At 33.7% G+C, this 57,671-nt stretch carries 46 protein-coding genes and 5 pseudogenes (2 of these 51 cut by a window edge); 29 read left to right on the top strand and 22 right to left on the bottom strand.

All coding sequences use genetic code 11. The features are described 5' to 3' along the window. Nucleotides 1–751, bottom strand: a pseudogene (locus V6M85_RS08925) (ABC transporter permease) (its annotated part extends 281 nt beyond the left edge of the window); the annotation flags it as partial. Nucleotides 752–1,227: 476 nt separating this feature from the next. On the opposite strand from V6M85_RS08925, the gene V6M85_RS08930 reads away from it, so the two are divergent. Beyond that, the gene (locus V6M85_RS08930; protein ID WP_338598951.1) at nucleotides 1,228–2,295 is read left to right on the top strand and encodes a Gfo/Idh/MocA family oxidoreductase; all 1,068 of its coding nucleotides are present in this window, start codon (nucleotides 1,228–1,230) and stop codon (nucleotides 2,293–2,295) included. 654 nt (nucleotides 2,296–2,949) lie between these two features. Further along, on the top strand, nucleotides 2,950–3,648 hold the full coding sequence (locus V6M85_RS08935) for a sugar phosphate isomerase/epimerase (protein ID WP_338598954.1): 699 nt from the start codon (nucleotides 2,950–2,952) through the stop codon (nucleotides 3,646–3,648). Here V6M85_RS08935 and malA read toward each other — a convergent pair. Both malA and V6M85_RS08945 read right to left on the bottom strand, forming a co-directional pair. After that, nucleotides 3,642–5,726 carry an alpha-glucosidase MalA gene (gene malA / locus V6M85_RS08940; RefSeq protein WP_338598956.1) on the bottom strand — a complete coding sequence of 695 codons (2,085 nt, stop codon included), beginning with the start codon at nucleotides 5,724–5,726 and terminating at the stop codon, nucleotides 3,642–3,644. The two genes, V6M85_RS08935 and malA, sit on opposite strands and share 7 nt — an antisense overlap. A gap of 749 nt (nucleotides 5,727–6,475) precedes the next feature. Next, nucleotides 6,476–8,632, bottom strand: a complete 2,157-nt coding sequence (locus V6M85_RS08945) for an ABC transporter substrate-binding protein (RefSeq protein ID WP_338598958.1) — start codon at nucleotides 8,630–8,632, stop codon at nucleotides 6,476–6,478. Between the two features lie 1,231 nt (nucleotides 8,633–9,863). Between V6M85_RS08945 and V6M85_RS08950 the strand changes: the two genes are divergently transcribed. Beyond that, the gene (locus tag V6M85_RS08950) at nucleotides 9,864–11,699 is read left to right on the top strand and encodes an ABC transporter ATP-binding protein (RefSeq protein WP_338598962.1); all 1,836 of its coding nucleotides are present in this window, start codon (nucleotides 9,864–9,866) and stop codon (nucleotides 11,697–11,699) included. A 378-nt stretch (nucleotides 11,700–12,077) separates the two neighbouring features. On the opposite strand, the gene V6M85_RS08955 is transcribed toward V6M85_RS08950, so the two are convergent. After that, a complete protein-coding gene (locus V6M85_RS08955) occupies nucleotides 12,078–13,133 on the bottom strand; it encodes an aldo/keto reductase (protein WP_338598965.1) in 1,056 nt (351 codons plus the stop codon). A gap of 481 nt (nucleotides 13,134–13,614) precedes the next feature. Between V6M85_RS08955 and V6M85_RS08960 the strand changes: the two genes are divergently transcribed. From V6M85_RS08960 to V6M85_RS08975, 4 genes are all read left to right on the top strand, one after another. Continuing rightward, a complete protein-coding gene (locus V6M85_RS08960) occupies nucleotides 13,615–14,583 on the top strand; it encodes an ABC transporter permease (protein ID WP_338604711.1) in 969 nt (322 codons plus the stop codon). A gap of 1 nt (nucleotide 14,584) precedes the next feature. Further along, nucleotides 14,585–15,553 (top strand): ABC transporter permease, encoded by a 969-nt coding sequence (locus tag V6M85_RS08965; protein ID WP_338604713.1) that lies wholly within the window; start codon nucleotides 14,585–14,587, stop codon nucleotides 15,551–15,553. Nucleotides 15,554–15,774: 221 nt separating this feature from the next. After that, entirely contained in the window at nucleotides 15,775–16,416 is a 642-nt protein-coding gene (locus V6M85_RS08970) for an SGNH/GDSL hydrolase family protein (RefSeq protein WP_338598968.1), read from the top strand. A 767-nt stretch (nucleotides 16,417–17,183) separates the two neighbouring features. Continuing rightward, nucleotides 17,184–17,861 (top strand): helix-turn-helix domain-containing protein, encoded by a 678-nt coding sequence (locus V6M85_RS08975; RefSeq protein ID WP_338598970.1) that lies wholly within the window; start codon nucleotides 17,184–17,186, stop codon nucleotides 17,859–17,861. A gap of 4 nt (nucleotides 17,862–17,865) precedes the next feature. On the opposite strand, the gene V6M85_RS08980 is transcribed toward V6M85_RS08975, so the two are convergent. Next, a complete protein-coding gene (locus V6M85_RS08980) occupies nucleotides 17,866–19,230 on the bottom strand; it encodes an MFS transporter (RefSeq protein ID WP_338598972.1) in 1,365 nt (454 codons plus the stop codon). 173 nt (nucleotides 19,231–19,403) lie between these two features. Here V6M85_RS08980 and V6M85_RS08985 point away from each other — a divergent pair, with 173 nt between their 5' ends. From V6M85_RS08985 to V6M85_RS09020, 8 genes are all read left to right on the top strand, one after another. Then, nucleotides 19,404–20,159, top strand: a complete 756-nt coding sequence (locus tag V6M85_RS08985) for an N-acyl homoserine lactonase family protein (protein WP_338598974.1) — start codon at nucleotides 19,404–19,406, stop codon at nucleotides 20,157–20,159. A gap of 18 nt (nucleotides 20,160–20,177) precedes the next feature. Then, nucleotides 20,178–21,704, top strand: a complete 1,527-nt coding sequence (locus V6M85_RS08990; protein ID WP_338598977.1) for an AMP-binding protein — start codon at nucleotides 20,178–20,180, stop codon at nucleotides 21,702–21,704. A 260-nt stretch (nucleotides 21,705–21,964) separates the two neighbouring features. Beyond that, on the top strand, nucleotides 21,965–23,857 hold the full coding sequence (gene glcS / locus V6M85_RS08995; protein ID WP_338598980.1) for a glucose ABC transporter substrate-binding protein GlcS: 1,893 nt from the start codon (nucleotides 21,965–21,967) through the stop codon (nucleotides 23,855–23,857). A 3-nt stretch (nucleotides 23,858–23,860) separates the two neighbouring features. Further along, the gene (gene glcT / locus V6M85_RS09000) at nucleotides 23,861–24,718 is read left to right on the top strand and encodes a glucose ABC transporter permease GlcT (protein ID WP_338598983.1); all 858 of its coding nucleotides are present in this window, start codon (nucleotides 23,861–23,863) and stop codon (nucleotides 24,716–24,718) included. A gap of 6 nt (nucleotides 24,719–24,724) precedes the next feature. After that, the gene (glcU, locus tag V6M85_RS09005) at nucleotides 24,725–25,612 is read left to right on the top strand and encodes a glucose ABC transporter permease GlcU (RefSeq protein WP_338598985.1); all 888 of its coding nucleotides are present in this window, start codon (nucleotides 24,725–24,727) and stop codon (nucleotides 25,610–25,612) included. A gap of 4 nt (nucleotides 25,613–25,616) precedes the next feature. Then, nucleotides 25,617–26,732: a glucose ABC transporter ATP-binding protein GlcV gene (gene glcV, locus V6M85_RS09010; RefSeq protein WP_338598988.1), complete on the top strand. Its 1,116-nt coding sequence runs from the start codon at nucleotides 25,617–25,619 to the stop codon at nucleotides 26,730–26,732. 344 nt (nucleotides 26,733–27,076) lie between these two features. Beyond that, nucleotides 27,077–27,805, top strand: coding sequence for an SDR family NAD(P)-dependent oxidoreductase (locus tag V6M85_RS09015; RefSeq protein ID WP_338598990.1), 729 nt, complete (start codon nucleotides 27,077–27,079; stop codon nucleotides 27,803–27,805). A gap of 508 nt (nucleotides 27,806–28,313) precedes the next feature. Continuing rightward, nucleotides 28,314–29,045 (top strand): cyclase family protein, encoded by a 732-nt coding sequence (locus tag V6M85_RS09020; protein WP_338598992.1) that lies wholly within the window; start codon nucleotides 28,314–28,316, stop codon nucleotides 29,043–29,045. Here the strand turns inward: V6M85_RS09020 and V6M85_RS09025 are convergent. The 4 genes from V6M85_RS09025 to V6M85_RS09040 form a co-directional block, all read right to left on the bottom strand. After that, nucleotides 29,019–29,936, bottom strand: a complete 918-nt coding sequence (locus V6M85_RS09025) for a dihydrodipicolinate synthase family protein (RefSeq protein ID WP_338598994.1) — start codon at nucleotides 29,934–29,936, stop codon at nucleotides 29,019–29,021. The two genes, V6M85_RS09020 and V6M85_RS09025, sit on opposite strands and share 27 nt — an antisense overlap. Before the next feature lie 432 nt (nucleotides 29,937–30,368). Further along, the gene (locus V6M85_RS09030) at nucleotides 30,369–31,130 is read right to left on the bottom strand and encodes a ZIP family metal transporter (RefSeq protein ID WP_338598997.1); all 762 of its coding nucleotides are present in this window, start codon (nucleotides 31,128–31,130) and stop codon (nucleotides 30,369–30,371) included. Between the two features lie 316 nt (nucleotides 31,131–31,446). Further along, the gene (locus V6M85_RS09035) at nucleotides 31,447–32,208 is read right to left on the bottom strand and encodes an ABC transporter permease (RefSeq protein ID WP_338598999.1); all 762 of its coding nucleotides are present in this window, start codon (nucleotides 32,206–32,208) and stop codon (nucleotides 31,447–31,449) included. 3 nt (nucleotides 32,209–32,211) lie between these two features. Further along, complete coding sequence (locus V6M85_RS09040) at nucleotides 32,212–33,216, bottom strand: ATP-binding cassette domain-containing protein (protein WP_338599001.1); 1,005 nt, start codon at nucleotides 33,214–33,216, stop codon at nucleotides 32,212–32,214. 172 nt (nucleotides 33,217–33,388) lie between these two features. Between V6M85_RS09040 and V6M85_RS09045 the strand changes: the two genes are divergently transcribed. The 3 genes from V6M85_RS09045 to V6M85_RS09055 all read left to right on the top strand — a co-directional run bounded on the left by V6M85_RS09045 (nucleotide 33,389) and on the right by V6M85_RS09055 (nucleotide 36,545). Further along, nucleotides 33,389–34,162, top strand: coding sequence for a DMT family transporter (locus V6M85_RS09045; protein ID WP_338599003.1), 774 nt, complete (start codon nucleotides 33,389–33,391; stop codon nucleotides 34,160–34,162). Between the two features lie 131 nt (nucleotides 34,163–34,293). After that, the gene (locus V6M85_RS09050) at nucleotides 34,294–35,328 is read left to right on the top strand and encodes an ATP-binding protein (RefSeq protein ID WP_338599005.1); all 1,035 of its coding nucleotides are present in this window, start codon (nucleotides 34,294–34,296) and stop codon (nucleotides 35,326–35,328) included. A gap of 554 nt (nucleotides 35,329–35,882) precedes the next feature. Then, nucleotides 35,883–36,545: a helix-turn-helix domain-containing protein gene (locus V6M85_RS09055; protein ID WP_338599008.1), complete on the top strand. Its 663-nt coding sequence runs from the start codon at nucleotides 35,883–35,885 to the stop codon at nucleotides 36,543–36,545. 234 nt (nucleotides 36,546–36,779) lie between these two features. On the opposite strand, the gene V6M85_RS09060 is transcribed toward V6M85_RS09055, so the two are convergent. From V6M85_RS09060 to V6M85_RS09080, 5 genes are all read right to left on the bottom strand, one after another. Continuing rightward, nucleotides 36,780–37,199 (bottom strand): hypothetical protein, encoded by a 420-nt coding sequence (locus V6M85_RS09060; RefSeq protein ID WP_338599010.1) that lies wholly within the window; start codon nucleotides 37,197–37,199, stop codon nucleotides 36,780–36,782. Beyond that, a complete protein-coding gene (locus tag V6M85_RS09065) occupies nucleotides 37,199–37,822 on the bottom strand; it encodes a hypothetical protein (RefSeq protein WP_338599013.1) in 624 nt (207 codons plus the stop codon). Before V6M85_RS09065 ends, V6M85_RS09060 begins: the two co-directional genes overlap by 1 nt. Further along, nucleotides 37,813–38,688 carry an ABC transporter ATP-binding protein gene (locus tag V6M85_RS09070; RefSeq protein WP_338599015.1) on the bottom strand — a complete coding sequence of 292 codons (876 nt, stop codon included), beginning with the start codon at nucleotides 38,686–38,688 and terminating at the stop codon, nucleotides 37,813–37,815. The genes V6M85_RS09065 and V6M85_RS09070 overlap by 10 nt, the downstream gene beginning before the upstream one ends. Nucleotides 38,689–38,947: 259 nt before the next feature. Further along, on the bottom strand, nucleotides 38,948–39,997 hold the full coding sequence (locus V6M85_RS09075; RefSeq protein ID WP_338599017.1) for a hypothetical protein: 1,050 nt from the start codon (nucleotides 39,995–39,997) through the stop codon (nucleotides 38,948–38,950). Further along, the gene (locus tag V6M85_RS09080) at nucleotides 39,963–40,676 is read right to left on the bottom strand and encodes an ABC transporter ATP-binding protein (RefSeq protein ID WP_338599020.1); all 714 of its coding nucleotides are present in this window, start codon (nucleotides 40,674–40,676) and stop codon (nucleotides 39,963–39,965) included. The genes V6M85_RS09075 and V6M85_RS09080 overlap by 35 nt, the downstream gene beginning before the upstream one ends. A 330-nt stretch (nucleotides 40,677–41,006) precedes the next feature. Between V6M85_RS09080 and V6M85_RS09085 the strand changes: the two genes are divergently transcribed. Beyond that, the gene (locus V6M85_RS09085) at nucleotides 41,007–41,669 is read left to right on the top strand and encodes a helix-turn-helix domain-containing protein (protein ID WP_338599022.1); all 663 of its coding nucleotides are present in this window, start codon (nucleotides 41,007–41,009) and stop codon (nucleotides 41,667–41,669) included. A 406-nt stretch (nucleotides 41,670–42,075) separates the two neighbouring features. Beyond that, entirely contained in the window at nucleotides 42,076–43,359 is a 1,284-nt protein-coding gene (locus tag V6M85_RS09090) for a transposase (RefSeq protein WP_338599025.1), read from the top strand. Here V6M85_RS09090 and V6M85_RS09095 read toward each other — a convergent pair. The 3 genes and pseudogenes from V6M85_RS09095 to V6M85_RS09105 form a co-directional block, all read right to left on the bottom strand. Further along, nucleotides 43,345–43,731 (bottom strand): annotated as a pseudogene (locus V6M85_RS09095) (hypothetical protein); the annotation flags it as partial. The gene V6M85_RS09090 and the pseudogene V6M85_RS09095 overlap by 15 nt on opposite strands. A gap of 445 nt (nucleotides 43,732–44,176) precedes the next feature. Next, nucleotides 44,177–45,808: a type VII secretion EssA family protein gene (locus V6M85_RS09100; RefSeq protein ID WP_338599027.1), complete on the bottom strand. Its 1,632-nt coding sequence runs from the start codon at nucleotides 45,806–45,808 to the stop codon at nucleotides 44,177–44,179. Nucleotides 45,809–45,913: 105 nt separating this feature from the next. Continuing rightward, nucleotides 45,914–46,531, bottom strand: a pseudogene (locus V6M85_RS09105) (hypothetical protein). A gap of 72 nt (nucleotides 46,532–46,603) precedes the next feature. Here V6M85_RS09105 and V6M85_RS09110 point away from each other — a divergent pair. Beyond that, nucleotides 46,604–47,401, top strand: coding sequence for a helix-turn-helix transcriptional regulator (locus tag V6M85_RS09110; RefSeq protein WP_338599030.1), 798 nt, complete (start codon nucleotides 46,604–46,606; stop codon nucleotides 47,399–47,401). A 70-nt stretch (nucleotides 47,402–47,471) separates the two neighbouring features. After that, nucleotides 47,472–48,014 (top strand): hypothetical protein, encoded by a 543-nt coding sequence (locus tag V6M85_RS09115; protein ID WP_338599033.1) that lies wholly within the window; start codon nucleotides 47,472–47,474, stop codon nucleotides 48,012–48,014. 141 nt (nucleotides 48,015–48,155) lie between these two features. Here V6M85_RS09115 and V6M85_RS09120 read toward each other — a convergent pair. Beyond that, nucleotides 48,156–49,559 (bottom strand): annotated as a pseudogene (locus V6M85_RS09120) (carboxypeptidase M32). A gap of 30 nt (nucleotides 49,560–49,589) precedes the next feature. Continuing rightward, the gene (ilvD, locus tag V6M85_RS09125; RefSeq protein WP_338599036.1) at nucleotides 49,590–51,266 is read right to left on the bottom strand and encodes a dihydroxy-acid dehydratase; all 1,677 of its coding nucleotides are present in this window, start codon (nucleotides 51,264–51,266) and stop codon (nucleotides 49,590–49,592) included. Nucleotides 51,267–51,765: 499 nt separating this feature from the next. On the opposite strand from ilvD, the gene V6M85_RS09130 reads away from it, so the two are divergent. The 7 genes and pseudogenes from V6M85_RS09130 to V6M85_RS09160 all read left to right on the top strand — a co-directional run bounded on the left by V6M85_RS09130 (nucleotide 51,766) and on the right by V6M85_RS09160 (nucleotide 55,580). Next, the gene (locus V6M85_RS09130; RefSeq protein ID WP_338599039.1) at nucleotides 51,766–52,005 is read left to right on the top strand and encodes a hypothetical protein; all 240 of its coding nucleotides are present in this window, start codon (nucleotides 51,766–51,768) and stop codon (nucleotides 52,003–52,005) included. Then, a complete protein-coding gene (locus V6M85_RS09135; protein WP_338599042.1) occupies nucleotides 52,002–52,418 on the top strand; it encodes a type II toxin-antitoxin system VapC family toxin in 417 nt (138 codons plus the stop codon). Before V6M85_RS09130 ends, V6M85_RS09135 begins: the two co-directional genes overlap by 4 nt. Before the next feature lie 328 nt (nucleotides 52,419–52,746). Continuing rightward, entirely contained in the window at nucleotides 52,747–53,013 is a 267-nt protein-coding gene (tatA, locus tag V6M85_RS09140; RefSeq protein WP_338604716.1) for a twin-arginine translocase TatA/TatE family subunit, read from the top strand. A gap of 12 nt (nucleotides 53,014–53,025) precedes the next feature. Beyond that, nucleotides 53,026–53,897: pseudogene (tatC, locus tag V6M85_RS09145) on the top strand (twin-arginine translocase subunit TatC). Between the two features lie 59 nt (nucleotides 53,898–53,956). After that, entirely contained in the window at nucleotides 53,957–54,553 is a 597-nt protein-coding gene (locus tag V6M85_RS09150; RefSeq protein ID WP_338599044.1) for a class I SAM-dependent methyltransferase, read from the top strand. Nucleotides 54,554–54,620: 67 nt separating this feature from the next. Next, nucleotides 54,621–55,151, top strand: a complete 531-nt coding sequence (locus V6M85_RS09155) for a DUF998 domain-containing protein (RefSeq protein ID WP_338599045.1) — start codon at nucleotides 54,621–54,623, stop codon at nucleotides 55,149–55,151. A gap of 159 nt (nucleotides 55,152–55,310) precedes the next feature. Further along, nucleotides 55,311–55,580, top strand: coding sequence for a hypothetical protein (locus V6M85_RS09160; protein WP_338599048.1), 270 nt, complete (start codon nucleotides 55,311–55,313; stop codon nucleotides 55,578–55,580). Here the strand turns inward: V6M85_RS09160 and V6M85_RS09165 are convergent. The 3 genes in view from V6M85_RS09165 to fabG are tightly spaced (each overlapping or abutting the next) and all read right to left on the bottom strand, a layout consistent with a single transcriptional unit that may run on beyond the window. Further along, a complete protein-coding gene (locus V6M85_RS09165) occupies nucleotides 55,577–55,930 on the bottom strand; it encodes a Zn-ribbon domain-containing OB-fold protein (RefSeq protein WP_338599051.1) in 354 nt (117 codons plus the stop codon). The two genes, V6M85_RS09160 and V6M85_RS09165, sit on opposite strands and share 4 nt — an antisense overlap. After that, nucleotides 55,927–57,084 (bottom strand): thiolase family protein, encoded by a 1,158-nt coding sequence (locus V6M85_RS09170; RefSeq protein WP_338599054.1) that lies wholly within the window; start codon nucleotides 57,082–57,084, stop codon nucleotides 55,927–55,929. The genes V6M85_RS09165 and V6M85_RS09170 overlap by 4 nt, the downstream gene beginning before the upstream one ends. Further along, nucleotides 57,081–57,671 carry the 3' portion of a 3-oxoacyl-ACP reductase FabG gene (gene fabG / locus V6M85_RS09175; protein WP_338599056.1) on the bottom strand. 168 nt of this gene lie beyond the right edge of the window, so 591 of the gene's 759 nt are visible here — the last part of the coding sequence; its start codon lies beyond the right edge, outside the window; the stop codon is at nucleotides 57,081–57,083. Before fabG ends, V6M85_RS09170 begins: the two co-directional genes overlap by 4 nt.

The following is a 57,671-nucleotide window of genomic DNA, read 5'->3' on the forward strand; positions in this document are numbered from 1 at the left end:
CCATTCTTTCAGAAACACCCATTAACCTATAATAGTTCATGTAATCTTCTTGTAAAATAGGTATCATGTTATTTCTCATACCCATTATCCATCCTGCAAGAGAGAATAAAGTTAACGTTAATACGGGCAGGATCGCATGATATATAACTGACCATACGAAAGGTAAACTTAAGGTAGGTTTAAGGAACTGTAGGGTATTGTATTGCCCGCCAGTAGGAAAGATGTGAAGATTAACCGCTAAGACCTCTATAAGAATCTCACCAGTTACGAAAACTGGAAAAGTGTATAAAAACATAGTTATTCCTAACACAACGTAGTCTATTATCTTTCCTCTAGATAAAGCAGCAGCTCTACCCAGCAAATTACCAATAAAGAACGATGCAACTATTGCAGGTATAACAATCCCAAAAGTCCAAGGAGCAGCTTCTTTTAATATTGTGCCCACAGATACAGGGAACTCAGAAAGAGAAGGACCAAAGTTTAACGTTACTACCTCTTTCAAGTAATTAAAATACTGTATATAAAGAGGTTGCTGATATTGTGACAAACCTAATTGTTGAACTAGAATTTGTATTTCCTGCTGGATGTCTTGTCCGTAGTTTGCTCCAGCCCCACCAATTCTCCCGTAAATTATACTTGCTAATGCACTGCCCGGTATTAGTCTAGGAAGTACAAAATCAATTGTAATCCCGACGAACCAGACTATAATATAGTATATGCCTCTTTTAATAATGAAATCCTTCCTCATTAAATAGGCACCTAATTTAAACTTTTTAGATGACATATATAAATATTATGCGTAAGAGTTTAGATTAATATTTACACATGCTTAGTTTGTTGGGTATCTGAAGATTAAGGTTATTCTCTTAATCAGAACCGTTCGTAAAATTAGCGTTAAGTATTCAAATGGTACACACACTAATGATAATATAAACAATACTGCATGCATATTGTTGTCGCTATACCTAACAGAATTTAAGGAGAGATTCCTTTAAATAACATTAATCGTTAAAAGATATATAAATTCTCGCTTTGAAAAATATATAGTTATATCAATATTTATATCAAATAAGTAAATAATATTAATGAAACACTTTAGCACTTGCCTATATCATAGTAAAGATAAAAAATAACACAATCTTGAAAATTCATTCTTAAAGATTTTGACAGAGTATTACACGTAGGCTATCGTAGATTTTTATTTAAGTTGTTTTTACTTTATTACTTATGACGAAAAGAATTGGTGTAGCCGTAATAGGTTTAGGTTCTGTGGGAAAGACGCATGTAAAGGTCTTAAAGGAGATAGAAAAGGAAGTCGAATTTGTGAAATTAATAGCAGTAGTGGATCAAGTTAGAGCTACAGCAGAAAGCATTGGCAAACAATATGGCATATCATATTACTCCACTATTGATGACGCTCTAAAAAATCCAGAAATCGATGTGATCACTATTGCGACTCCTACATATTTACACGCACCTCAAGCCATCTTGGCGATGGAGTATGGTAAGAACGTAATTGTAGAAAAACCAATGGCAACCACTTTAGCTGGGGCTAAGGAAATGATAAGTAGAGCTGAAAAAAATAACGTAAAATTAGGTGTAATATTCCAAGAAAGATATGCCCCCGATATTAAAAGGCTTAAAAATGAAATAATAGATAATTTGGGTAAGGTGTATTTAATCGAATCCGAATTAAAATGGTACCGTGACGTAAAAGACTATTACAAGAGAGATGAGATAGCTAGAAGCTGGAGGGGTATGTGGAACACTGAAGGGGGTGGAGTTATGACAAATCAAGGAATTCATACAATAGATCTCATGATATGGCTTAACGGTGATGTGGTAGAGGTGTCTGGATTCATCGATAACTTAACTCATGAGTCTATAGAAGTGGAAGACACTGCGGTTGCAGTTATAAGGTATAAGAATGGAGCTTTAGGAACCATATCCCAAACTGTCTCCATGAAGCCTATAAACTATCAGTATAGAAAGATAAGAGTTCATGGGAGTAACGGATTCGCCGAAATTGTAGATAACAAACTAGCGACAGTAGCTGTTGAGGGAAAAATGGAGTCTAAAGAAAAGGTAGAGTATAGAGAAGAAACTATTATTCAGTGGGGGGACCTTCATAAGGCATTATTTAAGGATTTCCTAAAAGCCCTATCAGAGGATAGACGCTTCCCGATTGATGGAAAAGACGGTATGAAAAGCCTAGAATTAATTAAGGCCATATATCTATCCTCGGCCAGTAGACAGATTGTAAAGCTACCATTGGACATAAATATTGTTATTTAATTTGGAGTAATTTAATTTATTATTTCTAATTTAGCTACAAGAAGTATATTGTATGATGTTCGTAAACTATTTGTTTTGGCACGTTACCGTTACTTAAGAGAGTATGAAAAAAGTAACGCAATTTCTGGAAAAAGTCCCACAAAGTAGTAGCAAGAATGTAAAAATCGACATTGCTTTAATGCATCCAATTTAGATTCTTGATAATTTGTTTTCCATTTAATTAATAGAAATAAAACAGCTATATCAAGGTTTAACTTCTATCTTTCCCTTTAATTTCTTTTAAAACTAGTTTAGATCCCAAAACATAAGCAGTGACTACTACTTCTTAATAATTTTTTGGTTAACTTGTTAAAGCAAAGTTTAAATACCAAAATAGTTCACCTCTTCTTACCACAGCTTCATCTGGAACACAACATGAAGTAGTTAGTAAAGCAACTGCCATACTGCTATAATGAGCTAAAAGCAATATTTGTGTTCTTAGTTATTTTTACTCAAAATAAAACTAATATAATAGTTCTAGATGCAGTCTTCTAGCTGATAGAAAATGTTTAAAATTAGTCTCCTTATTTGGAAAATTCCGTCAAAGAGACTTCAGAGACGATCTGCATTATAAATAATCAATGCTTTTAATCTTAAAGCAAAATAACAATAACCATGAGGCTTGGAATTCAAAGCTATTCCCTTAGGAAATTAAGTTATGAAAACGCTTTGAAGGCAATATCTGATCTAGGAATCACGTATGTTGAAGCTTTTCCCAGACATCTACCTCCTTCCAATAACACTGAGGCTGTTATAGAGTTACATAAAAAATTTGGAACTAAGTTAGTTGCGCATGGGGTAAATCACTTAAAGAATGATGAGAAAGAGTTAAGAAGTCTCTTCGAATTTGCAAATAAAGTAGGAATTGAAGTTATAACCGCAGATCCAGACGAAGACGCCTTAAATTTAATTAACGATTTAGTTAAGGAATACAACATCAAAGTTGCGATACATAACCACGGCCCTAATCACAGATGGGGATCTTTTAAAAGAATCTACGAATACACTAAAAAACTAGATTACAGAATTGGAATGTGCCTTGATCTAGCTCACTTAGTTAGATACGGAGAAAATCCCATAGATGCAATAGAAACACTTTCCAATAGAATTCATGACATACACATAAAAGATGTGGATAGCAGAGGAAATGACGTAATAGTAGGAACGGGTACTATCAACGTTAAGGGAGTTGTAAATAAAGTTAAGGAGTTAGGATTGAATACACCTTTAATGATAGAATACGAACCAGATCCAGATAACCCCATTAATGGAATAATAAGATCTGTGGAGTTCGTAAAGAAAATCCTTCAATAAATGAGTCTAATTTTACCTTCTTTCACTACGGTATTCACGTCAACACTGAAAGTATTAGGTTTTCTCTTTTCCACAGTTAGCTCCTTCCCGTTTACTATCACTTTATTTAAGGTTCTTTCACTTTCCACTATTGTTAGTCTAGATATGTAAATCTCCTTAGAGAACCTTATTTCTTCACCATTAAAGACAATTTCTACATTATCATATCGCTTTAATGAGCCTTTACCGTAGATTACGAGTTCATCACCTTCTAATGGAATTATGGAGCCTTCTCTCAAATATATCGGTAAATCGTTACTCGATCTTATCACGGTTTTCCCTTTGTAGATCTGTCCAGACCAATAGTCATACCAATTGGAATTTGGCAAAATGACCAATCTGCTTTCCTCTCTAGATATCAGAGGTGCATATAATAAGTACTTACCAACAAGGTATTCATCTTCAATTTTATACGCGTCATCGTCGTCCTGAAATTCATAAAATAGCGGCCTAATTACTGGATGGCCCTTATTGCTAGCCTCTAGCGCTAAAGAGTATAAGTATGGCATGAACTTATATCTTAGCTCAATTATTTGTCTTATCTTTTCCTTGTAGTACTGCGGTAAAAATACTGGTTCAGTGTCTATTCCATCTGTAGCCTTATGAGATCTATAAAATGGAAAGAACAACGCTAAAGCATAATATCTAACTAACAATTCAAACGAATTATCAATTGCTGAGAATCCTCTACCTTGGAATCCTCCTATATCGCACCCAACAAAAGGAACACCAGATATTGACAAGCCGAGAACCAATTGCAATTGTAGTTTTAGGTCGTCCCATGAAGGGGTATTATCTCCAGTCCAGATAAATGCATATCTCTGTATCCCAGAATAACCCGCCCTACTCAATATGAAAACTTCATCTCTTTTGCTCTTTCTAAATCCCTCAAAGGTAGCCATTGCTTCATATAGAGGATAAGCATTTCTTACCTTTTCATGCCTTACTTTTCTACCCTTTAAATGGTGAATAACATCATCTGGAAATACGTGAAGTAATCTATCATCTCTGAACTCTACTGGTAAACTTGATAATACGTTTCTGATTTCAATAATTTTAGAGAAGTCCGTAGGCTCATTCATATCAAGCCAAATTCCATCTACACCTTGTGATAGCCATTCTGAGATTAGATTTGCCCACCATTCTCTAGTATCTTCTCTAAAGAAATCTGGATAAACTGTAGTTCCAGGCCACATCTTACCTACAAATAATTCTCCGCTCTCAAACTCACAATATTTTCCTATACCAGAAATAAAAGGAGAATAATTTTGATCAACCCTTATTCCGTGATCAACTATGGTGATTAGCTTAACGTTGCGTTTATGCAATTCATCAATCATCTTTTTGGGATCTGGGAATCTTTGAGGATGCCAAGTGAATAATTTATATTTATCCATGTAATGTATGTCAAGAAATACTCCAGATACTCTAAATCCCTCTTTTTGCATTAGGTCAACTAATTCCACCACTTTATCTTGAGGATAATAAGAATATCGAGATATCATGTAACCAAAAGCCCACATAGGAGGAAGGAATGGCTTACCAGTTAGCTCAACATACCTCTCTATAACCCTTTCTATAGTTGGTCCTTCAATGACGTATAGTTCAACTGATTCCTCTGGTATTATAATTTTTATCCTATCGTACTCCTCTAAGCCTATATCAAAGATAACCTTAGATGCTGAGTTAATGAAATACCCAGTTGCTGTGCCATTTTTTATTGAAATAAAAAAGGGTATGCTAACGTAAAGAGGATCTTGATACTTTTTATATGCTCCTGCGTCAACATTGTACATAACATATCTCTTCCTCTTTCTATCTAATTCATATGCCTTTTCTCCTAAACCCACTATATGTTCCTTTAGATCTAAGGATTTCTCTATGATCACTCTATCATGCTCTTGTCTAATTATTAAACCTATTTCAGAAACGGTCTTATTTGACTCCCTTAGTTTGTATTCAAATTCTAATGGCGGTAAAGGATCTCCTACTTCTATTTTATAGATACCATTTCCTTCATAAACCTTATGTTCTTGCATTTAGAAGCATATTCTAAGGCAGGTATATAAGCTTTTCCTGCAAAAAGACTCTGGCACAAATAGCTTACTTCTCCCCCAATCTACAACACTTTTAGACTATTTAACCTAACGCTTTAAACCGCAGCAAATTATGAATAACAACCCATGAAAGAATAGTCGTGTGAACTCTTTCCTCACAACTCACTCAGTCCCTTTTGAAATCAAACCCTCACACTTCACTCTCTTAAAATACCCTTGCAAGCCTTTCGTTTCCCTTCTCTCCTTTATCCTCATCCATTTATGTCCTAAGCTCACGATAAAGAACAAGGTAGTCCTCAAGGTTTTTTGAATTCATCAAGGTTCTTTGGGTTAATCTTTTAACCGTTTAAGCAAATGTACAAACGAAAGGGAATTAAAATTTTGTCCAAAAAAGCCCCAGATTCTACGCCCTTAGAGAAAGATCATTAATTTGAACCAACTACACCTAAAGACTCACCATATTTTTGTGAAATGATTTCCTTAAACAAAAACCCTTATTTGAAGAGCATAAATTGCGTATTACTCAAAAAAACAAGCTATATGTCGAAATTACCTTTGTTAATGAAGTAGAGCAAGAATTGATATAGAATTACAAATAAATTATTGTAATTATTTAGTATAATAATCAATTTTCCATATCCATCATAATAATTTGGCTAAAAATAAATCTAGAGAAGTTAATCAATGAATATTGTTAGGAAAAATTATGGGAAAAAAGAAAATATCTTATTTTATCTTCTTCTTAATGCTACAAACGCTACTACAACTATTACAACAATAACTACTACAACTATGCCTACAATAACACCTATGGATAATCCGCTTGATGAGGTAGTAGTGGAAGTTGAAGTAGATATGGGCGTAGTTGAAGTAGAAGTTGTGGTAGTTGTTAAGGGCGTAGTCGTGGAAGTTGAAGTAGTAGAAGTTGAAGTGTTAAGTGGAACTGTTGGTTGTAACATGTTTAGTAGAGATTGAGGGGTTGCAGTAGTTGCTTTTCCATTTATATAGTTCAATAAGTCTTGCCATGCGGTCTGAGTATATTGTATTTCTTGTTGCTGTGTCATACCTGGTGGTCTAGGGGCTATATTAAGTAACATTAACACATTTCCATATATCCAGGGCTCTACGTTCCAAGTGTAGAAGTATTGAGGGGTAGAAAATCCTATGTAATATTGATCCTCATACTCGTATCTAGGATATGCATCGAAGACAACGGGTATCGCAGGTAGATCCTTTATGAGAATAGCAGCCATCTTATTATATATTTGCTTCAAAAGCGTTACATTAGTAGTATCTCCAGCTTGTATCCATAAGTCTATAAATTCTTTAGGTGGAATCCATCTTCCCGGATCAGTATATATAGGCACTCCTATAGTTTGAAGAGCAGTTACGTTTGGCTGATCGGTACCCGGTATAAGAGGAGGAATGAAAGCATATTCCCAAACATAATACGGAGTATAAGCGTTAGTTAGCCAATAAATCAAATCATATTGACCATTATCTTCACTTGCGAACATGTTTGATGGTGTCTCAGATATAACAGAAATTTGTAGACCAATTTGCTGTAAATCTTGAGCAATTAACTCACTAGTAGCGAAAGTATCTGAGAAACCTTGATAATTAATTATAGTAACAGGTGGTAATGGTGTACCGTTGGGAAAACTTAGCTTACCATTAATTATCTTAAGACCATGCGACTCTAGAATTTGAATAGCTTCAGTTAAATTATATTGATCCACTTGATGAGCTTCTTGGATGATAGTTGAATTAAGCCAAATTTGTTCCATAGGTGATGGTAAAAAGTCAGCAGGTGTTGGGGGTGCTCCAGTTGTTATTCCAAACTGAGAACCAATACTGATTTGAGTCCTGTTTAAGGCTAATGATAAGGCATATCTGAACCATGTCTCGTTCCAAGGCCAGTAATTGAGCTTAGCAAAGTTAATCCATAAAAATGAGGGTTGACCTCCAGACCCATTACCTATACTTGCCATTCCGAAATAATATTGAGGATTTGCATAGGCGAATAGCTTGCTGAAAGGTGTAGAACCAGTGCTTCCAGTCCCTCCCCATTGAGCTACTCCCTTAGCTAAATAGCCATATGCTATAGAGTTTGAAACAGCTACATAATATGTGAGCGCAGGTATAAATGGCCTACCTGGTATCCAATAGTAAGGATTTCTATAAAGAACAGCCTCTGTAGCTGTTGCATGAGCTAAATAGTAAGGACCAGTGCCAACGGGTATAGGTATGACCGCAGAAGCGGGATTTGATAAATTAGCATACTGCTCCCAAGGCACTATAAATTGCTCTAGAAGATCATATAACGCATACTGCACATTAGGAGTACCAAAATGAAAATCTACTTCGTACGGATTAATTTCAGTTACTGTTACATTAAATGGATTACCATATACTTCAAAATAATCTTGAAAACTGACCAAAACATCTTTGGCTGTAAAAGGCCACAAAATCTGAACTTGTGAACCATTAGTCCATGTTCCATTGTAATAGAAGTAAACTCCATGCCTCAAATACACGATGAAGTTAGTGTTGTTATCAGTGAATGTCCAATTAGTAGCTAACCATGGATATAATTGACCCGTCATAAAATCAGCATACGCTAAGGGCTCAAATATGAACATGTAAGGTATGTCATCACTTTTCTCACCGATACCGAACACATTCCAATTATTAGGCACTATGGGACCTGATCCGGTAGTCACACCGAAGGGAGGATATGATGAAGCGTAAGAAAAAGTAGGTTGTGGATTAAGTTGTGGTGTCTGAGATTTTGCTACATGACCACTAATATATAGGAAACCAAATGCAGACATTACTAGGAATATTGCAATTATATATCCTATTATATCTTTATATTTATATTTCATCTTCAATTTTACTTCACCTTACTCATTCTGCTACTTACTTTAATAAACTTATATAAAAGGATTTCGCATAGAATTTTCACATTATAGATTCCTTGATTGGTATTATTATATCTTATTATTATTACCATATAGTATAAAGTATAACTCGTTTTCATCGTAAATATAATCGAAATCAATAATAACTCGAACATAGTTATAGTAGTAGTTTTCGTAACTTACTTTACACTTGAGAGTGTCCGAAATGAGAGAAATTCAGTGAATAATTATTTGAAATCTATACCATTAATGAAAAACTGAATAATACTTAAGTTGGGCAAATTGACATCTATGTTAGTCAATTTAACCTCAAATTAAGGTGATAACTCGGAACATAGAGTTAACTTCATATTTTATATTAAAATAAGCCGAATTTTATGCAATCCGGACACTCTCACTTAACAGTTTCTTAGCATCATGAGTAGTTTGTGGATTTTCTGAAAATTGAGGTTATTCTCTCCATCAGGACTACTCATAGAATTATCGTCTAGTTTTCAAATGATACACACACTACATCATGAGGTAAAGAATTCTAAGCAGGCAAGATAACCTCATAACATTAATACTCTCACCTTAACGCAAAAAGAAAGTTTAACAGAATTGGATCAGCCTAACGTAACCCACAATCTCAACACCCCCAACCAAGAGACGATTATCCCCAAATGATAACTTAGACTATATAATCTCCACCTATTTCCTTCACTATCCTCACCAATTCGCCTAGCTGGTCTTGATTACGGTCTCACAATCTAGCCTTGCGACTGGGATCTACCTTTTAAAATACCTTGCTTCACTATCATAGCAATCAGAAACTTTCTTAACACGCCAGCCCTAAATGTGTATCACTGTTTCCTCTAAGTGTTAACTACTACTTCAGCTTCCACAGTTAGCTTCTAACGCTCATTATCCAAATTACTAGTCTAAAAAGCCTTTAGCGGGAGAGAATTTCAACGTCGATTCCAAAAAAGCCCTATCATAGTTAGGCATATAGCATTTTGAAGTGAGAAATATGAAGGTTGATATTGCCTATAATTTAATTTAATATTATTATAATTCGCATGAATCATATATTAAAGTTTTGATTACAAATTATTGGAAGAGAAGTGAGAATATACTAAACTAATTTGTCCGAGGCTCAGTTTAATATAAAAATTTTTATTATAAAGAATATGTTATATGTTAGTGTGAATAAAGAATGGAAAGTGTTCTCGATGTTAGAGAATTAACAGCAGGATACTTCACTCAAAATGGGCTAGTTGTTGCAGTAACCAACGTTAATTTTAATGTAAAGCCTAACGAAATAGTAGCAATAGCCGGAGAATCTGGATGCGGAAAATCTACACTTGCTATGGCAATATATGGCCTATTGAAATATCCTGCTGTTATTTTAAAAGGCCATGTATATTTAAATGGTAAAGATATACTTTCCATGGATAAAGATAAGCTTAGAGAGCTTAGAATGAAGGAGTTTGCGTATATTCCTCAATTTGCTATGGACGCATTGGATCCAGTAACCAAAATAGGAGATCAGATGATAAGGGCAGCGTTAAGTCATGGTGTTAGTGAAAGTGAGGCTCATAAGCTAGTAAAGGAAAAACTAGAGATTGTAGACCTTCCTCCTAATGTTTTAAATATGTACCCTATGGAGCTATCTGGAGGTATGAGACAAAGAGTAGTTATTGCAACTTCAATACTCTTAAATCCCTCCTTGATAATATTAGATGAACCAACTACCGGATTGGATGTTCTCGTCCAATACGAGATATTAAAGGATCTTAAAAAAATACAAAGAAAGTTAGGTATATCACTGCTACTCATATCACATGATCTATCTATGTTGATGATGATAGCTGACAGAGTTGCAATAATGTATGCTGGTGAAATAGTGGAAATATCGCAAAGAGAAGAGCTCCTAAAAAGGCCTTCACATCCCTATACAATGTTACTGTTAAACAGCTTACCCTCTTTAATACAGAGGCGTAAAAGATTGCTGTCCATACCAGGAAATCCACCATTAATGCTATCTAAAGTTCCAATTTCATGTAGATTTTCTGATAGATGTCCATTCGTAATGGAAAGATGTAAAGATTCTCATCCCGCATTAGTAAGTATAGGAGAGGGACATAATGTTAGATGTCTCTTACACCAAGAACGTTATACCGATTTATCAAATCTTTCTCTGCCTCCAGATTACTATGTGGAAGAAGAATATATTGCTGATGATCATGAGCAAGGAAATATAGTAATGAAAATCGAGAATCTGAGTAAAACATATTTTGTTAGGAAAAAATTCGTTTTTACTGAGGCAATAGATGCTGTCAATAACGTTTCTTTTGACTTGAAGAAGTATACGATAACCGCTTTAATAGGTGGAAGTGGACATGGAAAGTCTACTATCGCTAGAATATTAGCTGGATTAGTTCAACAAACATCTGGTAAAATATATTTGCTAGGAGAAGATGTTAGTGAGTATAGGCTTAGGAATTCCATGTGGTATAAAGAAAATGTTCAAATGATATTTCAAGATCCCTACTCTTCACTTGACCCTCGACATAATGTCATGTGGCATATAGAAAGGCCTTTATTAATTCATAAAAAGGTTTCAGATGAAAAACATCTTCAAACTAAAATTAGTGAAATTCTTAAGAGTGTTGGACTGAAACCTCCCGAGAAATATCTATATAAATATCCTCATGAACTTTCTGGTGGAGAAAGACAAAGAGTAGCGATAGCTAGGGCAATAGCAGTTGAACCTAAAGTGTTAATTGCAGATGAGCCAGTATCTATGTTGGACGCGTCGCTACGAGCCGGTATATTAAATTTACTCAAAAGATTTAAGAGTAGCGGAATGAGCATATTGTACATTACACATGATATAGCTACTGTTTCCTATATTGCTGATGAAATAATGGTAATATATAGAGGTAAAATAGTAGAAAAAGGAAAAACTGATGAGGTAATATCAAATCCTTCACATGAATACACAAAACGCTTAATAGAGGCTATACCAGACCCATATAAGACTATATAGAATAGCATAGGAGTCTATAAATGTTAAACCTCTAGAACAACCCCAATGATTTTCACTATGAATTATAGAACACTTACAGCAAAATTTATCTTCTATAGATAATGCTTTTTCTTTTAACCTTATAATATTTTACAGTAATCAATGGATACAAATTACCTTACGTGGGGTTTTCCCAAAAACTTACGTTATTTTTTTACATCCTCTTTACAGTAATAAGAACGCGCTAAACTACGATAGTAGTTTACAAATACCCCACAAAGCAAAGCGGGATATAAATATAACTATTTTAGTTAATATTGGTTAAGAAAAATACTAACGGAAACTAAGAGGAAAATTTATAATAAAACAGGGACGTTATTATTTACTGATAGATATCGCTTAGGATTCTCTTCTTAAGATCTTATTATATCTAATCTCCCAGTTAACCTTGGATTTTTTAGAAATTTCATCCAATCTTCTATATACGTCCTCAGGTAATCTAATATTTACACTTTCAATATTATCTTCTAATTGGTTGAGTTTTGTGACACCTATTATGGGAACTATCGTTACCCCATTAACTTCTTGAACTTTAAAAATCCATGCTAAAGCTAATTGCGAATCCGTTACTCCTAACTCTGTAGCCACTTCATGAAACTCTTTTAAAACTTCAAAATTTTCCTTTGTAAAATATCTGTTTGATATCTCGGGTACATATGTAGCTCTGCTCATATCAGGTATATTAGAAAGGTATTTTCCCGTTAAAACGCCTTGCGCTAGCGGAATATAAGCCATTATTCCTAGGCCATATGTTTTAGCTAATAGGAACTTATCTTTCTCTATATCTCTTTCTAAGAAATTATATGGCTCCTGCATAGCTACAAAGGGTATTTTGAGGTCTCTAGCTAATTTAACCAAATATGGGATATCTTCAGGATCAAAATAACTCTCACCTACATAGTAGACCTTGCCTTGCCTTACTAGGTCATAAAAAGTTTCCATAGTCTCTTCTATTGGGGTTTCAGGATCAGGTCTATGCATTAAATAGATATCGATGTAATCTATGCCTAATCTTTTTAAAGATTCTTTAACCTGCCACATAACATGCTTTCTTGATAAGCCTTGCCCATTAGGATGTAAAGCCATTTTTCCGTAAACCTTAGTCGATATTACAAGAGACTCCCTATCATATCCTTTAATAGCCTCTCCTAGAATTTTCTCAGCTTTCCCAACATGATAAACGTCTGGACCTTGCATAACTCCATGGTAAACGTTAGCAGTGTCAAAGAAATTGATTCCATAATCTATTGCCTTTTTAATAATTTTCTTACTTTCCTCCTCATCCACTTTATATATTCCATAGCTATCTTTCTCATTAGAAGGAGGTAGATGCCAAGTACCTAAACAAAGTTTTGAGACTTTTAGTCCGGTCTTTCCAAATCTTATATATTCCATACATTTTCACCCTTTTTTTAAGTTTTAGTTGAACACTCATTATTCTATGCCTAATAATTTAAAAGCCTTGATGAGAATCCATTTTAGTAGCGTTGCGATTTATTCGGCTTATAATAGACTATTAATGTAAATCAAATTCGTTGTATCAATGCTTTCAAAGGTGACGAATTTCGCCAAGGGATTTGTAGTTACACAAGGCTTGTTATAGTCTATTGCTTTGCAAGATTTAATTAAATTAGGGCTAATTTATAGATTATCATCAATATTATTTACATGTATTATTAAATTATTTCAAAAGCCTCACAAAGCAAAACTCTGTTCCGAAAATACTAGCGAGAAACCTATGTAATTTTTTTATTTAAAATATTAATTGGGCATTACTTCACATATTAACGTCAAAATTTATATACTAAAAATTATATATTATTAGATAGGTTTTGCCATGAAATCAACTTATATCCTTTACAAAGTAGGGATATATATAGCTACTTTCTTCATAATAATAACGGTAAACTTCTTTCTTCCGAGATTAATGCCCGGAAGTGCCTTATCGGTTATAGTATCATTAATAGAAGGTCAAAATGGAGTTTCTGCCACAGCTGGGAATACCGCAGTAGCTCTTGAGGTAAAGCAACTAGAAGCAGCTTTCGGTCTTACGCCTGCGCCTTGGTATGTACAATATTGGCATTATATACAAGGAATCTTCTCATTAAATTTAGGAGCCTCAATAACCTATTATCCTACACCAGTATTGTCTATAATTTTAAGCGGTTTACCCTGGTCATTAGGACTAGTTATAGCTGCAGCAATAGTAGCGTTCTTTCTGGGAAGTTATCTTGGAAGCATAGGGGGTTTTAATAGAAGAACAAAGAAAGATGTAATAGTTGTAATTATCACATCAATTTTAGCTGCATTACCCTCTTTCGTAATTTTAATGTATTTAGAGATGTGGCTATCTGTAGATCATGGAATATTTGCTATAAATTTCCCTAATAATGTTGGCCCAAATCCTAGTTCAGTAGCCGCATTAGCGAGATTCTATACGTTACCTATAGTTGGGCTTATGTTTACTTTATTATCAGGATTTGTATTGGGAATGAGAAACAACATGCTCCATACACTCAGAGATAATTACGTAACCTATGCTGAAATACTCGGATTAGATTCAAGTAAAGTTAGAAAAATTATATACAAAAATTCGTTGCTACCTAACATTACAGCTTTTGCAATAATACTAGGCTTAGCTATAAGTCAAGCTTTAACCATAGAGGGTCTTCTATCTACACCGGGAGTAGGATTTTACTTCGGATTGGCTCTAACCTCTAAGGACCTACCCTTACTCCAAGGAATATTTCTATTTATTGCTATAATGTTAATACTTTCGATAGCCGTAGTAGAATTTGTTTATACCCTCCTAGATCCTAGAGCAAGGGTGAGCGAAAGTGAGTAGAATTAAGAATAGTAAGAATAAATTATTTAAAATAATATTTGGAAATAAATTTATTATAGCAGGTCTCATATTACTCGTAATAGACTTCATAATAGGAATCATAGGACAATTTTGGACTCCATACCCATTAACCGAAACGTTTGCAATCTCTGCTCCACCTTCATTAGCTCATATTTTAGGCACAGATGAATTTGGTCAAGATGTATTATCAGTCATGATGAAATCAACTCTTCCGTCATTGTTAGTAGGAGTGCTGAGTGGAGCTTTAATTGCAATAATTAGTACTTTAATTGGACTACTAGGAGGATATTATGGAGGAAAGATTAGTGGAGTAATAATAGATATTATAACTACCACAACGCTAACTATACCAGGTGTTGTACTATTAGTAGTAATCGAATCTTACTTTAGAGCAGGAAGTGTTAGTATAAATCTTACTTTAAGTTATATTATAGTAATTATAGGGCTAGCTATAACTAGTTGGGCCTTTGGCGCTAAGCAAATAAGAGCACAAGTTTTATCAATCTCTAAAAGGGATTATATAGTTGCATCAAGATTAATTGGCGAAAAAAGCTGGAGGATAATATTCGAGCAGATATTTCCATCAATTCTACCATTATCTATAGCTCAATTCTTGTTTGGCGTATTGTACGGAATCCTATCACTAATTACTGCTGAATATTGGGGAGTATTGCCTGCAAACATAAATAATTTAGGTACTATGCTATTCTACATTGCGTCAAATGCTGCCTACTTAAGCAATCAATGGTGGTGGATTTTAGGCGCAATAATTCCCATTATAATATTGGGTTCTGGTTTAGGATTAATAAACATAGGTATAGATGAGTTTATAGATCCTAGATTAAAAGAAGTTAGACCGACTGTAGTCCCAGAAAAAATAATTATTCCAATTGAACAAGGACTTACTGAAATACCAGTAATACAGGCTATAAGGCAAGGATACAAATAAACTCAAGAGATCTTTAACATAGTTTCTTAAATTACATTATTTTTAAATTATTCAAATATTTCTTATATAGCAATTTTCAATTGCTTAAGACTTAATGAATGAAAATTTGTATGATGAAAATTAATTCGTTGAGATTTCAGTGAAGAAATACAATATATAATCACGTCATAGGAAAAAGTTACTTATATAAATGTTTTTTATATATTGATAACTGAAGATAGTTGAGACTCAAGAATGGGGATATAATAGTTTTTGCAGGAGATAGTATAACGGATAGTGGAAAAACAAATAACGCTCCTTTAGGATATGGATACGTTAATCTATTCTATAACCTTTTACTGGTAAAATATCCAGAATTAAAAGTAAGCATAATAAATGCAGGTATAAGTGGAAATACGGTCGTTGACCTTTTAGATAGATGGGAGGATGATATCCTAAGTTATAAACCGAATTGGATATCAATCTTAATTGGCATAAATGACCTTTACAGAACTTTGGGTGGGGAGACCATTTTCAACCCTAACAATTACTACGTAAACTTAAAGCGTATATTATCCTACACTAGAGAAGTATTAGAGGATAACGTCAAATTCATCCTCATGACGCCATTTTACATTAGTAGAAGTAAACTAAAAGATACTTTTAGGGCTAAAGTTCTGGACTTATTGCCACAATACGTTGAAAAAGTTAAACTATTATCAAGTGAATTTTCAGCCATTTATATAGATCTTTATGAGACGTTCAAGAGGATAGCCGAAATGAGAGAACCGAATACTTACGCACCAGAACCAGTTCACCCTAATTTCACCGGTCATTTAGTAATAGCAATGAAATTAATTAATGCAATAGAATCTATTGATTAGAAGTCCCAAATTATGATAGGTATCATTAATAGTTTTTATTATAACATAAGCAAAGAATAATTTAACACTGAGTAATGATGAGGTGAGTTTAGATCGTTTCTGCTTCCAGAAAGTTATTGTCTAATATCTCTTGACGTCTAATAATCTAGATAAGGGCCTATGTAAAGATTTTTTCGTAGTTATTAGTTAGATCATTATGTAATCTCCTAGAACTTATTATGAAAATTGATATTATCCCTAAGGCTGATATAACTGTAAACTGGATCTAAACTTTACTATCTATCTCTATAGGTTTGAGCCTCTATTTAAATCCACAATTAACGTTAATCAAAGATTTATATATTAACGTAAGATTAGCCTAAAAATTTTATAATATATCGTTTAGTATATCAATTTATTTTCATTTACTTGTGGATTCATAGATAAGATTTTTAAAAATTATTCAGTTTTAGTAACTACATTATCGAGTCTTAACAACATATATCATTCCTTAACCACTTCTTTACTTTATGGAGTGCCTTCAAAACTTAAGTTAATTGTTACATTCTCTTTATAGTAACGACAACATGGCAACCTATGATGATTCGTAAATGCACCAAGACACCACTTTCTCTGAGAATTGAACCTTGTTACGTTGGCATCATTACACTCACTCACTTCCTTAGTAATTTAAAATCAATCACTATAACTATCCTAAGGAACCCAGTTAAGTTATTTAACTTAGCTGTAAATTAAACTTTATAAACTTTATAGTATAAGTGAAAAATGTGAGTTACAGTTATCTCAATGTAGTTGTAAGGCATGACGACTGTTGGTCAAAGTTTACTTCTTACAATTATATTGACACTCTTGTGAATGTGGAATATTCTAATTTTGATTTGCTTAAGGCAACTAGGGTAGCTATAGTAAGAGGTAGTAAAATTGATGGTAAATCTCAAATTAAAAGCGCATTAAATAAGGATAGGAGCATAGTAGATTTTGAAATTTCTCATCTATGGAGCAATAGTAAGTATTCTTTCTACCTAATATCAATGTTGCAAGAATCTGAAAAGACTATGATAAATAAATTCAAAAATAAAAATGTATTAATAGTTAATTCTAATATAAAAGATGGTAAAGAAGTTTATGATGTGATTATGCCCAGGGATTTCAAGCATATGATTTCGGAAACACTTAAAGATGATAATAAGATAAATGTAGTGGATTTTAACTTAGATGACAAGATAGATGAGGCAAGGATTTTCAGAATAATATCCAGAAATTCAATAAGCATGCTACTTACTGAAAAAGAACAATTGTTAATGAAAAAAGCGAGAGAGATAGGATACTTCAACACTCCTAGGGAGAAGAATTCGCAAGAACTTGCAGAAGAGCTTGGTGTTAGTAAGATGAACATTTCCCTTTCTCTAAGAAATATACTCAAAAAAATCTCTAACTTGATATAGTTTTTTAAAAAACAATATCCTCTAACTCAGCATTTGGTGGAGCATATTTGCCAAATATGGTTAGAATTGCACCTAAATATACTGGTATAGCCCCCAATAATATATAGGTTAATGAAAACCCTATACTTTCTATTACTGGACCGAAAATTAAACTACCTATTATCCACGCAAAGTCATTTAGACCTACCTGCCAGCTATCCGCCGTACCTCTAGCTCTAGTAGGATAAGTTTCTGCAATATATACCCACCAGGTTCCATTCCAAGATAATACTAGTGGAAAGTAAAGGATGGTAGCTATCATTGTTTCTAAGAATCCGTTCGATAATGCAAAAAAGATAACGGATGACCCACCTAATAACCCTATTATCACACTACCCCATTTTCTTGATATTCTCTGGCCTATATGCCCCATAATTCCATAGCCAAAATATGCTAGTGCAGTCGCTATGAGCAAAGTGGGGAATACGGCACTTACTGGGAAATGTTTATATTGTATTAACACCGTAGATGTAAAGAAAAATAATGCAGGCGTAGCAAGCTCATGAGCTATTTCAGCAAAGGTTGTAATTATAGTATGCTTTTTAAGCTTAGGATCAGTAAACATTTGTTTGTACGGAAACCTGGCTACCTGATTTAAGTCAACCTTATACTTTTTAATAATCTCTTCTGCTTCTTTGACCTTACCTTCTTTCATAAGTTTTCTAGCAAGTAAAGTATATTTAGACCTTTCTGGTTCTCTTACCCATATTCTCATAATCAATACTACAATAATTGGCACAATACCTACGAGAAATGCGTATCTCCATGCAACTAATGGATTTTTAATAAAGTTAAAAACTAGGGCAGTAACACCTATTGCAACAAAATAACCTAATGGAAAACCTCCTTGAACCCATCCATACATACTTCCCCTATGTTTAGCAGGAAATTCCTCGTTAGCTATCGTAATACCCGTAGGAAATTCGACATAAGAAAAACCATCTGCTAGAACCCTAACTATTAGCAGCTGAATGAAGTTCTGCACTAGTACAGTAAATCCGGTAAATAGGGCTGTAAGTAAAAGGCTTATCTGCCACACTGTTTTTCTCCCATACATATCTAGTATAGGCCCTATCAGCCACACTACTGCAGTTGCTCCGGCGAAAATTGCTGATGTTAGTATTGATACTTGAACTAGCGTAAGGTGTAGGGACTGCTCTATAAATGGCAAATTGAACGAATATAAATTTAGATCGAATGAGGCCATAGTCCAGCCCAGTAATGCCACCGCAAATATGAACCATTGATAACGCGTTATTTTTACTTTCTCATTTCGACTTCTATTATTTATATCATTATTTTTTTTAGTCTTCTCATTTTCATCATCCATTGCTATCACTTAATAAATTAATAAACTAAAAATCAGTTTTATTCCCTTTACTTTACTTGTATCAAAAATAACCAGCTCACTAAACTTTTAAATTAGGCTGACTATTAAACTATGTAAATAGATAATTGTTAATATTTTGTCCTTGTTAAAGATAAAGTAAGAGGTTGTGTGATGTGGATGACGGGTTTTCTCTTCTAGATTTAGGCTATAACTATCATTCTAAGTCAATACTTATTGCTGACGCAGGAAATGAGATGGTAAAAGTACCCATAGTCGGAGTAGTAATAAAGAAAAAAGATTTGAAGATACTATTTGATACTGGCCCTGATATCAGGAAAAAATATCCAATAATGACAAGGCTAAATACTACTCAAACAGAGAGAAATTTATTATATAATCAATTGAAATTAATTGGCCTTGAGATCAAAGATATAGATCTAGTTGTAGTCTCTCATCTCCATTACGACCATGCAGGCTTCCTAGCGGAGTTCAAAAGAACACCAATATTGGTACAAAAAGATGAATTAAGATATGCCTATTATCCTGATTGGTATTATAGAGAGGTATATAACAGGCAAGATTTCGATTATTATGACCTTGAGTATATAACAATAAACGGAGACTATAAAATAGAAGATGGGATAGAAATTATTAGTCTACCTGGTCATACACCGGGTACACAAGGTTTGATTGTTGCTGCATCAAATGGAGGTGCCATATTTACTAGCGATGCACTATACACATTAGAAAACTTAATCCCTGTTAAGAGAAAACAAGGTTTAGATTGGAGCACTGGTTTATGGGGAGAATCGGTAGATAGAATTAAGCTTACATCGAAACTGAAAAAACTGGAAATATTTCCCGGACATGATGAAAAATTTTATTCTACTAAAGAATTCGCGCCACGTATGTACCCATTAAACTGGTAATAGTACTGAGGGAGCTAGATGATAGTAATTGGAGAAAAAGCTTATTGGGAACCAAAGCCTCAGACATACATAATTTCTGAGTCAATCACTAAATATAAGGATAAAATAGCTATAGATTACTTTGGCAAAAAATTAACATATGACGAACTAGGAAGGATGATTAACTCAGTTGCCTACCAACTTTCACCCTTTATAAAGAAAGGAGATATTGTAGTCTTATCCACACAGAATATTCCTCAGTTCATAATAGCTGAATATGCAGTATGGAAATTAGGAGGAGTTATATTGCCAGTAAACCCTTCATACACTAAAAGAGAATTAGAATATCTAGTTAAGGATTCTAACGCAAGACTTATGATAGCATCTTGTGAGTCTAATGTAGCAGATAATCTCATGGTAATTAGAACTAATCCGAGGACCTTTCATGAAATACCCTCTGAGTACGCGGAAAAATGGAAGGTTATGGATTGTGAGGAAGAGTTAGATTTTAGAAATGGTAAGGATATTCAGACTGTTGACCTCTCCTCTAATGATCTAGCTTTATTAGTCTATACGTCTGGAACCACTGGGAATCCAAAGGGGGTTCCAATATCACACTCCAACATTTATGCTTCATCCTGGATTTATAGAAATTGGTTTAAATTTGATGAAAATGATAAAATTTTGGGCATAGCACCCTTCTTTCATATAACCGGACAAATATTTCACATAACTACTTCAATACTTTCTGGATCCTCAATACACATTTCTTTTAGATTTGATCCGGAGCTTTCTTTAGAAACAGTTGAAAAGAGTAAGACCACTCTCACTATGTCCGTGGCAACTACTTATAGGGCAATGTTAAATGCCCTAGATAAACAAGATTTATCGAGCATGAGGATGTGGTCTTCTGGGGGCATGCCAATGCCTAAGACAATAGAAGAGGAGTGGAAAAAGAGGGTGGGAGAATGGATTTATATGGCTTGGGGCTTAACAGAGACTACTTCACCAGCTACGTTATGGCCCTATCCCTATGAAGGGAAATTACCAGTGGATCCGGAATATAATATAGTAAGCTCTGGTATACCAGTATATAATACTGAAATAAAAATTGCTGAAGACGGTGAAGTTCTAGTGAGGGGTCCCCAAGTAGTTAAAGGATATTGGAAGATGGAAGAATTCAAGGATGGATGGTTACCAACTGGAGACATTGGCAAAATAATTAATGGCTGGATTTATATAATTGATAGAAAGAAGGATATCATAAACGCTTCTGGTTTTAAAGTAATGCCCAGAGAAGTCGAAGAAGTGATTTATCAACACCCAGCAGTAGATGAAGTAGCTGTAGTAGGAATGCCGGATCAATACAGAGGAGAAACAGTTATAGCTTATGTTAAGCTAAAAAATAATTATTCGCCATCAGAAGAGCTAGCTAAAGACATTATTGATTATTGCAGAAAGTTTTTAGCACCTTATAAAGTTCCTAGAGAAGTCAAGTTTGTAGAAGATATTCCAAAAACTCCTTCTGGTAAGATTATGAGAAGAATATTTAAAGAGAGAAGTTAGATTAGTATTTTTGATCATATCTTTTCTTTGAAAATAAAAAGATTCTCAACATAAACTTGAAAGAATAGACTATAAAGATAACGTGGTCATTTCTTAATATAATCTCTAGTGTTAAATAAAAGAGCAGAACCGGCAAGCCTAATGATTTATGATCTCATTATTTCAATGAAACCCCATTTTAGTAACTTTTACTTTACACTAAACTAGTTAGGTATGATACTTATTAAATAGCTTATTGAGAAAGAAGACAGGAGAAAGCTATGTCAAAGGGAAAATTATATAGAGCACTCTCTAAAACTGCAATAATAGTTATAGTGGTAGTAATAGTAATAGCTGCTATTGCAGGAGGATTAGCTGCATACTATACTTCTCATGCTCCTTCTACAACTAGTACTAGCACAAGTATATCGACTACCTCATCATCTTTGACGTCTGTAACTTCGACAACTGTTACTCCTACAACTACAACTACTTCATCAAATGTGGTAGATTTCATAAATCCATGGGGAGCAGAAGATCCAGTAGGTCTGAAATGGATTGGAGGAAACTTCTCAATATACTATCCCGGTTACTCTGTTCAATTCACATCTTTACCCGGTGCTAGTGGTGTAGAAGAAAGATATGTAGTAATTAATGATATTGAGGCTGGTAAACTACAAGGTGTTTTCTGGGCTCACGGTGGACCAGAGGTCCTATCTTATGTTGAATTATTGCCAAATCCTCATGATCTATACAATATGACACCGTTATTAGCTCAAGAAGGATTATTCCAAAAAGGTGCAACCCAGGCCCTTATAGCCATATCCTATAATGGCACAATATTTGGTGCACCTACTAACGTACATAGAGCAGAAGAATTATACTTCAACCCTCAAATATTAAGAAAATATAATTTACCAATACCTACTAATTTAAGTACACTAATTTACGATACACAACAATTAGAGGCACATGGAATAACTCCATGGGCTGTATCTGGAGCTGAAGGTGGGTATGAGCAATTGCATTTATGGTTTGCAATATTCCTTTCAGTTGCTGCTCAATACTATGGTGCAGCAGGGGCAGCTAAGTTATCAAATGAGTTAATGTACGGCGTCTTAAATCTAAATAACGCAACTGTACAGAAAATTATTAATGAGACAGATAACATATTTGTCCAATTTGTAAGTCCAGGTTCAGTAATTCCAAGCTGGCAAAGCCAATCCATATGGTCTGCATTGGCACTAGTTATTAAAGGACAAGCAGTGTTTGAAGCAGGAGGTAACTGGTTAGCGGAATATGCAGCAATATGGTATAATACGACTGCTTATCCTGCTACTGAGCCCTACTTAAACTGGACAAATATTACACTAATGGCATTGCCATTCCCGGGCACACAAGGTATTTACGTAATAGATGTTGACTCAATTGCTATACCTACTGTTAATAATCCACAAGAGCAAGCTGCGATAAACTTCGTTAAATTCTGGACATCATATGAAGGACAGAAAATATGGACGTATTATAAAGGAGTATCCATATGGGCAAATGCGACAGATTATTACGCTACTCCAATGCAGTGGTATGATTATCAAGCTCTATTAAATACGCCTCCTCAGAACTTCACGTGGGCTTTTGCTGATGGTACTCTATTCGATGATGTCTTCTATTTCCTCATAGCCCAGGAATTAAACCTACAGGAGCAAGGAGCGTCATACATTCCAACATTCAATGCTGCTCTATATAAGGCTGAAAATATGACATTCCATGAATGGCAGATAGCTGCAAAGGACGGGTTTGGATTTGTAGGTCAAAGAGGACATCCATTTGGTGACTATTTACCACCATGGATAAATCCAACTACATATACATATAATGCCAGCTATACTCCATCTTTCTTAATAACGCCACCTCACTATCTGTTACCATATCTAAAGGAGTTAAATCAACAACAAGGTGTGAGCAAGATAAATAGTATAAACTATGTTATAAGCGGTATTAATTTACTTCCTTTCCCAGCCTTGCTAATGCTAATGATTTACCTAGATCAAAGAAAGTATAGACGATATGCTAATACATTCCTAGATAAAGTATTAAACAAGATAAGCTTTTTTTCTAATGTATTTTTATCTAGTTTTTTAACTTGTGATTCTAACTTATATTTAGGTGTATAAGTTATGAGAATGCAAGCATTATTGATGGCTGTACCAGGTTTCATCTTTGCGGCTTTTTTAATCTACTTATTAGTATTGAACGTTTACTTCTCGTTTTTAAATTGGTCCTTATTTAATCTTCATCCTACATTTGCAGGTTTAAGTACGTTCCAATCACTTTTTTCTCAATATTTTTTTGGGTTGGCAGCGATTCACACTATAGTATATACTGTAGCAGCTGTAGCAATAGGTAACATATTGGGGATACTAGGCGCTGGAATACTCTATTTTATTAAGAGCAATACAAGAAGAGCTATTTATCTTTCCATATTTCTATATCCATTGGCAGTTCCATCATCAACGTATGCGATTACTTGGCAATGGTTATTCAATCCCCAAACTGGTGTCAATCTAATTCTAAGATATTTTGGTATTCCCAATATAATTTGGTTGACTACTCAGCCAACTGTTTATGCTGGAATGATTATAATAGAAACTTGGGCATATACTGGACTTGCAGTATTATTTTTCCTAGCATCGTTCATGAGTGTTGATAAATCCATTGTTGAGGCAGCAAGAATTGACGGTGCAAATAACCTTTATTTATTATTCAGAGTTATCTTACCAAACTCAATGAACGGATTAATTGTATCTACAGCACTGCTATTTTTATTCTCGTTCAGAATATTCACGGTACCATTTACCATAGGTGGTCCTACAAATCCAAATATGGTGAGCCTAGTAGAGTATATTTACATATTGTTCAGCACGGAGTATTTCTCTTTATCATCAGCATTATCATCGTTAGTTGCGTTAATTGCAGCAGTGGTTATAATTCCTTATGCATTACTTGGATTGAAAAGGTGGGTTTTTAGGAGGTGAAATAAAATGGAAAAAAGAATAAGTAGAGGTAATTATATAATTAGTTCAATAAAATATGCTTTATTAGAAGTAGTTGCAGCGATACTGATGATAATGTGGCTTGTCCCATTATACGCCATGATCTTAGGAGGATTAAAGTCTAATTTAGAAGCTGCAAGCACTCCTATACTCCTTCCTCCCAGTAAGCCTTCTCTCGATGCTTATGCTTTTGCGTGGTTTGGCTATGCCACTATTCCCGGGTTAGAACCGACAATGTTAAGATACCTTATAGTAGTAGTACCTTCAGTGTTATTATCAACAATAATAGGTACTATGACTGCTTACTTCTTCTTCATACTTAGTGAAAAACATGGAATATTAAGTAATAGCCTCTTCTCCATAATGGCTTTAGCTACGTTTCTACCAATAGAGACTGTCACATTTCCACTAATTGAGTTAGAAACCTCACTAAATTTGTACAATACCTACATAGGCCTTATTTTCGCTCTACTAATATTTTACGTACCCACTTCAGCGTTACTGATGTCAATATTCCTTCCAGTTGTCCCTAGATACTTGATGGAATCCGCTAGGATGGATGGAGCTGGGGATTGGACCATATTGTGGAGAATAGTATTCCCATTAATATTTCCGGGATTTTTGTCCACATTAATATTCGTGTTCTTGCAGATTTGGAACCAATTCTTCATACCCCTAATATTGACAAATACGCCAAATATGTTAATGCTGCCAGTCGCAGCTAGATTTTACACTGCGGCGTATGCCCTAATTTATAATAGATCTTTTGCTGCTGGTGTAATTTCTTCCTTAATACCCTTAATAATATTTATATTTCTTGGTAGATATTTTATACGTGGTTTAGCTGCATTAGGAGGAGGAGCTAAAGGGGTGTAATAAAATGACCACTATAAAAGTAGAAAACTTGTCTAAAATATTTAAAAAAGGTAAGACAGAAGTTAGGGCAGTTGATAACATATCCATAAAGATAGATTCGGGATTAGCCTTTGGAGTATTGGGACCAAGTGGGCATGGAAAGACTACGTTCCTAAGGTTGATAGCTGGGTTAGAAGAGCCTACAAGCGGTTACATATATTTCGATGACGAAGTTGTCTCAGAACCGCGTAGAGTAGTACTTGGCCCAGAGAAGAGAGGCATTGCTATGGTATTTCAAAATTGGGCTTTATACCCCAATATGTCAGTCTTCGATAATATAGCGTTTCCTTTAAAATTAGCTAAAGTACCTAAAGATAAGATAGAGAGCAAGGTTAAGGAAGTCGCGGAAGAGCTAGGCTTAGCTGGCGTTCTGAATAGGTATCCTAAAGAACTCTCGGGAGGTCAAATGCAGAGAACTGCAATAGCAAGGGCGTTAGTTAAGGATCCTAAGGTTCTGTTATTAGATGAACCCTTTAGTAATTTGGATGCACAGATTAGGGAAAGTGCAAGAGCTCTAGTGAGAAAAATTCAGAGAGAGAGGAAATTAACTACACTAATAGTATCTCATGACCCAGCAGATATATTTGCAATTGCAAATAAGGCCGGAGTTATAGTTCACGGCAAATTCGCTCAAATAGGAACACCTACAGAAATATATGAATACCCTGCAACTGATTTAATTGCTAGGTTAACAGGTGAAATAAATCTATTACAAGCTAAGGTTATAGAAAATAATGCCGTAATAAGTAACTTGAAAATTCCCCTTAAAAACGTGGAGTTAAAGGGACAGAATAACGTAGTAGTTGGAATAAGACCTGATGATTTGTCACTCTCTGATACTCCACTAGATAAGTATGTAGACGTAGGCACTGTGAAGATTAAGTTAGTAAGCTATGGAGCGGGTATATTTAAGATAGTTGTTTCACCAGTAGCAGATGAAAGTGTTGATATAATAGTTGATGCTGAAGAACCTTTAGAAGCTGGAGTCGAGACTCATTTGTTGGTTAAGATAGGTAAGATAAAGGTATTTGACCAGAGTGGGAATAATCTACTTGCAAGTAAGACTGAAATTGTTAAGTGATCTTACTTTTTATTCTCTAGATAAATCTTGATTTTATTTACATTAAGAGTAATTTCTTCCATGTAATGAAGAGCTACAACAATTCTATTCTTCGTTCTTTACCTATATGATTGAGTTAAAATTTAGATATGCCTATTATCGAGTTTCACATAAAAACAGCCATAAACAATATTATCAGTTGTTAATGACTTTTGAAGTTAAATTGAAAGTGAAGAGATCATTTCTCGTTACATTTTCTTATTTTCAATATCACTTGCACATTAATTTACGGTCTAGGAAAACTTTTCATAAATGCTTGGTGATAATGGTGAATCTTTATTAATCGTTCCGACGAAATTACCCTCATGAATAGCAAATTAAATGGTAGAGTTGCGATAGTTACGGGTTCAGCTAGGGGAATAGGAAAAGAAATTGCAAAAATCTTATCAAAGGAAGGAGCAAAGGTCGTATTGTTTGATGTATTAGACCTTGTGTATTCAACCGCAAAAGAAATTGGTGAAGATACATTGGCATTTAAAGGAGACATCACTAAGAAGACTGATATCGAAAATGCTGTGCAGGACGTTATAAGGAATTTTGGTAAAATCGATATCCTGGTTAATAATGCTGGAATTTATCCAGCTAAATCTTTCTTGGAAATGTCAGAAGAAGAGTGGGATAAGGTTATAAACATTAATCTAAAAGGAACCTTCCTATTCACTAAAGCTGTAGTACCTCATATGATAGAGCGAAAGTATGGTAGAATAATAAACATTGCAAGTATCGCAGGAACGATAGTGGGATTTCCAAATCTTTCTCATTATTGTGCCAGTAAAGCGGGAATTTTAGGTTTCACTAGGGGAATAGCCCTTGAACTAGCCAGATATAATATTACTGTAAATGCCATAGCGCCCGGACCTATTGACGTTCTTGATAGTAAAGAAACAGAACAAGAAGTCACTAAGGCTATTCCGGTAGGAAGAATCGGAAAACCGATAGATGTAGCAAATGCTGTATTGTTTCTATCACTAGAGGAGTCTAGTTTCATAACTGGGCAATTAATAGTAGTAGACGGTGGATATACAGTGCTATAATACAATCCTATTTGTTCATTTTAATTTTTTAATAAAGCTTGCTCTTTATTATTTGTGATAACATTAATGATTAAATTAAATTCATTTTTAATTAAAATATTAGATTAATCTAATAACGATATAGTTTGTGGATTTTCTGAAAATTGAGGCTATTTTCTATATCAGGACTATTCATAGAATTATCGTCTAGTTTCCAAATGATACACACACTAATAACGATAAAATATTATTCGAGATTCAAATACTCCATGATCAAATGATATTTTACCATCACAATACGCTTCTGGTTAGCGCAAAAAACGACGTGAAAATAAGTAGAGGTACGAAGATTAATTATGGACGGTCCCTAGAACACTCGTTTTATTTTTCCAAAAATTTGGTTGAGAGAAAATAGTAAGTAGTTTTATCCCCATCGGAGAAAATTAAATTCCTAATGACCAGATCTCCATAAACCTTTATTTAAAAAGTTAAGCGAAAACGTTATTATTATAATGGGATATTGCATCTCATGTTAGAGGATCTTTTTAATGAAATGATGAAAGGTAACTTACTATTGATTGATATGACATATGATATGTTTAATGGAATGCAGACGTACATTGGAGACCCACCATTTAAGCGCGAATATTTTAGAAAAGGCAATAAATATGGTGAAGTTACCTTATCAACAGTTTACATGGGACTTCACTCTGGTACTCATATAGATCTTCCTTTGCATTTCGTACCAAATGGAGATAGTGTAGAGAAATTCGATATACTAAAGTTTGTTGGATTTGGAACTGTACTTGATTTGAGTTTTAAAAAGTTAGGAGAGCCAATAACTGCTAATGATCTAAGAAAGTTCGATGATAAGATAAGAGAAAACATGGTAATAATGCTGTATACTGGATTTTCGTCAACTAGGGGTAAAGAGGATTTCCTATATAATTGGCCTTATCTAGATTCCAGTGGTGCAGATTATCTGACCTCTAAAAAGATAAGAGCAGTTGGAATAGAAAGTATGAGTATTGCTGGATGGGCTGGAAAAGAATATCCAGCCAAGACAACATGGGATGAAGTGGTATATGTGCATTACAAATTACTTAATAATGGTATAATAATAATGGAGAGCGTAAATAACATGAAGAGAGTTTTGGAGGAGTGTAAAAACTCTAACGCGTTGTTCTTCTATTTGCCTTTGAAAATTGTCGGAGCTGAAGGAGGACCTACGAGATTATTCGCTATTTGCGAGAGAAGATAAAAGAGATGTAATTCTCTTCCGTGCTAATTCCTCACTTTTCTGTTCACATATGGTTAATGGGGGCCTTACAACATTTTTTATTGGCATATTTAATATCTTAAATAATACCTTAACTGACGCTGTATATGAGTTACAATAATCGTAAATTTCGGTTAGATTTAAGAGATCAAGCCAATATTTATTAGCTCTCTCCATATCACCTTTTTTCCAACTATCATATACTCTTGTGTGAAATTTAGGAACAACATTTGCAAGTCCCATTACACCGCCATTGCCTCCCATAGATAAGAGGGGCAATAAATACTCATCAAATCCAGTGAGTATTGCAAAGTCTTTTCTCACTTCTCTTAGTTCTTTAATTAGTCTCTTAAAGTAAATCAGACTGTCAAAAGTTACTTTAGTTCCTATTATGTTCGAATATTGGGAAATTAATGTTTTATAAGTGGAAATTGATATATTCATTCCGGTATAGAGGGGTATATTGTAAATTATAATGGGTATGTCCACTTTCTCAGCTATTAAAGAGAAGTGATGAATTAATTCCTTCTCGCTAACTTTGAAGAAATAAGGAGGTAATATAACTATAGCGTCCACACCTAAATCTTTGAACTCCTTACCTAATTTTACGGATTCTTCAGTAAAGTTAGTTGAAATTCCGGAAAAAACTGGTACGCTGTCCTTTTTAGAATCCATAACAATTTTAGTGGTTAACCTCATCTCATCTATACTTAGGCTAGCGAATTCGCCAACACTGGAGTTTACAAATAGACCATTAACCTTATTTTCGATCAAATATGACACTAACCATTTAAGACTTTCTTTGTCTATTGAATAGTCCTCTAAAAATGGAGTGATAAGAGGTACTACTACTCCTTCTAATTTAAAGTTCATAAATAAACTACAACTAATTGGCTTTAATGCTTTCATGTAGAATCATTTAGATATAACAATTGCATTTCCTAATTTAAAATAATGAAAAATTGATCATAAAATATCTATAAAATAAATTCTGAGAAAAATTACTTTTTCTAAATATATTCTAACATGAAGTTAGTTCCTAAGAATTTAATTGAGTTAAAGATTTTTTTGGAGAATCTGTAGCCCATTTATGAGAGACATCACAGTGTAGTGCTTTACGGATTTTAACATGAGGAAACATCTATCAAGAAACTTCGTACCAAAGTGAAATAAGTGAGCGATACTATCCACGTTAATAGGGAATTTCAACCACAAACTTATATTAGCATGGAACTGAAAAAGTCTCAATAAAGATGGACTTGAAGGGATTTTCAGAGAACTAATACACAGTGATATAAATTCCCTTTAAAAAGTAGCTCCACCTAATATATCTAATAAGATCTCTAGTCCATATGTAGTTGCTATTCCTATGAACAACCATGTCCAGAACTTAGCTTTAAATCCGCCTAATAGTGAGGCTGCAGTTATATTAATCCTTATCATTACGAATACTAGAGAAGCAGAAGCGACTACATTAAGAAAAGCTAGGAATATTTGATTCGTAATTCCTAAATAATATATTGATGCTCCTAACGTAGTAGGCAAACCGGCAAGTAATGATAGTAAGATAAGGGTCTTTAATGCTATCATGCGTTTAGATACAACACTTGGTGACGAGATAGCAATACCCTCAGTGGCGTTATGAATGGCAAAGCCTATAGTAAAAGCCCAAGCAGAGGCCAACGATCCAGATAGTAGAGCTGCAGCTATCGCAAATCCTTCACCTACATTATGAACTCCTAAAGCGCTTGCTATCATTATTGGCAATGCTTGACCATTTGGGTTCTTTTCTAAGAGACTTAAAAGCACCCACGTTCCTATTAACCCTATGGATGTGATAATAAGCGCAATAGTGAAATCTGCAAATTGTTTTGACGATAAAAAGTCTGTAACTATTTCCTCAGCCTCTGATCCAGTATCTAATGCCAAATACGAAAGTATACCTCCCGTGAAGGCTCCTAAATAGCCCAAGGCGTTTTTGCTGAACTTACCTCTACTTACTGCAATGGAACCAATTGCTACTGTACATCCTGCAATTAAACCTAAGATGATTGGGAAATAGTTCATTTCTTTTCGCCATGTCGTAATTGTAAAAACAAGACTATAAACTTGTCTATCATAATTAATCATATAGGTTAAATGGGTATTAAATCTACTAAATATTCTATATTTGATTCGCAAAAAGGAAATAATGGTTAGACTACTATATCTAGATTATTTGAGATATATTACAAAGCTAGCTGTTCAGCTTTTTAGATTAAACGAATTGATTTCTCATCCTAATTTTAGACTAATATTACTCTAAGGATTTCTAGAGGTCTGATAACTTGGCCAAGGTTGTCTATAGGGATCCATACTTGCTGGAGTATTAAAAACTCGAACTTTATTCGATTATCTTCTTGAATCTTATGGATGCTAGTAAGTACATTGTAAAATTGAATATTACAATAGCTATGAGATCTACTATCACACTATCCATGTTACCAGTTATCATTAATCTTCTAGAAATGTCTATTATGTAAGTTAATGGGTTGCCTAAAGCAATATATTGAAGCGCTTTTGGCATTATGCTTATGGGATATAAACCACTGCTAGCAAAGAATAATGGCATTGTTATTGCTTGACCTATTCCCATGAATCTTTCTCTTGTTTTCATAAACGATGCTATGATAACTGAGAGAGAGGCAAAGCCACTGGATACAAAAAATATTATGAGCGAAGCTATAAGGAAGAAGATCACATTATAAAACCTAACACCAAGCAATAACGCAACTATCGTTATAATGAGTATTTGAAATAGACTCCTTATTCCCGATGCGAAAGATCTTCCTATCACTATGGAGTATCTCGGGAGTGGCGTAGTTATTAATTTTTTCAAGATTCCAGATTCCCTCTCCCAAACTAATGTCAATCCATAAAATATAGAGATAAAAGTTGAGGATTGGATAATTATTGCTGGAGTTATGTAATCTATATAAGGTATACCTCCAGTAGGTATTGCTCTAATTCTGCTAATTACAGTACCGTAAAGTACTAGCCATAATATTGGCTGTACAGCCCTAGTGTACAATTCTGTTCTATCGTTCTTTAACTTCCTTAACTCTAATTCAAGCATGGTAAATATATAACTTGCAATGTTAACCACTACTCAACCACCCTTAATTCTGCTTCTGACTTGTCTAACCTCAGTACTTCTTCCTCTAACCTCTATACTATTTCCAACATACTTTATGAAAACGTCGTCAAGAGTTATTTCCCTTACTTCCAATCTTTTGAATTTTATATTATTATTTCTCATAAAGTCTATTAAACTGGGTAGCACAATATCAGTATCCTTAACTATTACGCTAACTTGATTACTTTTTATGATAATATCTTCGACGCTATTAATTTCTTTGATTTTATATAGTAGCTCATTGTTACTATTATTTTCTGTCTCAAACGAAATTATTGTACTCCCTATGCTCCTTTTAAGTTCTTCAGAAGTTCCAACCCTAAGTATCTTCCCCTTATCAATAAGAGCTATCTTATCTGAATAGATATCCGCCTCATCCATATAATGAGTAGTGAAAAATATCGTTATCTCATGTTCCTCCTTGAACACTTTTAGTTCTTCCCATACTACCTTCCTAGCTACTGGATCTAATCCTATTGTAGGTTCATCTAAAAATAAGATTTTAGGCATTGTTAGAAGAGCACATGCTATCTCCAGCCTCCTGATCATCCCTCCAGAATAGGTCTTTACTAGATCATTCCTAACCTCATATAAACCAAATTTATCTAGAATATCTTCAATTCTTTCCTTTCTTTCGGACGAAGGTATACCATATATTTTAGCATAGATTAAAAGATTGTCGTACGCAGTAAGGTCTGTCCAGACACTTATCTCTTGCGGAACATAACCAATAACCTTTCTAACTTTATCAGGCTCATCTGTAACACTATAACCTCCCACAAACGCAGAACCATTAGTAGGGGGAATTTGAGTAGTCAATATTCTAATTAGTGTAGTCTTTCCTGCTCCATTAGGTCCCAGAAGAGCGAAAGCAGTACCCTTCTCGACCTCTAAGTTAACTCCATTTAGAGCTTTTACTTCACCGTTATATATTTTTACTAGATCTTTCACATAAATCGAAAGATTATTAAAAAACACGTGATATCGTAATCGAAATATATTTTAAAGTTATCTCTTATGATTTAGGATTTAAGACGGCTTGATAGATTAGAATAATATACCATCTTAAGAAGACAAAACTAGGGCTCGAAGTTAATATTGTATACATCTACGTTGCATTTAAATACGTTTATCACTATTTTTCCTTATTATGAAGGAAAAGGTAATCTTATTTTTAGGCGGTGTCGCTTTTGGAACTGCTGCAATATTTGTTAAATTTTGCACGATATCTCCGCCTTTGATCACCTTTTTAAGATTCGTAATAGCTGGGGCAATTCTCCTTACCTTTTCCCGAAAGAGAGAGTTTAAATTGAAATACTTTATCATCCCTTCATTATTCCTTTCACTTCATATGGTTCTTTTTGTAAGTAGTGTTTTCCTAACCACAATATCTGCCTCTACTATTTTAGTCTCTACAAGCCCTTTATTTGCGATGATCTTGAGGAAGAGAATTGACCTATTCGTGATTATAGCATTAGTGGGAATAATAATCATGAATTATAATGAAAATTTAGGATATCTTTTGGGGAATGTTTTTGCATTAATGTCTGCAGTTTCATTTTCTCTTTATACCTATTTCTTATCTAAGTTGGACTATGATTTCATTTCAACTGCGCCTCTCATCTACTTATTATCTTCAGTATTTATGATTCCAATTTTACCTATTTATGGTCTAGGTGAGTTTAATTTAACTTCTATATTGGCAATCTTTGGCCTTGTTCTAATTCCCACTTTGATTGGACATGGTTCAGTTATATATACCGCAAATAAACTACCAATTAGTCTTGTAACTTCTGCAGAGCTTATTGAGCCCGTAGTCGCAACGTTATTAGCAATACCAATTTTTCATCAAATTCCGAATATTCAAGAGATCATAGGGGGAACTATAACGTTAATTTCAATTTACTTTGCATTTAAAAAGTAAATGACAACTATATTAGTAAAATTTTGAAATCAATTAGTAGTAGTACCTACGATTCTTAATGGTCTTTTCTTAGCTTGTCAAGGTTTTTCTTAAATAATAAAAAATAAAAGGATATAGATTGATAGTTTGTAGTGCAAAGTACTTTGGGGGGCAAAGTAATATTTACAAAAAGACCGAGATATGATATAGAAGAGATTTTCGATAGAGAAGAAGAAATAAAACAATTAATATTCTTGTTGAAAAATAATGAATGGACCATAATCCTTGGTCCTAGAATGAGTGGGAAAACTAGTTTAGCGTTAGCTGTATCCAACAGTATACCGAATAAAAGGGTTGTATATGTAGACTTAGTTAAAGTTAAGGGACTTAAGGACTTCGTAAATAGATTATACTTTTCAATACCCAAAACGTTAACAGAAAAAGTTAAGGAATCACTAGACGTAATAGGAGTTAGAGTAGGACCAACCACCTTATCATTTAAGCTGAGATCCACATCTGTAATTGAGACAATTATAAAGAGCATTTGCCAGGATACAATTTTAATATTGGATGAGGCACAAGATCTAAAAGAAGGTATCAATCATTTAGTTCCGGTTCTACATAGATTGTTAAATACTTGTCCTTCACTTTCAGTGATATTCACTGGATCAGCAATTGGATTAATAAAAACTCTTTTGGAGCAGAAAGGCGAACAACCATTAGCTGGAAGGAAGCCAACAGAGATATTACTAAAACCTTGGAGTGAGGAAACTGCTATTGAATATTTAGAGGAAGGGCTACAAAATTGTAAGGTAAAATATACTAAAGAGGAAATAAGAGAAGTAATAAATGAACTTGGCACATTAGTAGGTTGGTTAAACATTTACGGAGTTAATAGATGTGTTAAGAAACATGAAGACGCTTTAAAATACGCAATAGAAGAAGCAATAGGAATAGCAATGGAGGAAATAAATAATATAATTGAAGATCAAGCATGGAGGAGAAAAGCGATAAAGCTATTAGCGATAGGTTCAACATGGAGTATTCTAGAGGATAATTTAAAGGTGTCCACGGAAACATTATCAAAATTCCTTGACAGACTAGAGAGGTTATATGTTGTGCAAAAAATTGGGAGAACCTACGTGATTTCAGATCCAGTATACAGAAAAGCTTCATTAAGAGCTTAAATAACATCTAGAAGTTTTTAATTACCTTAAGAATTTTTAAGAAATGTTTACGCAATTGTTAATGAGTACCAATAGTAGAAACGTTAGTGACTCTAGTACCACGGAATACTTGGTTCTATAATATCATGCGAACTACTTTATTCTCACTCATAGATCAAAAATATACCCTGCTGATCTTATATTTTTTATAATAAGAAATCTATTTAATAGAAAATTAAAAGCATAAAATACTCTTCATCTAAAGACATGAATAAATTATGAGTTAATTAGCCATACTGACTTCTCCTCGCCCTTAAAAAGGCGAAGCTTTCTGCCCGCAATTTTTGTAATTTTTAGCTTGGATACTGGATATTTTTAACTTATCTGAATATTTATGTAATATGAAGGAGAGTAACTTCTATATATGAAACACGTACTAAGTTCTAGATGAATTAACATAAATATTAAGTTTCTTAATACGAGTGGAACATGATACAATATGCATAATTTTTCGAAATTTACGATACAAATTGAAGCAAAAAGATATTTAACTGGAGAAGTTTAAAAATATAAGTGTGATAAAGAGTTATAGCGTTGTCTTAACGCACGATGACTGGACCTTACTCACTGATAAATATCCTGAAGAGGAATTAAGGGTATTAATGAAAGTACGTACTCCATCATTTGAGAGAATGGAAGAAAATATAATTGCGGAAGCTTACGTTAATGAACCAACAGTACTAACTGAGCTGATAAATAACATTAAGTCTAACAATAGAGTAACTAAAATTAAAATTATAGAAAATATTAGAACTAAAAATGAAATAAGGGCTTTAATCTTACTCTCAGCTAAATTAAGGGGAGGAATAAGTGAACTCTTAATGAATAAAGGAGCTTATTACATTTCTGAATACATTGCAAATGGTTTAGAGAGATGGAAAATAGTAATAGATGATCGAACTTTTAAGGAACTCATACTGCCAGACTTAAAAGAAATCACCTTTAGCTTAAAGATAGTGGAGAAAGAAAATAATGTACTGTCTGTTAAAAATTTACTTACAAGTAAAGAAACTGAAATTATATATAAAGCGTATAAACTAGGTTATTTCGATTGGCCTAAAAAAATAGATTTAAATGAGTTATCAGAGGAGTTGGGGATAAGTAAGGCTGCTACACTACAAGCATTGAGAAGGGCTATGAGTAAATTGATCAAGAACTACATAGATAGTATAGCTTGATGTAACTTTTACTGGAACGTAAAAGTTGCTTCTAATTCAATCTTGCGCACTTTTTACACTCAAATAAAGATTTTTTTAGACATTGACCATAGTGTTCTCGAGTAGGTATGAATTATGCCCGTACATCCTTTACGATTATTTTATCCTTTACCTCTTACTATATCTTATCTTTTTGGTCTCTATTTAGAGATAACAGATACCTTAAATTTTTAACTACTTGGCTACACCAAGAGATTAACTAACAAGAAATGATACTTTTTTACTTATTGATTTAGACTTGATAAATCGCTTTATTATTAACCTCACGATTTCCAATACTATACCAACTCCTGTAAATGACAGTCCAATTATTCTATAATTTGAGTTATAAAATATCTTATAATTTTCTAATATCACGATGGCGTTTCCTACTCCAAATACAATTGAATGTTGTTCTAGATTTTCCTCACCTTTATTTATTAAATTAAATGTATTATTACGATGAATTATGAGAAAGCTCCCATTATTAACAATTACTCTGCCTATCTCATACCATGACGGAACCATAACCATACCGTTTCCGTTGATATGTACCGTAGTGCTTAGAGGAAAAGTAACCTCTCCTAGAGCTACTATTAGGATTCCCAAAGAAATTAGGTATAATCCTAGTCTCATTATATTGACACCTTTTTGAAAAGGTAATACGCCAAGTAAATTAACACAATGTCAATTGGCAAAAGGTAATTAAATACGCCTATGTACCCAGTTAATTCTATTCCTAATAAGATCAAGATTATCACTATACCTGTAAAAAAGCTTCTAAAAGGTCTCTTAATTAATATTGTGAATATGTAAGAAGTGTTACAAATGAATAGATATTGCGAAAGGAAGCTGTTTATCCATATTAAAGGTGGATTAAATGAAGCTAAACTAAATACCAATTCGGAGGCTAAGATAAATATTATTCCAATCAGCAAAACGTCTACGAAGTAAGAGAGGAAGAATACTTCTCTTCTACTTCTCATCTGTAAAAAGGAGATTATAGTCCCATCATAAAGATCTTGTCCAATTCCTAAACTTATGTTCTTTATGACTAGTGTTGCCAATATGATTCCGATTGTCCATATGATTATGTTAAATATTTCTAGTTGGTCTCCATCTATTACGCTTCTAGTTTGAGGATGAAAGAAATTGTAAGAAGCAACTATACCTACGCCCAAAGCAAACTCTAACTCGACATAGGAAAGCAATCCGTACTGGCCATATCTATGCTTAATTAGAAGATTTATTATTCCCATCCTGTCTCGCCTTTTATACTTTTATCTATAATAGAATTTCTTATGTAGAATATTCTTACTCCAGCAGAAGTTAATTTTCTTATAATTTTTGGTAGATCTCCCCTAATTTTTATCTGATTTCCTATAACTTCTATGTATTTATCATCTAACACTTTAAGAGCTCTGCTTACATTATCAACAACTATGTAAAATTCTTCTAGAAAATCATTTCGTAATATTTTATTTACTTCACCAAAGAATTTGAGTACTCCGTTACTTATCGCGAGAACGTGAGTTGAGAAGCCTAGAAGTTCTGCAGGGATATGAGAAGCAATGAGTACAGTTAATCCCATCTTTTCCCTTAAGAGCGTGAAGATATTATAAACTTGATATCGCGAAGTGATATCCAAGTTTGCTGTAGGTTCATCAGCTACTATTACCTCAGGGTTTTTCATTAACGCGAAAACTATTTGTAACTTTTGCTTGGTCCCAGTTGATAATTCCCTTACCTTATTTTTCATGAAGTGAAGTAAGTTAAATTCCTCCAATAACCTTTTAGCATCGTCAACAGAATAATTGAACTCCTCAGAAACTTCTTTAATTATATCAGATACAGTTAAATATGGTGGGAGATACGGTTTATCCAAGATTACTGCTACTTTTCTTGGTAGCTTATTGCTATTCCAAGGATCTTCTCCTAAAACGCTTAAACTACCCGAGGTTCTATTTATAAGACCAGAAATTATTTTAAGGAGCGTGGATTTACCTGCACCGTTAGGACCCATAACTAAAGTTATACTTCTATCTTCTATTGAAAATGTAAGACCGTGAAGCACTTCAATGTCTCCATATCTCTTTGTAAGATTATTAGCTTCAATAACTGACATTCTTATGTGCTTATTTTCTTACGAGTTAAAAAACTTCTCAAAAGTAGTTGCTTTGGGGGTTTTCAGAAATCTACCCTACTTTTTGTATTCTCTCCATAGTAATGATGCTATATTAAACTACGATAGTTCAAGTATCCCCCACAAGAGCAAAAAATAGCCACTTAATTTTTACTTTAGCGTTATTCTCCAACATTAAGAAAAAATTGTACACCAACTAAACTACCAACATAGTAGCTTTAGATAAATAGTCGTTAATCTACTAATGATTCCTCAGCCAGAAATAGCCTAATAATAAAAGAAAAGTTGATATTAGGCAATAAATATATCTGTCATATACTATCAAGTTAGTTATATATAGGGCAAGAATTATAGAATAGTATATCATATTCTTACTACCTAAAGGAGAAAGTCCGTATATGCCTAAAGAGAAAGTAAAGGAACCTATGGAGTAGGGTATAATCAAATTGATTGTATAGTAGTTTACATTACCCATTACCGTTACTAGAAATAAATAAAATGGTAAAGTGGATAAGCCTATAATCAACGGGATCTCAGCTATAAGTTTAGCTAGATAAACCTTTGCTAATCCTACTAACCTTATAATTTCCTTTAACTCTCCTCTAGGAAAAGAGGATAGCAAGAAGTAGCTTACAAAATCGATTAAGGCAAAATTAGATGATAAAAGAAGAATGAGATACATCTTTAAGGAATCAATTAAGTTACTGTTATTATTATAATATTCTAATGTTAAAGGGTTAGGAGATGTAACGTTATCTGAATTCACCACGAAAATTGAGGTATTTGAGTCTATTTGCATTCCGTTAATGTAATTCCTTAGGGAATAGGGATTTAAGGCGACGAAAGTCTTTCCTTTAACACTTATAATTGAGAGATTTTGACTTGATAATAGTTTTAAATAAAGGGTTCCATAAGCGAATGTAGTAAATGGCCTCGATATTATGCTGAAATTTAGATTTCCCTCTGACGAATCTATTACAATGTTTATTTTGTTGATACTTTCATATGTGATAGGCAAGCATAATGAAAAGGAACCATTGTTCGTCTTTGTGGTTACTCGAGAATCTTCATAAATAGCCTTCACAGTAGAGCTTATTCCTTTGCCTTGAAAGTCAAAAACGTAACCCGTTACCTTTATTCCGTTTGTAGAATATTCTACGATACCAATAACATTAGCTGATCTAGTTGAAAATTGACCTATTACATATGCTGAAGCTAACGCTATTAGAATTACATACAAATATATTAATGTCCTTTTAAACTCCTGCGTAAAAGTATAGGAAAACTTCATCTGGCGTCACCCTTATAACTTCGTAATTGATACCTTTCTGATTCAAATCCTTCTCAACGCTATTTTCTTTCTCTTTCTCCCAAATTTCCTCATCCTTAAACCTTATTATTTTATATTCTAATTCCTCTTTAACACCGTCGAAGACTATTTTACCCCTTGAGATTATTATGACCCTATCAATTAAATCCCATATATCCTTAAGGTTATGATGTGCTAAGATAATACCCCCTTTAAAATTCTTTATCAAGTGCCTAGTTGAAGATGAAATAGGAGATAAGTCGTCAACTAAGAGATAGGTTGGAGAAAAGGGTAAAGAAAGCGCAAAGGACAATCTCTTTTTCTCGTCTAACGATAAGTCTTTAACTTTCTTATTGCCATCTAGTCCTACTAACTCTAGGTAATCGTAACGCCTTGTGATATAACTCATGACATCCTTTACCCTAATTGTTGGTATGAACCTAGGTACCTGAGGCATATATGCGATTTTTCGTTTATCGGCTAAGGATATCTCACCATAAGTTGGCTTCATTTTGCCAGCTAAAATCTCCATTAAGACGGTCTTTCCAGAATTATGAATACCTACAATTCCAACTCTCTCATTCCCCTTTATTTCAAAACTAACACTATTAATTATCACATTATCATGAATAACTTTAGTTACATTAACTACCCTAAGCACATAAATCACTCCTTTTAAAGGCATATATATTCGTATTCGAGAGAAATTGAAGAAAATCGTAGATTAGTTAATGTTAATATAGCCATAGAGCCATTATGACGAAAATTAATATAGCCCTATTATCTCTCGTGTACCTCAACATTCTGTTTGCAATTAAATTAAGAAAATATCTCTAGTTGATTCAGAAATAATTCTTACAAAAGTATTCAAAAATGCCATCTAATATTGCCATTTTATAATCTTTCCGTACTAATCAACATACAAAAGATAGAAATCTAAAGCAATACACAACTTTAATTCTTTTAAATTCAAATCCTACTATATTCTGTAATGATAAAAAGCTATACTATCCTGCTCTCACATGAGGATTGGAGTCTTTATACTGAGAGGTTTAATGAAGAAGAGTTATATGTAAAAGTAAATAAGAGGATTCCCTCACTTGATGGACTTACTGAAAACGTCATGGGAATAATTTACGCCAAGGATAAGGATCTCTTTAAACAAATAGTTAAGATACTAAGTAGAAATAAGATGATAGTTGACTTTAAACTAGTTGACGAATACAAAAACAAAACGGGTATTAGAGCAATTTATACTTCTGTGGAGAGCCTTAGGGGAAGAATTGCTGAAAAACTTCTGAAAAACTGTAAAATTTTTAGCATGTCAGAGACAATATATAATGGAATTGAAAGATGGAATATAATAGCCGAATCCGAAGATTTCACTAAAATAATACCGGAAATAAGGGAACTTACCTATGAATTTAAAGTCATTGAGGAATCTTCAGACCCTCTTCTGTCTGTTAGGGAGGAATTAACACCAAAAGAACTTGCAGTATTAAAACTAGCCGTAAGTAAGGGATATTTTGAAACTCCAAAAAGAATAGGTTTAGAGGAATTAGCAAAGGAATTAGGAGTCTCAAAACCAGCAATAATGCAGATCCTAAGAAAGGCAGTAGCAAAAATAGCAGAGAAAACTATGAAAGAAATCTAGAAAATTTAATCATAAACATTCTATGACTGAATATTTCTTAAAGAGAGCTCAAGATACCTAATCCTATCATGAATACCCCTAGAAATAGTAATGATAATCTTCCTGCTCTAGTTAAAACGCCAAAATCGCCGTGGAAAACTGTTTTCTTTTTACCATAAAGTTCTTATATGTTGTGAACAAAATCCCTTTACAATACTTACACCAAAATAAGAAAGACTAGAAATATCATACGAACAAAACCTTAACAAGAGTAATGGAAAAAAAGAAAAGGGGTATTAGTAGTAATAACACCAGTAAAAAGATTAGACAAAAACTAAATCTCACTAGCAATACTTTCATCCCACTCTCTGAGAATTATATAACACATGAGAAATCACAAGAACAAAAAGAAATAAAGTGAGAAGACATGCAAAAGAACTTAAGAATCAAAACATTCCAACCAGAAACACAATACCTACACCTAACATACACAATAAAAAACAGTGAGAGGAAGAAAAGCAAAGAGTTAATACAAGCATACAAAGAACTACTAAACAAAGGAATAAAATACGTGTTCTCAAGGATAGTAATAAGAAAGGAGAAAAAGAGGGTTAAAGTATCCCTACCAAAAAAGAAAGACGTGTATAAAGAACTAAGAGAACACTTGATGAAGCAAAATAAACACAACCTAGCAAAACACTACGTTGATCAAGCAATACACGACGTGTATTCAATCCTAGAATCATGGAGAAGAAGATTCGAAAAAGGAAAAGCTGAACTAAAACCACCACTAGTAAAGAAAGCCTACGTAAGAGTAAAAACAACACTAAGAAAAATTATAGGAAAAAGCGTAAGGATAACAGTCAAACCTCACGAATACATCACATACTCTTGGAATAAAACGTGGTTCTCAAAAAGAGTTAATGACTTTGAACTAACAGAACCAATAATAAAGGAGGATAAAGTGCATTTAGTCTTCAGAAAAGAATTACCAACTATTACACCCCTTGAGATTGTTGCCTTTGACTCAAACCTATTCTCTCTAGATGGTTATGATGGTGAGAAGTTCGTAACAATTTCATTGAAACAACTTTATTCCTTGAAGTATGGTATGCAAAGGAAGAGGAGTAAGGTTCAGTCTCTAGCTTCTAAGAAGTTTAGGGTTGGGAAGAGGTTGTTGGGTAAGTACTCTTATCGTGAGAGGAATAGGGTTAATGATTTGATTCACAAATTGGCTAATCTTATTCTTAGTCTTTACAATAATCACGTCCTAGTTTTTGAAAAGCTTAACAAACAAGAGATGTTTGAGGATGCTGGTGATTCTTTATCAAGGAAATTGTCAAGGACTGTTTGGGGTAGGTTGTTGAGTGTGTTGAAGTATAAGGCTTCGTTGTATAATTGTAGGGTTGTTGAGGTGAACCCACGTTTTACATCTAGGTCTTGCCCCAGATGTGGATGGGTTAATTCCCGAATGGTTGGCAAGACCTTTAAGTGTGTAAAGTGTGGGTTCACGCTTGATAGGCAATTTAATGCATCTCTTAACATTTTCAAGAAGTACTTGAGTAGGTTTAACTTCAAGATGTGGGGGTTTTCTCACCCTTTTAGGGTGAGTGGGGTTATCCCCCTAATGGGACGGAGAGGGATGAACATTCGTGACCTCGGTGAAATCCAAGGGTTGAAAATTGAATACAAAATATATGAAATTCAATGAGACCCAAACCCCTACTATAATATCAACTATAGGATCTAAACTATAATTTCTGAAATATGATAACAATTGGCCAGTTAAGGCACTTAAAATAGACCATACCAGTGTTAAAGCACCAGCAAATACAGTGGTTGAAATAAATGCTCCTTTAATGTTCTTTTGCATTATCCCATAAGATACAGTAATTGGCCAGGTGTGTTCATCAGGCTTAATTCCATGTATAGCACCTATTATAAATATAGCTAATGGCCAATAAATACCTAAAATTAGAAGAATTTCTCGAGCCACAGGTTCCAATATGTCTGGTAACGAGAGAATTGCAATGGCAATAGCACTTGACAACGAAAGGGCAATCATTAATTCTCTTTTTTCCATTGATATTAGGGTTACCCTAAAGTATTTAAATTTTATGCATATTCTGTAGCGTATGAGCAGTACGATTTTGTCTTTGTTCTTTTTATTCAATGCAGTGAATTTATCCCAACTTCATTTATAAATGCCTCAATATTGTCCCTTTTAAATGGGATAAACTACTCCTCTCTCTCATTTTCCTAATAGTCTTGAAGGATTTGCTTAAATCAATCGTAATTCTTCTGTATTAAACGTTTGAGCTATTTGTTGAGTCCATAAAAATTATTCTTCCTAAGTTATAACTCATAATCCATATCGGCTTAAAAATGAAAATAAGTTAAATTTTATTTAATACTTGATATATTCTGAGACTTGTAAAATATTATTGCATTTTAGCTAAAATGAAGTTTTAATTGTAATATATTTAAAAAATATTAAGTTTATAAATAAATAAAGATAGAAAGATTGCTTATCGCCTTCTTAAGAGAACCACCACAGCCACAATTATTATAACGATGACTATTACCGCAATTATTATGTATAGTAAGTTATTAGAAGAAGATGAGGAACTCGAAGTTGATAATGACGAACTGCTTAACAGCGAAGATGAAGAGGTTGATAATGTAGTAGAGGAAGATGTAGAAGTTGTAGTTGTGGGCTGTTGTGCTGAATACAAAATATAATATGTGGTAACGGGATCATCAAATATCACCAACTTTCCATTCAGTATGAAGTAATTTGAGGAGTTTAACTTAACTAGCGTTCCATTAATATCCTTATACACTCCAACTATGGAACCATTATTAATTACGCTAACGTTAAATACGATATAGGTTGAAGTGACATTTACCAATACTTCTTGGGCTACATGAATATTTCCATTAACGTTTAAATGTGTAATATTAACTAATGTAGGACGCTCAACTGCAACGTTATATGTCTCGTTATTATCTGTTAATAAAGCGAACCTAACAGTAGAATTTACGGATATCTCAACTAGTATACCTTTATGGGCGTGAACAAAAACCACATGAGACACGTTAACGATGCCCGTTGAAGATAGATTGCCTTCTTCGTTAGCTGTGAGTATGACTGGTACTCCGTTAATATAAACATATCCCATAAAATTAGAGTGAATTGGTTTCACACCATTAACTTCAACTATCTTAAGCTCTGTGAACGCTATATTGATATTTGAACTTAATTTACCTAGCCCATTATTAATAACTCCAAATATGCTTGACACATGTACATATCCTAAAACAGTTCCGTTTTCGCCATAGAACTCTATTGTCTCAAAATTAGCTCTAATATTGCCCTTCCCAGCCATTATTGGGATTAGACCTTCTCCTTTCCATACTAAGGCAGGCGTTAAGGTACCATTAAAGTAGGCTGTTGTAACTATATAGCCGTTTGCAGTTATGTTATTCTCTGATCCATTATAATTAATATTAACCAGTAGTGGAGAGTATCTTCTGGGCAATTGAGCTGTTACAGTTAATTCACCAATACTCTCTGTTTTTATATTGACTGAACTCACGCTAAGTAAGTATAGATTTATGTGCTCGCTTACAGTTGTATTCTGTCTAACATTAAATGTCTCATTAACTATCGTGGAACCGTTTGCAAATTGTAGTAAAACTTTACCACTACCGTTAATATATGCGTAGGAGTGAATTTCGGTAGTGTTAAAACCAGCCCAAATTAGCTCTGAGGTATTTGCAGTATTGACAATGACTCTTATCAAATTAGGTATATTACTTTTTATAAAAATGGTATTATTTAGATATGCTGAAATGTTTATATATCCTTCCTCATTTTTAGGTGTAGATGAAAATGTCAATATATAGGTTGTTTCATTATAATTATCAACTTTGAATTCCTTTCCTTGAGTAATCGTGGTATTATATATAGCTGAACTTACAGTGTAAATCACAGTATTTGTATTTAAAGGACCAACTCCAATACTATTTGATCTATATACGCTGTCATACCTAGCATAATACACATGAATTACCGGACTTGTATCCGCAGAAATTGAGATTACTGAGGAGATTGAGATTATTATTAGTAGTAGAGGCAAAATGTTGAGCCATCTCATGTGATATCATTGGCCGTTTCGACTATATAAGGGTTTGTAGTTTCACTTAGCTGAAACACTAGTTTTAAAGAAAATTATGTCATTTTTAATGTAAAATTTTAAAAACTACTTATATTTCAAAAATGTTGATATTCTAGCTATATCACTAAAGGAAACTAATATTAAATCATCCGTACTTCCATTATCTTCATGATGATCATTAGATTTAGCTATAAATTTAAAGTAAATACCGCTATCATTAAGTATTTGCTGAGGAGTTAGATTCTGATAACTCTTACCGTAAATATAAGCAATTATTTTAACGTTATCCTCATTTATTGTCACATTCGAATAAGTTTGATTAAGATTTAATGAAACAACTTGACCATCTTCGAAATATAGAATAACATATAATTGCGCAAATTCTACACTGGGCTTAATCCCAACAAGGTATATGCCATGTTCTTTAACATGAATTTTAAATTCAGCCTTAAATGAGAAAGAGTACGTTTTACTTGTCGTAGTAGTATTTAAAATAGTAGCATTCTTCGTACTTGCAGAAGTTGAAGATGGAGAAACGATTTGCACTGTAGAAACGTTTATCGGAACTCCTCCTATGGGTTGACTAGATCTATGTAGAGCATAGTATAATTCTATACCTAAAACTACATTTACAATAAGCGTAACTATTACTAACCCGGCTAAAAGCGTCAGCCTATTCACATCCTAATATTTGTTGATAATCTCATATAAACATTAGTTCCATGAAACAGTGAAACGGTAAGCTAATAAGTTAGTTAAAGTTAGATTAGTTTGATGAAACTTTTACTACTATTACTATTATTGCCCTTATTATTAGCCTTAATGCCCATTATCATACACGCTTCCACTTTGAATATTTATTATAATGGCACCGTTGAAGCCGAAATTAACAGCAACGATAGACAGTTCTTCTTAATAGGATATAACATAACTGATCTTAAGGTAATAGGTGCGAGATATAATATCACTGGTAACACGTTGTACCTAAATCCTATTAACAGTACAGTTTACATTTACTATAAAAGTGAATTGTCTAAGGGTGTTATTCAAGTAAACGAACCGTATAATTTAACTATTAACCTATATTTACCTCTTAACTCATCAATAAATTATATTTCTACTCAGCCGTATAGCTTTAGTACAGTTAATGGTCTATATAATATTACATTCGTAAATGTAAGTAAAGTTACATTACTTTACGCATCTTCACATGTTATCTTAGCTCAAAATGAATTTGGTCTTCCAGCAATAATAGGTGGATTAGTAGGAAGCGATGCTGTTTTAGCCACGTTAATCTTGCTTTTGTGGAAAAGAAGGAGAAAGGAGGAAGTGGAAATTATGAAGGATGAGGAAGGCGTAGATTTGGTAACTGACAAATTGGATGAAAGAGATGCAATAGTATTGGAAGCCATAAAGATGGGTACTAATACTTTAGCAGATATTGTAAGACAAACGGGATTGCCTAAATCAACTGCATATAGAAGAGTTAAGAAATTAGTGAAATTAGGGTATATAGAAGAGATAAGGGAAGAAGGTAAGGTAAGATATATTATCAAGAGCGATAACAAATAGTAGTTGTTTCACTGTTTCGGAACGTCTTCCTTAAAAGGAAGGAATTGCCAAAGAAAGTTTAGGTGAAAAGTTGAACAAGCTAATATTGCTAGGTATAGTGTTAAGTACATTAATGATAGGTGGGGTAGTTGTCGGTGAAGAGATAAGCGGAGCATTAGGAACAATAAGCTATAATGTTGTTTCACCATCAATACAGACGACCTTAGCGTCGTTTAATCTGGGAAATATTACAGCCGGTCAGAAGGGAACTTTAACTGAAAATTCTACACTAACCGTATCTACCAATGGAACCTATACTGTGGAATTGAAAGAAGATGTCTTGGAAGGAGTATTTTCAGAGTTCAACGTAACTATACATATGGCTAATTATACTTTCACACTGTCCCTTCATGGAAAAGATCAATATACCTTATATCTCAACAAAGGAACTTATGTGGTTAACATAAAAATATCTTACATAGTATCTCAGAACCCTGAGCCTAAATCGGTTAGTAACATTCCGTTCTTGATAGTGAAATATGGAGGAGAACAAGGCCAAGTCCAGGTTACGGACCATGGAAAGAAAAAACATCACAAGGATGATAACGAAGATAGTAATGAGAACGATGACTGATGTTAGTTTAAAGAAAGAAAAAATATTAAGTTAACAGAATTTTTTATTTATCATTATTTTAAATCACTTCTTCTTTTCGCTTCCTATGTTTGAAATCAGAAAGGACCCAGTTCTTCACCACTCAGAGAGAGAGACGTCACATCATACATTATATTTTTCTCTTAAATAGTCTAACAACCTAGAAGGATTGTAAACTTCTCCAAATGACCTCATCTGTAACTCCTTAGGTGAATATATAGCTCCATATTTATGAATTTTCTCCCTTAGCCAGTTCTTAATACCATCTATGTTATTCACGTTAAATGCCATATCCTTCTTTATATGATAGTATACCATACCAGCGATTATATTTCCTAAGGTATAACTAGGGAAGTAACCAAATGAGCCTTGACTCCAATGTACGTCTTGTAATACTCCTTCGCCATCGTTTCTAGGTCTTATATTAAGATATTTATCCATTAGATCATTAAAAATTGATGGAAATTCGCTTACATCCAGACTTCCCTCTATTACCCTTTTCTCAATTTCGTATCTTATTGCTATATGAAAGTTATATGTAACTTCATCCGCATCTACTCTTATTGGTTGTCTCTTAACCCCATTAACATAATAATAAACGTCGTCTACAGGGTCTTTAACGTTTAGATAAGGATATATAGCCTTAATGAAATCATAGCTTCTGCCTACGATGTTCTCCCAAAATCTAGATTGAGATTCATGGAAACCCATTGAAGGAGCTTTAGCTAATGGAGTATATTCTAAACTGGGATCAATTTGTAATTCATATATTGCATGACCGCTTTCATGAATTAGAGAATAAAGTACTCTCTTAAAATCGTAACCCTCATACCTAACTGTTATCCTCACGTCATCTCTACTCATTGAGGTAGTAAATGGGTGAGGAGACACATCTATCCTAAACCTATCCTTAGGCATGTTCAATACTTCATAAGCTATTTTCTCTACAACTTTACTCATTTGAGAAACATCGTACCTTTCATCTTCAAAGTGATATTTCCTAGTAAAGTTATCATTAACCTTTTCCAATACTTTAGATAAGCCGGGTAATAATTCATTAAATATTCTATCCGCATCTGTCACAGTAAATCCTTCTTCATATAAATCTAATAATGCACTATATGGATGATCCCTATAACCAAGTCTTTGAGCAATTTCCCTAGTAATATCAACTATCTGCTCTAAATAAGGCTTAAAAGCATTAAAATCCCCCTTAGCCTTGGCATTCCTCCAGACTACAGTAGCTTCAGACGATATTCTGTAAAGTTTCATATCTAATTCTTCTGGGACTGCATCATAATACTTATATTCTCTTTCTAATACTCTCTTTAGCCCTTTTTCTATCTCATTTTTAGGCTATAATTTTTCTATTTCGCTCCTTATGTCTAACAGTAATTTTCTCTTTAACTTACTTAATCTTGCTATTGCCTCACCTCTGGCTTTAATTCCTGCCTGAGGCATGTAAGTTTGAATATCCCAATCAAGTAGGCTTATTGCGTGCTCAATTGCTCTAATATCCTCATACATAAAAAGAAAAAGCAAACTAACAATAAAAAATTAAGCTGGTCTCGTTACTGCTCCCATAGAAGCTTGTGAGACTAAGGATGCATATTTAGCTAATAAGCCAGATTTATATCTAGGTGGTGGAGGAGACCATCTCTTTAACCTATTCTTTATTTCCTCTTCTGGCAGTTTTAAGTCAAGTCTCTCGTTTTCAACGTCAATAACTATGGTATCGCCATCTTCAACTACCGCAATAGGACCTCCTACCATCGCTTCTGGGGCAACGTGCCCAACCATGGGACCTCTGGTAGCGCCAGAAAATCTACCATCAGTAACTAAGGCAACATTGTTGAGGCCTGCCCCCATAATTGCGGCAGTAACTCTCAACATTTCTGGCATACCAGGAGCGCCTTTTGGACCTTCATATCTTATAATTACCACTTCTCCCTCTTTGACTTCGTTATTTTGAATGCCCTTAAATGCGTCATCCTCAGAGTTGTAGACTTTTGCTTTGCCTTCAAATTTAACTAAATTCGTGGCTGCTACTTTTATTACTGCACCTTCTGGTGCCAATGATCCTTTAAGTATAACTATTCCTCCTCTAGGTTTAATTGGATTTGACACATCTCTAACTATGTGGTTATGAGGGACGTTAGGATACTTATATTCCATAAGGTTCTGCTTCATGGTTTTTCCAGTTACTGTCAATACATCACCGTGAAGAAGCCCAGCATCTAACAATTTCTTTAATACTACTGGGACTCCACCGACTTCATCCAAATCAGCCATTACGTAATCTCCACCGGGCTTCATACTAGCGATATATGGTGTTCTTTTAGATATTCTGTTGAAGTCATCTAAAGTTAACTTAACTCCCGCTTCGTATGCTATCGCTAATAAATGTAGTACGACGTTAGTAGAACCACCCATTGCCATTAATGTTGTTATAGCGTTCTCAAATGCTTCATAGGTTAAAATATCCCTCGCTTTTATACCATTCTCAATTAAATTACCTAAGGCCTTTCCAGTCTCTCTCACATACATAACCCTTCTTGATGAAGTTGCAGTAGGTGAAGCGCTTCCAGGTAATGCAATTCCTAATGCTTCAGACATTGAGGCCATAGTGTTTGCTGTAAATAATCCGGAACATGTACCCAACGTAGGATGTGCTCTTTTCTCTATTTCATATAAGTCATTTTCACTAATTTTTTTGGCTAAATATGCGCCTATTGCTTCGTGTACGTCTTCGATGGTTAGTCTTCTTCCCATAAAGTAGCCTGGTTCAGCAGAACCACCATAAACGTAAATTGAGGGAACATTAAGTCTAGCCATTGCCATTAAAATGCCTGGAGTTGTCTTATCACAACCTCCTATGCCTACTAATCCATCAAATGCGTGAGCATTAAATTGAGCTTCAACCATATCAGCTATTAAATCTCTACTGACCAAACTGTATCTCATACCCTCAGATCCCATACCAATATTGTCATTTACTACCATTGTCGGAAACGCTAATGGAGATAATCCAGCTTCTTTTGCACCTTCCTTTGCAACTCTAGCTAGCGCTAATGTGTGAAAATTACAAGGTCCCGCCTCGCTCCAAGCAGTAGCTATAGCAACTAATGGTTTGTTTATTTCCTCATCTGTTAACCCAACTGATCTCAAAAACGCCCTGTGAGGAGCATTATATATTCCATGGTATCTTGATGGACTATTTAATTTAGCTGGCATATTAAGAAATAGGATAGCGAGATTAATAAGCAATATATCATACAAGTTAAGTATGATCTTATATTCTATGAATAAAAGGACGAGAGTTTTTAAATCCCTGTCTATGATAGGAATTACTCTGTATCGCTTAAGTATTTCTATCATGTAGCCAAGAAGTTAAAAAATTCCAAACCAATGCAATTTCTTTTTTATAAATATTCTGAGAGACTTCATATAGTATTAAGGTTATAATAGTTGTGAAAGTTATAGAAATAAATAACTTACATCCTAATGAAGACATTAAGAATGTGATCAGCAATTTTATTTTTTATAAAATTTATTAAATGAATGAACAAAAATTATATTTAATCATTATTCTCATTAAATATTAAATCTACTTCTAGTTTAATGTTTTATAAAGAGATCATAGATTTTCCAACTTTTTGTTTAATAAAAATTGTAGGATATGCATAAGGTATACTAAGGAAACTTCTTATACTTTCTATACTATAATTATCATATGGTAGAAGTGATCAAGGTTAGTAAGGAAATTAAAGAAGAATTAATGAAAATTGCTGGTAAGCTACAGATGGAAAGTGGAAAGAAAGTGAGTTTAAACGACGCAATTAACTTTCTTATACAATATTATAATAATAGGAGTGAAAACGGAACGTACAAAGTAGGTAAATCATTGTCAAGTCTAATCACCGATCTAGGTAAGCTTAATCCAGAGGATATTGATAAGGTTATCTATGGGTGAAAACACTGATCCTTTTGGATACTTCATTCCTTTTTTCTTACTTAAGTTCAACAGATCCAAACCACAGTAAAGCTTTAGAAATAATGAATGAAATTGATGAAGGAAAATATGGTAAGCCGTTCATTACAGATTACATTTTTGATGAGATTGTTACACTCTTAATGATAAGGAAAAATAAGGAGTACGCGATACAAGTCGGAGTTACGTTATTTAATCTTATTAAAGAGAACTCCCTAGCCCTTTACAAGATAGACGAGAAGAAATTTCAGACTGCGTGGGATTGTTTTACGAAATATAAGGCATTGAGTTTTACTGACTGTACATCATTTACGATTTTACGCTCATTAAATGAGAAATATATTGCGTCGTTTGATAGGGGTTTTGATCAATTAGGATTAATTAGAGTTAGTTAGTACAAAGACGTTACATGCTATTGCCTCTAACGACATAACTAATTCTCACTATGGATTAGTAGGAGACCTACTCGTTTTTATCCCCTATTTTGGCTATAAAGCGCTGATAGCTTTACAATTTTCATTTTTTGTGTTACTCTTCTGTTATACAGTATTCACATAGGTAAAAATTTAAGGGATCTTTAATATCTTCATAGAGTTTAAAAGGGAAAGGTTTACACAAGATAAGGGATGGAAGCAAATGTAAAAGTTGTATAAATAATTTGTATCTTCATGACAACGCTATGCTTTTAAACTCACAACAAAGAATAAAAATTTAGTGAAACAAATGTTTGAAAGCCCTAATGATTTGATTATTTTGCTTGTGGTTATTGCTGTACTTTTCTTTGGCTCATCTAAAATTCCAGAGCTTTTCAGATCTTTGGGGAGAGCTATGGGAGAATTCAAAAAGGGTAGAATGGAAGCTGAAATGGAAATGCAACAAATGATGCTTAGTCAAGAGCAGAAGAAAGGAGAAAATATTGAAGAGTTAGAAAAAAGAATAGCAGAGTTACAAAAACAACTAGAGGAACTTAAACAAACAAAGAAAGCTTGAGGTTACAATAGTCTGGCTGAGAGGAAAAAACAAACTGAGAGTAAGGAAACAGTTTTTGAGGAGAAACCTTTCTTAGAGCATTTAAGAGAATTAGCTCAAAGGCTGAGAAGAATTATTATAGCTCTGGGGATTTCGTTCTTATTTTATTTCATGATAGGATACGAATGGATTACTATAGATCCAGTAAAAATTCCATTAATTGGACTTAGTATTACAAAATTCCCATACCTTATCCTTCACTATATGATAGCATCGCGGTAAAAGTCACTCGATTTATGATTTATCATGAACTGCCTACCGATACCAAGATAATTATAATTAACTTGTTTGATCCACTATATGCTTCACTGTACGTTTCGTTTTATTTGTCTTTATTGACATCTCTTCCAATAATTATCAGAGAAACTTGGGCCTTTTTAGCACCAGGTTTATATGAAAACGAGAAAAAGGTATTTAAGCTAACCGTAATCCCAGCTTTCATGCTTTTTATAGCAGGATCTCTATTTGCATTCTTTGTCTTAATTCCCTTGATGTTTAGGATGATATCATTATATACACAAGCTTTAGGACCATCAGTGGAACCCACAATAAGTTTAAGTTCATTTATTTCAACAGTTTTCTTGCTGATGGGGTCATTAGGATTATCGTTTGAAATGCCATTAATAATGATCGGTTTGACTTATTTGGGAATAGTTAAGGCTAATACGTGGAGAATCTATTGGAGATGGGGAGTATTAGATTCATTTATTATAGCATGGATAATATCTCCGGGTACTACTGGAGGTGTAATGGAGACAATAATTGGTCTATCACTATCTAGTTTATATTTTCTAGGAATGGGAATCTCATATGCAATAGAAAATAGAAGAAATAAAAGTAAATGAGTATTTATATTAGATATCGTTACAGATAACGTTATTATCTAACGATACTTAATTTATTTATGGAAACGTTAAGAGAAATATTTAGTTCAGATCTTAGTGAATATTGGAACGAGGCTAAAGAAATAAACGATAGAATAAAGAGAACTTTAGGACCAAGTTTTCCATATGCATTAAGTGAAAGAAAGCGTTTCATACTCTACTCAGTAGTTAGGTATTATAATCCGGAAGTGGTAATTGAAACTGGTGTAGGACCAGGGGTTTCTTCTACCATTATTCTTTCCGCTTTAAATAAAGGTACCTTATATTCAATTGACGTAAGAGATACACTAGAAAACGGCAAGCCAGTTGGATTTCTGGTTCCTAATGAATTACGATCTAAGTGGAAATTATATATAGGAAAGAGCAAGGATGTATTACCTAATATTTTACGAGAAATCAAGAAGATAGATATATTCCTTCATGATAGTGAACATACGTTCGAAAATGTGATGTTTGAACTCAATATGGCATGGAATTATCTGAAAAGTGGAGGTATAATATTTATAGATAACATGGACTTCACGGAAGCACCCTATAAGTTTGTCAAAGAAAAAAACGTTAAATTATATAGATTATCCGATGAGGCCGGAGGATTTGGAATGATACTTAAAAAATAATTTTATTTTCTTCCCATTATAATTTTTCAAGATAATTATTTATCTATAATTTAGCAATGATAAAAATATGATCTTAAATAGACCTAAGATAGCAGGTTATATAGTACTGATAGGTGTATCACAATTTTTATTATTTATGGTAATTTCGGAAATTTTATATCCTAATTATTCAGTTAAGTATAATTATATAAGTGATCTAGGAGTTGGAAGAACTGCAATTATATTCAATACTTCTATTATCGTGATGGGAATCTTAGTAATAATAGCATCGCTAATGATAAGGGCATTTTACGCACCTCTAATTCTCCTAGTAGGGTTAGGTGCGTCATTAGTAGGTATATTTCCAGAGACCACTGGACTGCCACACTTAATTGCTTCTCTAATCGCTTTCCTATTTGGAGGTATAGGTGCAATTGTAACTTCAATAAGAAGAAATTATTTCTGGACGGTATTAGGAATTATAACGTTATCCGCTCTAATTTTGTTTATATCTAAGGAATATGGACCTCTAGGACCAGGTGGAATGGAAAGAATGATAGTATATCCGGAATTAATATGGGGGATAAGTTTCTCCACATACTTGATAAATAAGGTATAATGATATTAATATCGTATATTATTTTCATTTCTATGACATAAAACTCAATTATAAAACGTAGTAATTGATTTAATTTTTGTGTTGACTATTAAGTATCTTAAAGTAAAAATATAAACAAAGCAAGGTTTTTATTCTCTGAATAAGAGATGTAGAATTGAAATGAGTTTTAAACTTGAAGATATAAAAAGCATCCTAGAAAATCCATCAATGAAAGGATTCAGAGTCACTGTAAGAAAAGCCATCAATTTCTCTGAAAGTAACACCTTTCAATCAATATCTAAAACCACAGTAAAGGAAGGCATTAATTTCGAAGGAATGTGGATTAAGTGCTTCAAGGAAAGGCTGGAATGTGATGTAGTAACGGAAAAAGGAGAGCTATATATTATCAATTTGAAAGATAAGCTGATAGTAAAGTTGGAATATATTTAGATTTGAAGTTTACTTCCAATAATATGATATTTATTATCTGAAATTGAAATCTTAATCTTCACCTTATCCCCAATTTTCACATCGTCAGCAAAATTACAATATATTCTGAATCCCTCCTCTAGTTCAACAATCCCATATATGAAAGTCTCATTTTTTCTGAAAATCTTAGTCCATGAAAATACTTTCCCTACACCAGAGCTTTTTACTACCTCTAAATTCTTAGACCCACATTTAGGGCAAATATGCCTAATATAGAAGAATGCATAATTACAATTCCTGCATTTGAGATAGGGCAAATCCCCGCTCTGTACTATTTTATCGTAATTAGAGTAAATTTCCTCTAATCTCATTTTCTTTCACCTAATATCAATGACACAGAATGAGATCTGTTCCATCCTCCAATTCCATTTAGGAATATTACGTTTGCATCGCTAACCTGATGACCATTAGCCATGTTATTTAATTGAAGCAATGCCTCCTCCAAAATAACACCACCACTCATATAGGCAGGTTGACCAGTATTCAAACTACCACCACCAGTATTAATAGGAACATCACCCTTATATGTAGTATCATGTTTTTCGAAGAATAAACCGCCTTTGCCTTTTTCAGCGAGTCCTATATCTTCAACTTGTAACATAACTGTAATAGTAAATGAGTCGTACAACTCAAAAGCGTCTATTTTATTATTAACTAGACCTCTAGAACTTTCAATTGCAGGTGTGTATACAATATCATCCAACTCAGTAGGCATAAAGGGCCAATGAGCTTCACCATATCCCAAAATATCTATGTTCCTCAATGCTGACTTACTAGTTCTTTTACTCACTACGAAAACGTGAAATCCATCAATTGGGTAAACTATCTCCAATAACCTTAAAGGAGAAGAAACCATTGGCGAATTTAACACTTGTTCCACAGTTAACGGATCTTTAAAGATAGCTTTATCGTTCTGCATAGCATTAAATCTTTGCTTAACCGCTATTAAGGCCCTTTGTTCATCTGTACTACCAAAAAGATACTTATGCCTATTAGCAACCAAAGCGTAATCTGAAACTGGATTTAGATCATTAAGCCCCCTAAAAAGTTTATCATACGGCGTTAAATTAACGTCAGAGTACGCCCTATCTACAGAATCTACTGTCACTCCTTTACTTCTCAACTCTGAGGATTTGCCCCCTACAACACAGAGTACAGATTCTGCTTCACTCGCCTTAATTGCTTTATACGCCCTATATATCATACTTAAGGCTGACGCTCCCCCATAATCAAAGATTTGCGTAAATTTAGGTTTTATTCCAAGATACTGAGCTATTTGATTGGTAAAGAAATGGGAGTTTGCATACCCATCAAAGGTACCTGGTAAATAAGTTGCAAATAATCCATCTATTTCCTTCATTTCTAAACCTGCTATTTCCAATGCTTTGTTTGCGGTATCTCCTAGTAATTCAAATGTTGATCCATCATATTTTTTATAAAGATTACTGGCAAAACCGGTAATCATAATACCAAACCACCAGTAACTCCTATTACTTCGCCAGTTATGTATGATGCTTCTTCTGAAGCTAGGAATGCCACTAGATTAGCCACTTCCTCTGGCTTACCAACTCTTCCCATTGGTATTCTTTCCATAATTTTTTGTCTAACCTTTTCTGGAACAGCCCTAGTCATAGGTGTATCAATAAATCCTGGAGTTATTGCATTTACAGTAATATTGTATTTAGCGAGTTCTCTTGCCAAAGTCTTAGTAAAGCCTATTACTCCAGCTTTAGCTGCAGAATAATTAGCTTGCCCAATATTCCCTAACCAGCTCATTGAGGACATATTTATTATCCTTCCGTAATTTCTCTTTATCATACCATCAACAACTTGTTTGGTCATATTGAACATACTATATAAATCGACTTTTATCACCTCATCCCATTGCTCATAACTCATTTTCACGAAGAAAGCATCCCTATTTATTCCTGCGTTATTAACTAAAATATCTACATAATCTACTCCTAAAACTTCCGTAGCCTTTTGATAGAATTCTCTAGTCGAATTAAAGTCTGCAACGTTTACGTATAACGGTATCACCTTTGATCCAGT

The organism is Sulfolobus tengchongensis (assembly GCF_036967215.1).
In the GTDB taxonomy this organism is placed as follows: Archaea; Thermoproteota; Thermoprotei_A; order Sulfolobales; family Sulfolobaceae; genus Saccharolobus; species Saccharolobus tengchongensis_A.

Bases quoted from the DNA above. Each gene is read 5' to 3' on its own strand.
- V6M85_RS09130 (WP_338599039.1), top strand. From the start codon at position 51,766: ATGGTAGAAGTGATCAAGGTTAGTAAGGAAATTAAAGAAGAATTAATG.
- malA (WP_338598956.1), bottom strand. From the start codon at position 5,726: ATGCAAGAACATAAGGTTTATGAAGGAAATGGTATCTATAAAATAGAA.
- tatA (WP_338604716.1), top strand. From the start codon at position 52,747: ATGTTTGAAAGCCCTAATGATTTGATTATTTTGCTTGTGGTTATTGCT.
- V6M85_RS08930 (WP_338598951.1), top strand. From the start codon at position 1,228: ATGACGAAAAGAATTGGTGTAGCCGTAATAGGTTTAGGTTCTGTGGGA.
- V6M85_RS09020 (WP_338598992.1), top strand. From the start codon at position 28,314: ATGTTAGAGGATCTTTTTAATGAAATGATGAAAGGTAACTTACTATTG.
- V6M85_RS09045 (WP_338599003.1), top strand. From the start codon at position 33,389: ATGAAGGAAAAGGTAATCTTATTTTTAGGCGGTGTCGCTTTTGGAACT.
- V6M85_RS09025 (WP_338598994.1), bottom strand. From the start codon at position 29,936: ATGAACTTTAAATTAGAAGGAGTAGTAGTACCTCTTATCACTCCATTT.
- glcS (WP_338598980.1), top strand. From the start codon at position 21,965: ATGTCAAAGGGAAAATTATATAGAGCACTCTCTAAAACTGCAATAATA.
- V6M85_RS08950 (WP_338598962.1), top strand. From the start codon at position 9,864: ATGGAAAGTGTTCTCGATGTTAGAGAATTAACAGCAGGATACTTCACT.
- V6M85_RS09030 (WP_338598997.1), bottom strand. From the start codon at position 31,130: ATGAACTATTTCCCAATCATCTTAGGTTTAATTGCAGGATGTACAGTA.
- V6M85_RS09065 (WP_338599013.1), bottom strand. From the start codon at position 37,822: ATGGGAATAATAAATCTTCTAATTAAGCATAGATATGGCCAGTACGGA.
- V6M85_RS09060 (WP_338599010.1), bottom strand. From the start codon at position 37,199: ATGAGACTAGGATTATACCTAATTTCTTTGGGAATCCTAATAGTAGCT.
- V6M85_RS09165 (WP_338599051.1), bottom strand. From the start codon at position 55,930: ATGAGATTAGAGGAAATTTACTCTAATTACGATAAAATAGTACAGAGC.
- V6M85_RS09110 (WP_338599030.1), top strand. From the start codon at position 46,604: ATGAAACTTTTACTACTATTACTATTATTGCCCTTATTATTAGCCTTA.
- V6M85_RS09075 (WP_338599017.1), bottom strand. From the start codon at position 39,997: ATGAAGTTTTCCTATACTTTTACGCAGGAGTTTAAAAGGACATTAATA.
- V6M85_RS08935 (WP_338598954.1), top strand. From the start codon at position 2,950: ATGAGGCTTGGAATTCAAAGCTATTCCCTTAGGAAATTAAGTTATGAA.
- V6M85_RS09170 (WP_338599054.1), bottom strand. From the start codon at position 57,084: ATGATTACCGGTTTTGCCAGTAATCTTTATAAAAAATATGATGGATCA.
- V6M85_RS09070 (WP_338599015.1), bottom strand. From the start codon at position 38,688: ATGTCAGTTATTGAAGCTAATAATCTTACAAAGAGATATGGAGACATT.
- V6M85_RS08980 (WP_338598972.1), bottom strand. From the start codon at position 19,230: ATGGATGATGAAAATGAGAAGACTAAAAAAAATAATGATATAAATAAT.
- glcU (WP_338598985.1), top strand. From the start codon at position 24,725: ATGGAAAAAAGAATAAGTAGAGGTAATTATATAATTAGTTCAATAAAA.
- ilvD (WP_338599036.1), bottom strand. From the start codon at position 51,266: ATGCCAGCTAAATTAAATAGTCCATCAAGATACCATGGAATATATAAT.
- glcV (WP_338598988.1), top strand. From the start codon at position 25,617: ATGACCACTATAAAAGTAGAAAACTTGTCTAAAATATTTAAAAAAGGT.
- V6M85_RS09090 (WP_338599025.1), top strand. From the start codon at position 42,076: ATGCAAAAGAACTTAAGAATCAAAACATTCCAACCAGAAACACAATAC.
- V6M85_RS08945 (WP_338598958.1), bottom strand. From the start codon at position 8,632: ATGAAATATAAATATAAAGATATAATAGGATATATAATTGCAATATTC.
- V6M85_RS08955 (WP_338598965.1), bottom strand. From the start codon at position 13,133: ATGGAATATATAAGATTTGGAAAGACCGGACTAAAAGTCTCAAAACTT.
- V6M85_RS09155 (WP_338599045.1), top strand. From the start codon at position 54,621: ATGATCTTAAATAGACCTAAGATAGCAGGTTATATAGTACTGATAGGT.
- V6M85_RS08990 (WP_338598977.1), top strand. From the start codon at position 20,178: ATGATAGTAATTGGAGAAAAAGCTTATTGGGAACCAAAGCCTCAGACA.
- V6M85_RS09100 (WP_338599027.1), bottom strand. From the start codon at position 45,808: ATGAGATGGCTCAACATTTTGCCTCTACTACTAATAATAATCTCAATC.
- glcT (WP_338598983.1), top strand. From the start codon at position 23,861: ATGAGAATGCAAGCATTATTGATGGCTGTACCAGGTTTCATCTTTGCG.
- V6M85_RS09085 (WP_338599022.1), top strand. From the start codon at position 41,007: ATGATAAAAAGCTATACTATCCTGCTCTCACATGAGGATTGGAGTCTT.
- V6M85_RS09015 (WP_338598990.1), top strand. From the start codon at position 27,077: ATGAATAGCAAATTAAATGGTAGAGTTGCGATAGTTACGGGTTCAGCT.
- V6M85_RS09150 (WP_338599044.1), top strand. From the start codon at position 53,957: ATGGAAACGTTAAGAGAAATATTTAGTTCAGATCTTAGTGAATATTGG.
- V6M85_RS09160 (WP_338599048.1), top strand. From the start codon at position 55,311: ATGAGTTTTAAACTTGAAGATATAAAAAGCATCCTAGAAAATCCATCA.